This is a genomic window from Pseudomonas sp. 1 (assembly GCF_056626735.1).
Map to the genome: position 1 here is coordinate 1 of NZ_JBWXMQ010000013.1, position 57388 is coordinate 57388.

Annotated in this window: 53 protein-coding genes (1 of these 53 cut by a window edge); 32 read left to right on the top strand and 21 right to left on the bottom strand. The window is 61.3% G+C overall.

Going from position 1 to position 57388, the window contains the following annotated elements; translation table 11 throughout:
• The 3 genes from AC1MDC_RS19450 to AC1MDC_RS19460 all read right to left on the bottom strand — a co-directional run.
• The coding region (locus AC1MDC_RS19450) for an Ig-like domain repeat protein (protein ID WP_480393514.1) at positions 1-2838 on the bottom strand (2838 nt) is incomplete at its 3' end.
• Positions 2839-2965: 127 nt separating this feature from the next.
• Positions 2966-3361, bottom strand: coding sequence for a YbaN family protein (locus AC1MDC_RS19455; RefSeq protein WP_085699579.1), 396 nt, complete (start codon positions 3359-3361; stop codon positions 2966-2968).
• A gap of 10 nt (positions 3362-3371) precedes the next feature.
• The gene (locus AC1MDC_RS19460) at positions 3372-3959 is read right to left on the bottom strand and encodes a UPF0149 family protein (RefSeq protein WP_085699577.1); all 588 of its coding nucleotides are present in this window, start codon (positions 3957-3959) and stop codon (positions 3372-3374) included.
• Positions 3960-4236: 277 nt separating this feature from the next.
• On the opposite strand from AC1MDC_RS19460, the gene recQ reads away from it, so the two are divergent.
• The 3 genes from recQ to AC1MDC_RS19475 all read left to right on the top strand — a co-directional run bounded on the left by recQ (position 4237) and on the right by AC1MDC_RS19475 (position 8844).
• Positions 4237-6366: a DNA helicase RecQ gene (recQ, locus tag AC1MDC_RS19465; RefSeq protein WP_085703315.1), complete on the top strand. Its 2130-nt coding sequence runs from the start codon at positions 4237-4239 to the stop codon at positions 6364-6366.
• Between the two features lie 134 nt (positions 6367-6500).
• Positions 6501-6935 (top strand): MarR family transcriptional regulator, encoded by a 435-nt coding sequence (locus AC1MDC_RS19470; RefSeq protein ID WP_085683049.1) that lies wholly within the window; start codon positions 6501-6503, stop codon positions 6933-6935.
• Positions 6936-7062: 127 nt separating this feature from the next.
• Complete coding sequence (locus AC1MDC_RS19475; RefSeq protein ID WP_480393515.1) at positions 7063-8844, top strand: motility hub landmark protein FimV; 1782 nt, start codon at positions 7063-7065, stop codon at positions 8842-8844.
• A gap of 6 nt (positions 8845-8850) precedes the next feature.
• Here AC1MDC_RS19475 and AC1MDC_RS19480 read toward each other — a convergent pair whose 3' ends face one another.
• Positions 8851-11040 (bottom strand): patatin-like phospholipase family protein, encoded by a 2190-nt coding sequence (locus AC1MDC_RS19480; RefSeq protein WP_480393516.1) that lies wholly within the window; start codon positions 11038-11040, stop codon positions 8851-8853.
• A gap of 70 nt (positions 11041-11110) precedes the next feature.
• Between AC1MDC_RS19480 and AC1MDC_RS19485 the strand changes: the two genes are divergently transcribed.
• The gene (locus tag AC1MDC_RS19485; RefSeq protein ID WP_085703317.1) at positions 11111-11398 is read left to right on the top strand and encodes an Rdx family protein; all 288 of its coding nucleotides are present in this window, start codon (positions 11111-11113) and stop codon (positions 11396-11398) included.
• On the opposite strand, the gene AC1MDC_RS19490 is transcribed toward AC1MDC_RS19485, so the two are convergent.
• Together AC1MDC_RS19490 and AC1MDC_RS19495 are read right to left on the bottom strand one after the other, a co-directional pair.
• A complete protein-coding gene (locus AC1MDC_RS19490) occupies positions 11392-12285 on the bottom strand; it encodes a DMT family transporter (RefSeq protein ID WP_480393517.1) in 894 nt (297 codons plus the stop codon). The two genes, AC1MDC_RS19485 and AC1MDC_RS19490, sit on opposite strands and share 7 nt — an antisense overlap.
• Before the next feature lie 71 nt (positions 12286-12356).
• Complete coding sequence (locus AC1MDC_RS19495; protein WP_085699563.1) at positions 12357-13121, bottom strand: helix-turn-helix transcriptional regulator; 765 nt, start codon at positions 13119-13121, stop codon at positions 12357-12359.
• Between the two features lie 132 nt (positions 13122-13253).
• On the opposite strand from AC1MDC_RS19495, the gene AC1MDC_RS19500 reads away from it, so the two are divergent.
• On the top strand, positions 13254-14069 hold the full coding sequence (locus AC1MDC_RS19500) for a UDP-2,3-diacylglucosamine diphosphatase (protein WP_007958385.1): 816 nt from the start codon (positions 13254-13256) through the stop codon (positions 14067-14069).
• 117 nt (positions 14070-14186) lie between these two features.
• Here AC1MDC_RS19500 and AC1MDC_RS19505 read toward each other — a convergent pair whose 3' ends face one another.
• Positions 14187-14777 carry an HD domain-containing protein gene (locus AC1MDC_RS19505; RefSeq protein ID WP_480393518.1) on the bottom strand — a complete coding sequence of 197 codons (591 nt, stop codon included), beginning with the start codon at positions 14775-14777 and terminating at the stop codon, positions 14187-14189.
• 24 nt (positions 14778-14801) lie between these two features.
• Positions 14802-15113 carry an Mpo1-like protein gene (locus AC1MDC_RS19510; protein WP_085699559.1) on the bottom strand — a complete coding sequence of 104 codons (312 nt, stop codon included), beginning with the start codon at positions 15111-15113 and terminating at the stop codon, positions 14802-14804.
• A gap of 167 nt (positions 15114-15280) precedes the next feature.
• Between AC1MDC_RS19510 and AC1MDC_RS19515 the strand changes: the two genes are divergently transcribed.
• A complete protein-coding gene (locus tag AC1MDC_RS19515) occupies positions 15281-16342 on the top strand; it encodes an AraC family transcriptional regulator (protein ID WP_218191829.1) in 1062 nt (353 codons plus the stop codon).
• Here AC1MDC_RS19515 and AC1MDC_RS19520 read toward each other — a convergent pair.
• Positions 16299-17753, bottom strand: coding sequence for a TrkH family potassium uptake protein (locus tag AC1MDC_RS19520; RefSeq protein ID WP_085699555.1), 1455 nt, complete (start codon positions 17751-17753; stop codon positions 16299-16301). The two genes, AC1MDC_RS19515 and AC1MDC_RS19520, sit on opposite strands and share 44 nt — an antisense overlap.
• A 121-nt stretch (positions 17754-17874) precedes the next feature.
• Here AC1MDC_RS19520 and AC1MDC_RS19525 point away from each other — a divergent pair, with 121 nt between their 5' ends.
• Positions 17875-18441, top strand: coding sequence for a nitroreductase family protein (locus AC1MDC_RS19525; protein ID WP_085699553.1), 567 nt, complete (start codon positions 17875-17877; stop codon positions 18439-18441).
• 5 nt (positions 18442-18446) lie between these two features.
• Here AC1MDC_RS19525 and AC1MDC_RS19530 read toward each other — a convergent pair whose 3' ends face one another.
• From AC1MDC_RS19530 to AC1MDC_RS19555, 6 genes are all read right to left on the bottom strand, one after another.
• A complete protein-coding gene (locus AC1MDC_RS19530) occupies positions 18447-19787 on the bottom strand; it encodes a sensor histidine kinase (RefSeq protein ID WP_085699551.1) in 1341 nt (446 codons plus the stop codon).
• Between the two features lie 168 nt (positions 19788-19955).
• Positions 19956-20405 carry a Spy/CpxP family protein refolding chaperone gene (locus AC1MDC_RS19535; RefSeq protein ID WP_085699549.1) on the bottom strand — a complete coding sequence of 150 codons (450 nt, stop codon included), beginning with the start codon at positions 20403-20405 and terminating at the stop codon, positions 19956-19958.
• A 136-nt stretch (positions 20406-20541) separates the two neighbouring features.
• Positions 20542-21219 carry a response regulator transcription factor gene (locus AC1MDC_RS19540; RefSeq protein ID WP_007958370.1) on the bottom strand — a complete coding sequence of 226 codons (678 nt, stop codon included), beginning with the start codon at positions 21217-21219 and terminating at the stop codon, positions 20542-20544.
• A 7-nt stretch (positions 21220-21226) separates the two neighbouring features.
• Positions 21227-21637, bottom strand: coding sequence for an SH3 domain-containing protein (locus AC1MDC_RS19545; protein ID WP_085699547.1), 411 nt, complete (start codon positions 21635-21637; stop codon positions 21227-21229).
• Positions 21638-21757: 120 nt separating this feature from the next.
• Complete coding sequence (locus AC1MDC_RS19550) at positions 21758-22057, bottom strand: YciI family protein (RefSeq protein WP_085699545.1); 300 nt, start codon at positions 22055-22057, stop codon at positions 21758-21760.
• Between the two features lies 1 nt (position 22058).
• A complete protein-coding gene (locus AC1MDC_RS19555) occupies positions 22059-22655 on the bottom strand; it encodes a septation protein A (RefSeq protein ID WP_085699543.1) in 597 nt (198 codons plus the stop codon).
• A gap of 87 nt (positions 22656-22742) precedes the next feature.
• Between AC1MDC_RS19555 and AC1MDC_RS19560 the strand changes: the two genes are divergently transcribed.
• The 8 genes from AC1MDC_RS19560 (at position 22743) to arfB (ending at position 30445) form a co-directional block, all read left to right on the top strand.
• On the top strand, positions 22743-23606 hold the full coding sequence (locus AC1MDC_RS19560) for a PHP domain-containing protein (protein WP_480393519.1): 864 nt from the start codon (positions 22743-22745) through the stop codon (positions 23604-23606).
• A 13-nt stretch (positions 23607-23619) separates the two neighbouring features.
• Positions 23620-24249, top strand: a complete 630-nt coding sequence (locus AC1MDC_RS19565; RefSeq protein ID WP_139832613.1) for an L-threonylcarbamoyladenylate synthase — start codon at positions 23620-23622, stop codon at positions 24247-24249.
• A gap of 120 nt (positions 24250-24369) precedes the next feature.
• Complete coding sequence (locus AC1MDC_RS19570; protein ID WP_170929752.1) at positions 24370-25068, top strand: segregation and condensation protein A; 699 nt, start codon at positions 24370-24372, stop codon at positions 25066-25068.
• Between the two features lie 11 nt (positions 25069-25079).
• A complete protein-coding gene (gene scpB / locus AC1MDC_RS19575; protein WP_480393520.1) occupies positions 25080-26105 on the top strand; it encodes an SMC-Scp complex subunit ScpB in 1026 nt (341 codons plus the stop codon).
• A 2-nt stretch (positions 26106-26107) separates the two neighbouring features.
• Positions 26108-26299, top strand: coding sequence for a DUF1289 domain-containing protein (locus AC1MDC_RS19580; protein WP_085699535.1), 192 nt, complete (start codon positions 26108-26110; stop codon positions 26297-26299).
• Between the two features lie 156 nt (positions 26300-26455).
• A complete protein-coding gene (gene rluB / locus AC1MDC_RS19585; RefSeq protein ID WP_085699533.1) occupies positions 26456-27673 on the top strand; it encodes a 23S rRNA pseudouridine(2605) synthase RluB in 1218 nt (405 codons plus the stop codon).
• Positions 27674-28522: 849 nt separating this feature from the next.
• Positions 28523-29941 (top strand): amino acid permease, encoded by a 1419-nt coding sequence (locus tag AC1MDC_RS19590; protein WP_480393521.1) that lies wholly within the window; start codon positions 28523-28525, stop codon positions 29939-29941.
• Between the two features lie 90 nt (positions 29942-30031).
• A complete protein-coding gene (gene arfB, locus AC1MDC_RS19595; RefSeq protein WP_085703326.1) occupies positions 30032-30445 on the top strand; it encodes an alternative ribosome rescue aminoacyl-tRNA hydrolase ArfB in 414 nt (137 codons plus the stop codon).
• Here arfB and AC1MDC_RS19600 read toward each other — a convergent pair.
• The 6 genes from AC1MDC_RS19600 to phhA all read right to left on the bottom strand — a co-directional run bounded on the left by AC1MDC_RS19600 (position 30442) and on the right by phhA (position 34900).
• A complete protein-coding gene (locus AC1MDC_RS19600; protein ID WP_176247745.1) occupies positions 30442-31629 on the bottom strand; it encodes an MFS transporter in 1188 nt (395 codons plus the stop codon). The two genes, arfB and AC1MDC_RS19600, sit on opposite strands and share 4 nt — an antisense overlap.
• Positions 31630-31724: 95 nt before the next feature.
• Positions 31725-31907 (bottom strand): hypothetical protein, encoded by a 183-nt coding sequence (locus AC1MDC_RS19605; RefSeq protein WP_085699525.1) that lies wholly within the window; start codon positions 31905-31907, stop codon positions 31725-31727.
• Between the two features lie 74 nt (positions 31908-31981).
• Entirely contained in the window at positions 31982-32113 is a 132-nt protein-coding gene (locus AC1MDC_RS19610; protein ID WP_256574703.1) for a hypothetical protein, read from the bottom strand.
• Positions 32114-32448: 335 nt separating this feature from the next.
• Entirely contained in the window at positions 32449-33642 is a 1194-nt protein-coding gene (locus AC1MDC_RS19615; protein ID WP_085703328.1) for an amino acid aminotransferase, read from the bottom strand.
• Positions 33642-33998 carry a 4a-hydroxytetrahydrobiopterin dehydratase gene (locus AC1MDC_RS19620; protein WP_003222798.1) on the bottom strand — a complete coding sequence of 119 codons (357 nt, stop codon included), beginning with the start codon at positions 33996-33998 and terminating at the stop codon, positions 33642-33644. Before AC1MDC_RS19620 ends, AC1MDC_RS19615 begins: the two co-directional genes overlap by 1 nt.
• 110 nt (positions 33999-34108) lie before the next feature.
• A complete protein-coding gene (gene phhA, locus AC1MDC_RS19625; RefSeq protein ID WP_480393522.1) occupies positions 34109-34900 on the bottom strand; it encodes a phenylalanine 4-monooxygenase in 792 nt (263 codons plus the stop codon).
• Positions 34901-35225: 325 nt separating this feature from the next.
• Between phhA and AC1MDC_RS19630 the strand changes: the two genes are divergently transcribed.
• From AC1MDC_RS19630 to AC1MDC_RS19710, 17 genes are all read left to right on the top strand, one after another.
• On the top strand, positions 35226-36785 hold the full coding sequence (locus AC1MDC_RS19630) for a sigma-54-dependent transcriptional regulator (RefSeq protein ID WP_085699521.1): 1560 nt from the start codon (positions 35226-35228) through the stop codon (positions 36783-36785).
• Positions 36786-37104: 319 nt separating this feature from the next.
• On the top strand, positions 37105-37845 hold the full coding sequence (locus tag AC1MDC_RS19635; RefSeq protein WP_007958343.1) for a flagellar basal body rod protein FlgF: 741 nt from the start codon (positions 37105-37107) through the stop codon (positions 37843-37845).
• Between the two features lie 45 nt (positions 37846-37890).
• Entirely contained in the window at positions 37891-38676 is a 786-nt protein-coding gene (flgG, locus tag AC1MDC_RS19640) for a flagellar basal-body rod protein FlgG (protein ID WP_007958342.1), read from the top strand.
• Positions 38677-38729: 53 nt separating this feature from the next.
• On the top strand, positions 38730-39425 hold the full coding sequence (flgH, locus tag AC1MDC_RS19645) for a flagellar basal body L-ring protein FlgH (RefSeq protein ID WP_085699519.1): 696 nt from the start codon (positions 38730-38732) through the stop codon (positions 39423-39425).
• A 27-nt stretch (positions 39426-39452) separates the two neighbouring features.
• The gene (locus tag AC1MDC_RS19650; protein WP_011333019.1) at positions 39453-40541 is read left to right on the top strand and encodes a flagellar basal body P-ring protein FlgI; all 1089 of its coding nucleotides are present in this window, start codon (positions 39453-39455) and stop codon (positions 40539-40541) included.
• Positions 40542-40552: 11 nt separating this feature from the next.
• Positions 40553-41845 (top strand): flagellar assembly peptidoglycan hydrolase FlgJ, encoded by a 1293-nt coding sequence (flgJ, locus tag AC1MDC_RS19655; RefSeq protein WP_480393523.1) that lies wholly within the window; start codon positions 40553-40555, stop codon positions 41843-41845.
• 21 nt (positions 41846-41866) lie between these two features.
• Positions 41867-43912 carry a flagellar hook-associated protein FlgK gene (gene flgK / locus AC1MDC_RS19660; RefSeq protein WP_085699512.1) on the top strand — a complete coding sequence of 682 codons (2046 nt, stop codon included), beginning with the start codon at positions 41867-41869 and terminating at the stop codon, positions 43910-43912.
• Between the two features lie 13 nt (positions 43913-43925).
• On the top strand, positions 43926-45497 hold the full coding sequence (locus AC1MDC_RS19665) for a flagellar hook-associated protein 3 (RefSeq protein ID WP_085699510.1): 1572 nt from the start codon (positions 43926-43928) through the stop codon (positions 45495-45497).
• A gap of 117 nt (positions 45498-45614) precedes the next feature.
• On the top strand, positions 45615-49208 hold the full coding sequence (locus AC1MDC_RS19670) for a glycosyltransferase (protein ID WP_085703331.1): 3594 nt from the start codon (positions 45615-45617) through the stop codon (positions 49206-49208).
• A gap of 220 nt (positions 49209-49428) precedes the next feature.
• Positions 49429-51240 (top strand): calcium-binding protein, encoded by a 1812-nt coding sequence (locus tag AC1MDC_RS19675; protein WP_480393524.1) that lies wholly within the window; start codon positions 49429-49431, stop codon positions 51238-51240.
• Between the two features lie 244 nt (positions 51241-51484).
• Positions 51485-52258: a glucose-1-phosphate cytidylyltransferase gene (rfbF, locus tag AC1MDC_RS19680; protein WP_480393525.1), complete on the top strand. Its 774-nt coding sequence runs from the start codon at positions 51485-51487 to the stop codon at positions 52256-52258.
• Positions 52240-53322 carry a CDP-glucose 4,6-dehydratase gene (gene rfbG, locus AC1MDC_RS19685; RefSeq protein WP_085703333.1) on the top strand — a complete coding sequence of 361 codons (1083 nt, stop codon included), beginning with the start codon at positions 52240-52242 and terminating at the stop codon, positions 53320-53322. Before rfbF ends, rfbG begins: the two co-directional genes overlap by 19 nt.
• Complete coding sequence (gene rfbC, locus AC1MDC_RS19690; protein ID WP_085710436.1) at positions 53319-53879, top strand: dTDP-4-dehydrorhamnose 3,5-epimerase; 561 nt, start codon at positions 53319-53321, stop codon at positions 53877-53879. Before rfbG ends, rfbC begins: the two co-directional genes overlap by 4 nt.
• A complete protein-coding gene (locus AC1MDC_RS19695; protein ID WP_480393526.1) occupies positions 53876-55102 on the top strand; it encodes a methyltransferase domain-containing protein in 1227 nt (408 codons plus the stop codon). The genes rfbC and AC1MDC_RS19695 overlap by 4 nt, the downstream gene beginning before the upstream one ends.
• Positions 55099-55950, top strand: coding sequence for an NAD-dependent epimerase/dehydratase family protein (locus AC1MDC_RS19700; RefSeq protein ID WP_480393527.1), 852 nt, complete (start codon positions 55099-55101; stop codon positions 55948-55950). Before AC1MDC_RS19695 ends, AC1MDC_RS19700 begins: the two co-directional genes overlap by 4 nt.
• Entirely contained in the window at positions 55947-57020 is a 1074-nt protein-coding gene (locus AC1MDC_RS19705) for a class I SAM-dependent methyltransferase (RefSeq protein WP_085699495.1), read from the top strand. The genes AC1MDC_RS19700 and AC1MDC_RS19705 overlap by 4 nt, the downstream gene beginning before the upstream one ends.
• 17 nt (positions 57021-57037) lie before the next feature.
• Positions 57038-57388: the beginning of a cephalosporin hydroxylase family protein gene (locus AC1MDC_RS19710; RefSeq protein ID WP_007958324.1), read on the top strand. 387 nt of this gene lie beyond the right edge of the window; 351 of the gene's 738 nt are visible here — the first part of the coding sequence; it begins with the start codon at positions 57038-57040; its stop codon lies beyond the right edge, outside the window.

The following is a 57388-nucleotide window of genomic DNA, read 5'->3' on the forward strand; positions in this document are numbered from 1 at the left end:
TGGCACCGCCGCCTTCACCGTAAAGGCCCGTATCAGGCTGGAAACCGGGTCCGCTGCATATAGAGCGTGAGCTGTAATGTGATAATCCTTGATCTGGAGGTTGAGCAGGGTCTTGCTCCAGATGCCATCAACCCCAACGTCAACATTGCCGTGCGAGGTGGAGCCATCGAAAATCTCGACCTTCTCATCCCGGGTCGCGGTGCCTTTGATGGTGACCTGCTCAAAGAAGGTTTCGCCGCCCTCTGTAACCTCCCCATTGGCGTCAGTCACATGGGTGATCTTCGGCGTCAGCCAGTCGTACCGGGTTCTGATCGTCAGCGATAATTTCGGGAACTCAATCGCATTGACTTCCTGATTGGTGCCATCAAACGAGACTTTGCAAATCACGTTTGCCGGTGTGGAATGTCCCAGCTTCATTAACTCGCTTCGACGCAGGACTTCATTCAGCCCGCTGCTCACCTGCGCCGGAGTGATCTCGACGCCATCGAGCATCCTGATGACGTAGTCGCTGCCCGCTGCTGTCTTGCCTTCCAGCCTGAACCAGACGCGTTGCTTGAGCGCAATGAACGGCCATTTCAATACAAGAGCGCTTGCATCGCCGCTGAACGTCATCAGATCAAGAACATTGTTTGTTGCCAAAGGGACTTGCGGACGGGGCCAGTCGTTTTCAGGATCCTTGAAGTTGGAAACATACAAGTCCAATGAGTCCGAGGGAGTGGTTAAGCCAGAGCGTGTCACGCTATAACCAACGTCCACTCGTCGTTCGATGTTGGCGCCGATAACCGAGCCGGGAATACGAAAGGTGACGGTTCCACTGACATCCCCCGGCAATTCAAGATCAGTCGAGGTGCCAGCACCCGGTGTGCCGATCCAATTGAGGTTGATGATATCCAGACCGGGCTTCATGGTTTCGTAACTGACGCGTACATCGACGCCGTTGAGGCCGTCCTTCGGATTCAAAATGTCATCAAGGGCCTGAATCACCTTGGGCGGGAGAAGTTCGCCAACCAATTCACCAATTAACAAATCGAGCGTTGCAGAATGTTCGTAACGCTGAGTGGAGGGGCGCAGCAGCACATATCGCACCTTGACGTACTGCCCGATATTGCGCGTGACGTACTCTGCAGGCACTCGAAAACGCAGCGGGTTACCGGCGCTCAGCGCCGTAATGGGCACCCAGTCGCTGATGCTGCCGAACGGATGGGTCGCTTGCCAATACCAGGTCACGATGTCGTCTTTTTGCGTCGGCGGATTTTCGATGAATATGTGGACGACATCGAAGACTTTGGATGGGTCGAGCACATCTGGATTTTTGCCGGCTTCCTCCACCTCGGGCCTGCGCAGTGTCGCGGTGACGCCTTGTACCCTGACCAACAGATGCTCTGAATCACTGATGCCGTAGAACTCCGGTTTGTCATTGGACACGGTATACCAAAGATCGAGACGGCCGTTGTCGAGCACGTTGATGTGCTCTGCGCCGACGTCAACAGTGAAAAAGCCTTCTTTTGCCTCGTTGTCACTGACGGCATGAGTGAACTCATGGACATAGGGCTGACCGTTGGACTTTTCACCTATCCAGTGACCGGCGACCAGATCGCCATTGGCAATGGCTGCGTACCCGATTCGCACCGTGGCGTAAGGCCTGTGCGGCTCGAGTATGTCACCCAGCAACTCGAGAATCGTCGGTGCGTCCGGCATTGAAACGTCACCCACCACGTCGGCAAATTCGCGTTTGGAGGATAGCGGCGGACTTCCGTCCGCTTTCGTCAGCACGTAGGAGGCATCAGCCCGGCCCATGGCGATGGCGCGGACTTGCGCGTACGGCACCTCGAATGGCAAGACACTCGGGATGCTTTCCACCAGTTTGGTTTCGGTGTGAATCAACGGCTTGCCAGTAAAAGGGGTGCCGATCCAGGTCATTTCAATTGAATCTTTCAGCGCGAAATCTGAGCCCGCGATAGGGACCTGGACCGTGACGTTCTCCTTATTCAAGTTGATGATGGTGATGATCCCATTAACCGATTCCTTGATGATCGGGGCTTGCAGCCGCCAGGCGCCGGCGTCGACGGCAATCCGAGTGCGTTTGGAGTGCCGGGAAGACCAGTTCCATACTTCATCGTGAGGGTCGTACTTGATTTCCAGCGTCGGGCTGTCGCCACCGGCCAGAATGTCTTCCTGTTTGGCGACGATCACGATGGGGTCCTTGCCCTCTGCCTGAGCTTGTGTAACAAGGTGCGGCGCCAGGGTATGGCTGCCCCAGCGCATCAGAATCGTGTCTCGCAGTGTGATTTCCGGGTAGGCACGAACAGTCAGCGGAACGCCTTTTTTCGCCCACTCGGCGTCGATCACTCCCTGATCGATGATTTCCTGCGGCAGTTGCGCGATGTGCAGTTCGGAGTGCCCGTCGGGTAGATGGGGTTCCCTGTCTCGGCCACCGGGGCTGGTGAGTTTGATCCGAAACAGTGACAACACAGAGGGATCGTCCGGCGCGGTTTCGCCAAACCGGGTCAACTCATAAAAGCATTCATGCAGACCGGGAGAGAACAGCGCTTTGGGCAGATAAAAGAACAGGTGCTTGTCTTTTTCCCCCGCTTCAACCATTCGGGTGAGCACCGGAACGTCATCCCAGTAAACGACATTTTTATCACCCTCCAGCATGTCGAGGTACGCCACAATTACGCACAGCACGCCGTTGGCGCTTTCCTCGACCACTGCAATATTGATCCCGCCATCGGCATCCACGACCGGCGCGACTGCGCCGCTGATCTGCATGGGCCGAAGCGCCCTTGTGACGGGCTGATTGAGATCGGGAAACAGAAGCAGGCTTTTGGTGGGCATGACGAAACTCCTGAACGAGCACGCAATGGGATCGCAGACGGTTTTTATTGAACCTGAGGGGAGGAGGGAGAGGTACTGTCAGATCTGACAGGTGCGCAGGTTTTTTAGACCAGCGGTCGCTGAGTGCTCAGCGTTTGTGCAGGGTTTTCTGTCGCAGAATGTAGACCGTCACCAGCACCGCACTGGTCAACATGAACCCGCGCGCCCACGGCAGCGGCACCAGGTAGCATGAGAACAGAATGCTCGCCCACATCAGCCCGATCGCGTAGACCTTGCCCTTGAGCGGTATGCCATTGCCATTGAGGTAATCGCGGATCCACGGCCCGAGCCGGGGATGCTCGACCAGCCATTGATAGAAACGCGGAGAACTGCGGGCGAAGCAGGCGGCTGCCAGCAGCAGGAAGGGAGTCGTGGGGAGAACAGGCAGGAATATCCCGATCACCCCCAATGCCACGCTGAGCCAGCCGGTGGCCAGCAGGATGTAGCGCAACATCAGGGAGCGCTTGCCTATGGGGTTGTCCATAGGCCGGATCTTAGTGGTGACGTGGCTTGAGGATCGCCGGTTTTTCGTCAGGTGCCTGGCACAGCAGGTACAGCGCGGTCAGGGCTTCTGGAATCTGCACGATCATGTCGTCCATCAGGTTGGCGTCCCTGGCGATATCTTCGAACTCGGGCTGTTCGTCGAACAGGCCCGAACCGACCATGATCGGCAGGAGCATTTCGCTGACTTCTTCCTCGGCGGTTTCGAACCAGGCCGCTTCGCGCAGGAACACGCCTTCCATGAAGCCGATGCACCAGCCGCGCAGTTCGGAATCGTCCGGCTCGTCGCCCAGGTCCAGTTCGCATGGCAGCTCGAATTCTTCATCCGACGCCAGTTGGCGGGCGATGTGAGCTTTCAGGCCGATCAGCGTGGCTTCGATCTCTTCACGCTGGGCTTCGCTGCTGTAATGCGGCTCTTCGGCGAACAGGGCGTCGATCCACTCACGGTCCGGCACCACGTCGGCGCAGATCGACAGCGCGGTCAGGTAACCGTGAGCGGCCACGTAGTCCAGCGCCTCTTCATGCAGCTCGTCGGCGTCGAGGAAGACTTGCAGGCGGGTTAGTTGCTCGGCGAAGGACATTAAAGGGCTACCTTGGGGGAATAAACAATGCGGGAATTCTAGGCCTTCTTGAGCCCTCAAGCCAGCCGCACGGCAGATTTGCCCGCACAAGCTTCTTATCGGCGGTGCCCTTTGCCGGGGAGGGCTCGGGTATACTGCCGCGCTTTGCGATCCCTGCCGGTGTCGCGGCTGAATCCGTACGGCGTCATGCAATGCGCCCTTACGTTTTGTTTAAAGCAGCCTCGGCTGTCTTGAACCAGCCTGTGCAGGGATGTTTCGGTGGATTTTTGGAGTTTTTATGCTCGAACAGGCTCAACGCGTCCTCAAGGACATCTTCGGCTACGACAGTTTCCGTGGCCGTCAGGGTGCAATCATTGAGCGCGTGGCCAGTGGTGGTGATGCCCTTGTCCTGATGCCGACCGGCGGCGGCAAGTCGCTGTGCTTCCAGGTGCCGGCGCTGCTGCGCGACGGCCTGGCGGTGGTGGTGTCGCCGCTGATCGCGCTGATGGACGATCAGGTCGCCACCCTCGAAGAGCTGGGCGTGGCCGCCGCCGCGTTGAACTCCACATTAAGCGCTGAACAACAGCGCGACCTCGCCAACCGGATCAAGCGTGGCGAAGTGAAAATGCTCTATCTGGCGCCGGAGCGTCTGGTGCAGCCGCGGATGCTGTCATTTCTGCAAGGCTTGAACATCGCCCTGTTCGCTATCGACGAAGCGCACTGCGTGTCGCAATGGGGCCACGACTTCCGCCCGGAATACCTGCAACTGGGGCAACTGGCGGAAATGTTCCCCGACGTGCCGCGCATCGCCCTGACTGCCACCGCCGACAAGCGTACCCGGGAAGAAATCGTCACCCGTCTGCATTTGCAGAACGCCGAGCGTTTCCTGTCGAGCTTCGACCGGCCGAACATCTTCTACCGCATCGTGCCCAAGGAGCAGCCGCGCAAGCAGTTGCTGGCGTTCCTCGCCGAGCGGCGCAGCGATGCCGGCATCGTCTACTGCCTGTCGCGCAAGAAGGTCGAAGAGGTGGCCGCGTTTCTCACCGAGCAGGGCTTCCCGGCGCTGCCGTACCACGCCGGTCTGCCCAACGATCTGCGCGCCTATCACCAGAAGCGCTTCCTCAACGAGGAAGGCTTGATCATGGTCGCCACCGTGGCGTTCGGCATGGGTATCGACAAGCCTAACGTGCGCTTCGTCGCTCACCTTGATCTGCCTAAATCCCTTGAAGCCTATTACCAGGAAACCGGGCGCGGAGGCCGTGACGGTCTGCCGGCGGACGCGTGGATGGCCTACGGTCTGCAAGACGTGGTGATGCTCAAGCAGATGCTGCAGAACTCCGAGGGCGACGAACGCCATAAGCGTCTGGAGCAGCACAAGCTCGACGCCATGCTCTCGCTCTGCGAAGAAACCCGCTGCCGCCGTCAGGCACTGCTGGCGTATTTCGACGAAGACATGCCCGAGCCATGTGGCCACTGCGACAACTGCATCGACGGCGTGCAGACCTGGGACGCCACCGAGCCTGCGCGTCAGGCGCTGTCGGCGATCTACCGCACCGGGCAGCGTTACGGCGTCGGCCATCTGGTTGACGTGCTGCTGGGCAAAGACAACGAAAAGGTTCGCAGCTTCGGCCATCAGCACCTGTCTGTGTTCGGCGTGGGCAAGGCGCTGGGGGAGAGCGAATGGCGTTCGCTGTTCCGCCAATTGGTCGCCCGTGGCCTGGCGGACGTCGATCATGAAGGCTACGGCGGGCTGCGTTTGAGCGACACCTGCCGGCCGCTGCTCAAGGGCGAAGTGAGCCTGGAGCTGCGCCGCGACCTCAAGCCACAAATCACCGCCAAGAGCGGCAGCAAGAGCCAGGCCAGCCAGCTCGTGCGTGGCGAAGAGCGCGAACAGTGGGAAGCGTTGCGTGCCCTGCGGCGCAAACTGGCGGAAGAACACGGCGTGCCGCCGTACGTCATCTTCCCCGACTCGACCCTGCTGGAAATGCTCCGCAGCCAGCCGACCTCGCTGGCCGACATGGCCCGGGTCAGCGGCGTCGGTGCGCGCAAGCTGGAGCGTTACGGCGAAGCTTTCCTCGAAGTGCTCGGCGGCGAGGCCGAGGCACCGAAAGTCGTGGCCGACGTGCGCCACGAACTGATCACTCTGGCCCGCGCCGGCATGACACCGTTGCAGATTTCCGGTCAGTTGCAGTGCTCGGAAAAAAACGTCTACGCCATGCTCGCCGAAGCCATCGGCAAGCAGCAGTTGTCGCTGGAACAGGCGCTGGATTTGCCGGAAGACCTGATGGGTGAAGTCCAGGACGCATTCCTGGACGGCGAAGGCGAACTGCCGTCCGTCGCCGAAGTGGCCGAGCTGTTTGCCGGTCGTGTACCGGAAGGCGTGCTGTACTGCGTGCGGGCTGCGCTGCAATCGGAGTTTGAAATGTAAGAGGGCGTTTGTGCCAACCCTCATGCGGTTGTAACGATTCAGTACGGGGCGCCTCTTGCCTATAGGCAAATGTCATGCTTAGCTGACTAATAATTAGTTTTTCTCTATTTGTTCAGTCTAATCATGAGTGTTTTATGCCGTTAACCGATCAACACCGTTTTGGCATGCAATTGGCCCAGATGTCCCGAGGCTGGCGTGCCGAACTGGATCGCCGGCTGGCCGGCCTGGGTTTGTCCCAGGCGCGCTGGCTGGTGCTGCTGCATCTGGCGCGTTTCGAAGAGGCGCCGACCCAACGTGAGCTGGCGCAAAGCGTCGGCGTCGAAGGGCCGACCCTGGCCCGTCTGCTCGACAGCCTGGAAAGCCAGGGACTGGTGCAACGCCAGTCTGTAATGGAAGACCGTCGGGCAAAGAAAATCGTGTTGTGCTCACCGGCCCTGCCGCTGATCGAACAGATTGAAACCATCGCCACGCAACTGCGCAAGGAATTGTTCGAGGGTATCGATGAGGCCGACATGAAGGTGTGCATGCGGGTTCACGGGCACATTCTGGCCAACCTGGAAAAGTCTTGAGGCATAACCGCGTGCCGTTTTTTTGAGAGATCGCGCTGGGCGGACTATAAGAACTACTGGGCAATATCGTGTTCGTACCGGATGTGCGAACGCATAGAAGTCGGTTTTGCTTATTTAAGGGATGCTCATGCTCGGAAGTCGGCACGTGGTACTGCGTTGTACCAACTCACTGTTGGTGGCCGGTGTTCTCACCTGGTCCACCGCATCATTGGCGTTGGGGCTCGGTGACATCACCGTGCATTCGGCCCTCAATCAACCACTCAAGGCTGACATCGCCCTGGTGGATGTCGGGGCCGTCAGCGAAAGCGATCTGGCGATCCGTCTGGCCTCGGCGGACGAGTTTGGCCGCGCCGGTATCGAACGCGTGTTCTTTCTCAATGACCTCAAGTTCACCCCGATTCTGCGCGGCAATCGCAACATGATCCGGGTGACCTCCAGTAAACCGGTCAATGAACCCTTTCTGAATTTCCTGGTGCAACTCGATCAGCCCAATGGGCACCTGCTGCGCGAATACACCGTGCTGATCGACCCGCCGGGCTCACCGGGAATAGTCCCGGCCACCGACGAGCCGACTGCGCGTGCGCAATCGTCGGAATTCCCGACCCCCGAGGCTCCCTCCGCAACGACGCCGGCCAAACCTGTTGCACCCTTGCAGCCACCGGCCCCGGTCGCCGACGTGCAGGCCGAGCAATTGGCGGCGAGCCTTGTGCAGAACCAGCAACTGCAAAAAACCATCGATGAATTGAACGTGAAGCTTCAGGCCCAGGCAGTGCTGATCGCTGACGGCAAGAAACAGCTCGGCGAGCTGCAGGCCCGTCTGATTGAAGTGCAACAGGCACCACCGGCACCCGCAACACCCGTGGCGCCTGTGCCGGCGCCGGTCATTGCCCCGGTCGAGTCTCAGGAGGATTTACTCAACTGGCCGCTGCTCGGCGGATTGTTGCTGGTCCTGGGATTATCGGTGGCAGGGCTGTACGTGCGCCGGCAACGCCAGCAGGCGCAAGGGACTGCTGCGCCGTTGCCGTTCCTGCCGGTACGAAACGAACTCCCGGTCGACGACACCGAACCAATGCAGCCGAGTGCCGTGCACAGTGCGGTCGAACATCGCGAAGACCACGCCAACGGCGATGTGCTGGAAGCGGTCGGCATTTATCTGGCCTACGGTCGCTTGAGCGAGGCTGCCGGTTTATTGCGTGATGCATTGCAGCGGGAGCCGGAGCGCATTGACCTCGGCGTGCAGTTGCTCGAAGTGCTGGGGCGGCAAGGCGACTCGCCGGCCTATGACGAGCAGGAAGCCCGTCTGCGTCAGCTCGGGGTCGAGGATCAGCGCTTGCAGGAGATTCGCGCCCGCTACCCGAAACTGGTCAGCGCCGCACCTTTGGTGGCGGCGGCCCCGGTGATTGCCGAGCTGCCGATCGAATCCTCCGGGTCTGTCGAACCGGTAGTCGAAGACAATTTCGAACTGAATCTGGACCAGCTCTCGATGGCCTCCAGTTGGGATCTTGAGGAAACTCGCCCGGCCAGCGCCGAACCTGAGCAGGCTCCATCGACGCTGGGCTCCGATCTGCAGGTATTGCCACAGGATTTCGAACTGCCGGAAACCCTGCCCGACGATGCCGAAACCGCTGAACTGGAATGGATCGTCGAACCAGAAACGCAGCCGCTGGACGAGGACTTTCTCAACGAGTTTGGCGATCCCGGCCCAGCGCTCTCCCTGGAGCCACTGGAACTGCAAGCCCCGGAACCCGAACCCTCGGACGCCGAGAACGCCGGCAAACTCGAACAGGCCCAGACCTGCATCGATGACGGCGATATCGATAGCGCCATTGCCTTGCTCAACGAACTGCTCAAAGAGGCTGACGAACCTCTCAAGCAAACGGCGCGCACGCTGTTGGCCGGGATTCGCTGACGACGGTCAGAACGTCTGCCCGAGGTTCAGGTACACCGCCTGCTCATCCGCATCGTTCAGGCCATAGCTGAAATTCAGCGGCCCCAGCGGCGTATCGAAACCGATGAACACGCTGGCGGCGTTGATGTAGCCGCTGTCGAATTCATTGTCGTTGTTCCACGCCCGGCCCCGTTCCAGTGACGCACCGGCGTACAACGGGAAGTCCAGCGGCAGGTATGAGCGCGGGGTAAGGCGGCGGTAATACACCGCGCGCATCAGACTGACGTTTTGCCCGGAGATCGCATCCTCGCGGAAACCCGACAATTGCCGGGCGCCGCCGAGCAGGAAACTGGAGGTCACCACGTTGGCATCGTCCAGCGTGCGACCGTAACGACCGCCCAGGATCAGCGTATCCGGGCCGCTGCTCATGGCCTTGTCCAGTTTGAACTCCCACTGCCGGTAGCGTGTGTCGGAACCCAGGCTCGGTTCGAACTGCACCAGCGTCAGGCCGATGTCTTCGCCTTCGTGGGGGTAGTAGACGTTGTCCAGCGAGTCGAACGAGTACTTCAGCGCATAGAACCCTTCGTTGAAGTTTTCGCTCGGCAGATCCTGATCGCCGATCCGCACATCCGCCTTGCCCCAGGCCTCGCCGACGCCGAAGCGCACTTCGCCGCTGTTGCCGATCTGCCGGCCAACGTTGAGGCCGAAGCCGTAGCGCTCGACGCGATACTGGGCGATCGGATCGTTGTCCAGAACCGAGTCGACGTTTTGCGCGGCGAACGACGCATAAGGCGCCACGAAATAGCGAGAGCCCACATCCAGCGGCTGATAGAACTCGCTGTACAACTCTTGTTTATCGCCGATTTGTGCCCGGGTCAGCCATTCCGCGCCGAGGCGGTTGATGCCGTTCATTCGGTAACTGGCGCCGAGGTTGAAGGCGCTGTCGCCGCGCATGTCATCCGACAGATTGAGGCCGACCCGCAGGTAATCGGTGCCGGTACGTTTGCCCCGCGCGCTGATCACCAGCGTGTGATCCGCGCCCTTGTGGACCACGCGGTATTGCACCTGCTCGAAGTAGTCGAGGCCATACAGCGTGCCCATGTCGGTTTGCAGACGACCCAGGTCCAGCGGCTCGCCGATGTGCTGGCGGATGTAGTAGCGGATCACGTCGTCGCCGACTTTCGAGTCGTTCTCGACCTTGATTGCGGTAATGATCGGCGTGCGCTGGCCCGGCGCGCGGGCGGCATTGAGTTCGGCGTCCTGCGACTGCACGGGTTTGAGGCGGGCGAGGCGTACGTCCAGAGCCTTGGTCGCGCGGTAGCCGGCGTCGATCATCTCCTGGCCCCGACCGAAGTCGGTGGCGCCGAAACTGGCCAGCGGCGGCTGGATCAGCACGTCATCGGGATGCAGGGTCGCCAGTTGCTCTTCGGAGTTGCGCCGGGTCATCAGGGTGATCGACTGGTTCAGCACATCGACCACGGTCACCAGTTGCTTGCGGTTGCGCAGCGGGGTACCGATGTCGACCACGATAGCCACGTCGACGCCCATTTCCCGGGCCACATCGAGGGGGATGTTGTCGGTCATGCCGCCATCCACCAGCAGGCGGCCGTTGAGTTCGACCGGGGCGAACACCGCCGGGATCGACATGCTGGCGCGGATCACCTGGGGCAGGTGACCTTTGCGGAACACCACTTTTTCGCCGTTGGCGATGTCGGTGGTCACGGCGCGGAACGGGATCGGCAGCTTGTCGAAATCCCGGGTGTCGCTGGTGTGGGCCAAGAGGCTTTCCAGCAGTAGCGCAAGGTTCTGGCCCTGAATCACGCCCAATGGCAGGCCGAGGCTGCCGTCGTCGCGAAAGCTCAGTTTCTGTTTCACCAGAAAGTCGCGGTCATCCTGCTTGCGCCTGAACGGTACGTCTTCCCGGGGCGGGGCGTCGGACAGTGCCTGCTGCCAGTCGATGGTCAGGGCGAGTTTTTCCAGTTCGTCGATCTTGTAGCCCGAGGCGTACAGGCCGCCGACCACCGCGCCCATGCTGGTGCCGGCAATCGCATCGATCTTGATGCCTTGTTCTTCCAGGGCCTTGAGCACACCGATGTGCGCCAGGCCACGGGCCGCGCCGCCGGACAGCACCAGGCCGACTTTCGGGCGTGTTGCCTCACTGGCATGAACGAACAGGGGAAGGAAACCAAGCAGCAGGCAGATCAGAAGACGACGCATCGTGAGTCTCGGGGCGAGCGATAAAGCCGGCTATTATAGCGGCGCCCCTCTGGCTCAGGAGTTTCAGCGCATGACCGACACAAAACCGGAAATCGTCATCACCTATTGCACGCAATGCCAGTGGCTGTTGCGCGCCGCGTGGCTGGCGCAAGAACTGCTCAGCACCTTTGGCGATGATCTCGGCAAAGTGTCGCTGGTGCCGGGCACCGGCGGGATATTCAACATTACCTGCAACGACGTGCAGATCTGGGAACGCAAGGCCGACGGCGGTTTCCCGGAGGCCAAGGTGCTCAAGCAGCGGGTGCGCGACCAGATCGACCCTGATCGCGACTTGGGCCACAACGATCGTACTCAGTGAGAGGTCGCCTCGGCCGCGACGGTTTTCTTGTCGTTGCTGCCTGACATCCGGCTCGACACCACGATGGCAACGATGATCAACGCGCCGCCGATCAACATGCGCAGGGTCGGATTTTCATCGAACAGCAGCCAGGCCACGGTAATTCCGTACACCGGCTCCATGGCGAACACCACCGCGGCCGTGCGGGCCTTGATTACCGCGAGGCTGGCGACAAACAGGCTGTGGGCAACGCCGGTGCAGAACACCCCGAGCAGACCGATCCACACCCAGTCGATGGCGCGCACTTGGCTCAGTTGCGGCGCCGCGACCGGCAGCAGACACAGCGCCACCACCACGTTCTGACACAACGCCGCCTGCACCGCCGGGATACGTCCGGAGCTGGCGCGGTTGGTCAGGGACAGCAGGGAAAACAGCAGGCCGGACAGGATTGCCCAGAGCAGGCCGGTAGTCGCGCCGCTGGCCAGATCGAATGCCGGCGTCACCAGCACCAGCCCGACACTGACCAGCGCCACCAGAATGATTTCATTGGCGCGGATGCGCTCGCGGAAGATCAGCCCTTCGAGGATCACCGTGAAGGCCGGGAAACTGGCGAAACCCAGGGTCGCGATGGCGACGCCCGCGACCTTGACCGCAATGAAGAAACTTACCCAATGGCCGGCCAGCAGCACGCCGCTCAGGGCCAGTCGTCGCCAGTCGACGGCCTGCAATTTCTGCCAGCCGCCCTGTTGGGCGAAACGGGCGAAAAAGGCCAGGGCCAGCACGGCGAACGCGGCGCGTCCGAACACGATGACCGCGGGCGTTGCGGCTGCGAGTTTGCCGAAGACGCCGGTCAGGCCGAACATCAGTGCGCCGATATGCAGGGCGCCCAGGGCGGTACGGGGAGTCATTGCAGTCCTTTTTCAAACACCATTACAGGCACACATTGAAGCGTGTCCCGACGGGAAAGTCTGTCGGCAGGCTATCGACTTTTGTCGTCAGCCTCGCGCCGCAATTGTGTAGGAGAGATACCAAATTCACGCAGGACGGCGGCCGAAAACGCACTTTGCGAGTTGTAGCCGACTCGGCAGGCCACTTCACCGACGGGCAGCGTGGTGTTGCGCAACAGCGCGACGGCTTTGTGCAGGCGTCGGCTGCGAATGTAGTCCATCGGTGTTTGCCCGCATTCGGCGACGAACCGCGCATGCAGCCGGGCGCTGGATAACCCGGCGACGCGCGCCAGATCCGCGACTTGCAGCGGATAAGCCGCGTACTGCTCGATGTGCGCATCGAGTGCCGCAAAGGGCAGGCGGCGCGCGGTGATCTCGGTGGGTGGCACGTGGTTCAGGCTTGCCAGCAGCAACACCGCGCCCTGTTGCGCAATCAACGGATCGTCCACCGGGCTGTTCGCCAGCCAGTTGACCAATTGACCTTGCCCCGCATCCAGCGACAAACGGGCGGCGTTGTCCAGCAGTCGGCGGCTGGCATCGGCGTGATCGCCCAGTGAGCGTGTCAGCCATTGTTCGTCGGGCACATCCAGTACCAGACAGCGGCTGCCCTTGGGGCTGCCGCACGCGTGATGCGCACCGGCGGGGATCACCACGAAGCTCTGCTGCATTACCTGACTGCCACGCCCTGCGACTTCGAAATCCAGCGCGCCGGACAGGCCGAACACCAGTTGCGCGTGGTTGTGGCTGTGGGCGATCAGGTCGTGGCTGTAATGGCGCAGGGTCAGGATCGGTTGCATGGTGGTCTCCGGGCGAGCCGCCAGTCTACACCGGCACAGGGGCGGCGCGTTTGTCACACGACTGACGCATGCTTGTCATGGTCGATTAACCGGGCGCGCGCACAGTGGCGAAAACATCGCAGAGGGTTGCCCATGACCAGCGCCGAGCTCGCCAGACCCAGCCGTAAACAACGGGTTCGCACCCTGTGGATCTCTGACGTGCACCTGGGCACGCGGGATTGCCAGGCCGAGCATCTGTCGCAATTTCTCAAGGGCTATCACGCCGACAAGATCTACCTGGTGGGTGACATCATCGACGGCTGGAAGCTGCGCGGTGGCATGTACTGGCCGCAGGCGCACACCAATGTGATCCGCCGTTTGCTGACCATGAGCAAACGCGGCACCGAGGTGATTTACGTCACCGGTAACCACGACGAATTCCTGCGCCGCTATTCAAAACTGATTCTGGGCAATATCCAGTTGGTCGACGAGGCGGTGCACGTCACGGCTGATGGCCGGCATCTGCTGGTGATTCACGGCGACCAGTTCGACGTGATCACCCGCTATCACCGCTGGCTCGCGTTTCTCGGCGATTCGGCCTACGAATTCACCCTGACCCTCAACCGCTGGCTCAATCACTGGCGGGCGAAATACGGTTACGGCTACTGGTCGCTGTCGGCTTATCTCAAGCACAAGGTGAAGACTGCGGTCAGCTTCATCAGTGACTTCGAGGAAGCCATCGCCCACGAATGCGTGAAGCGTGAGCTGCACGGGGTGGTCTGCGGGCACATCCATCACGCCGAGATCCGCAAGGTCGGCGAGGTGGATTACCTCAACTGTGGCGATTGGGTGGAGTCCTGCACGGCGCTGATCGAGCACTGGGACGGTACGATCGAGTTGTATCGCCTGGCGGATGCGCAGGCGCGGGAAGCGGAATTGAAAGCGGCGAAGGTTGCCGAGCTGGCCTGAGCGATGGCCCCTGTGGGAGCGAGCTTGCTCGCGAATGCAGTACATCAGACAAAGCAGTATTGACTGACACTCCGCAGTCGCGAGCAAGCTCGCTCCCACAATGGATCGGGATTGTCTTTATGCGGGGGTGTGCTCTTCCATCGCCGCTTTATAGATCGAGTTTTTCGGCTGGGCGAACAGCCTTTCCACCATCGGTTCGAAGAAGTTCAACGGCAAGGTGTCGTACTCGGGGTCGAACGCCGCCGCGTCGTATCTGGCGCAGAACTCTGCGGTCGCCAGAAACTGCGGATGGTCGCTGAATTGCTCGCGCAGGTGCCGATCCATGCCAAGGTGATGGAAAAAGTAGTAGCCCTGGAAGATCCCGTGCTTTTCCACCATCCACAGGTTTTCGGCGCTGACGAACGGCTTGAGGATGGCGGCGGCGATGTCCGGGTGATTGTAGGAGCCGAGGGTATCGCCGATGTCATGGAGCAGGGCGCAGACCACGTATTCCTCGTCGCGCCCGTCGCGAAAGGCGCGGGTTGCGGTTTGCAGCGAGTGGGTCAGGCGATCCACCGGAAAACCGCCGAAATCGCCTTCCAGCAGTTTCAGGTGGGCCATGATCCGGCCCGGTAATTGGCGGGCGTAGGCGCTGAAGTCCGCCGCAATGATCGCCCAGTCGTCCTGTGTACCGTCCTTCATGTGGGTGAAACGGGCAGTGGCATTCATCGGCAATCCTCTTGGTCGGAATTTCTAGAACGGCACGCGGCCCAGGATCATGTCGCGGTACATGACGAAGTCGCCGAGCAGGCTGTAGAACGGGTGCTGGAAGGTGGCCGGGCGGTTTTTCTCGAAAAAGAAATGGCCGACCCAGGCAAAGCTGTAGCCCGCCAGCGGTAACGCAAGCAACAGCAGCCAGGCGCCCTTGGCGATGGTCAGGGCAAGAATGAAGATCACCAGCGTCGTACCGATGAAATGCAGGCGACGGCAGGTGCTGTTGTTGTGCTCGCTGAGGTAATACGGATAGAACTCGGCGAAGCTGTTGAAATGCCTGATGGTTTCCACGACTGCGATCTCTGTGGTTGTTGTTCTGATTGCAAGTTGTTCGGCGGGTAGCTTATTTGAGTCTAGAGTGATCAATGGCGTCGGCCAGTGACAATCGGCGCCACTTTACTATCCTTGGAAAATCCGCCGTAGAATGCGGCTCATCATGTCATCCAAGAAAAAACGCCATGAGCGAACGAACGACTTCTGCAAGCTGGGCAATGGGGATTGTCAAAGCACTGGAAATGGACGGCCTGGATTGCCGGGTTCTGTTCAAACAGCTAGGGCTCGATTACGCGGCGCTGGATGATCCGGATGCACGCTTCCCACAGGATTCCATGACCCGACTCTGGCAACGGGCGGTCGAGCTGTCCGGCAATCCGGCCATCGGCCTGAACATGGGCAAAGTGGTGCGGCCGGCTTCGTTCCATGTCGCGGGTTATGCGCTGATGTCCAGTAATACGCTGGCCGAAGGTTTTCAGCGACTGGTGCGTTATCAGCGAATCATCGCCGAAAGTGCCGACCTGAGTTTTCGCCTGCTCGACGAAGGTTATGCGCTGATTCTGACGGTGCATGGCGATCACCTGCCGCCGACCCGGCAAAGTGCCGAAGCCTCGCTGGCCTGCGCGCTGGCGCTGTGCGGCTGGCTGACCGGGCGCATGCTGCACCCGCGCAAAGTGCTGGTGCAGGGCGACGAGCCGGATGATCTTGAACCCTACAAACAAGCCTTTCATGCACCGCTGGTGTTCAACGCGCCGTACGACGCGCTGATCTTCGAACGGGCCGACATGGAAGCGCCACTGCCCACCGCCAACGAAGCGATGGCGCTGTTGCACGACCGGTTTGCCGGGGAATATCTGGCGCGGTTTTCGGAAAGTCGCGTGACTCACAAAGCACGCCAGGTCCTGTGTCGTTTGCTGCCCCAGGGCGAGCCCAAGCGCGATACGGTGGCGCAAACCCTGCATCTGTCGCAGCGAACCTTGCAACGGCGCTTGCAGGAGGAGGGCACCAGTTTTCAGCAGTTGCTCGACGACACCCGCCGCGAACTCGCCGAGCAATACCTGGCGCAGCCGAGCATGACCTTGCTGGAGATTGCCTATCTGCTGGGGTTTGCCGATCCGAGCAACTTCTTCCGCGCCTTCCGTCGCTGGTTCGACACCACGCCCGGCGATTACCGGGCGCGGTTGCTGGAAGCGCCGAACGCGATCAGTGACGCCAGAACGCCGGAATACACAGTACAAACACCGTAATGATCTCCAATCGGCCGAGCAGCATGCCGAACGACAGAATCCATTTGGCCGCATCCGGCAGACTGGCGAAGTTGCCGGCCGGGCCAATGGTCTCGCCCAGGCCGGGACCGACGCCGGACACGGTGCTGGCGGCGCCGGTCAACGCAGTCATCCAGTCCACGCCCAATAGCGACAGCAGCAGGGCGATCACGCAGATAGTGATGGCGAAGAAGAACGAAAAGGTCAGAATCGAACGGACGATTTCTTCGTCGAGGCGGTGACCGTTGTACTTCTGCTTGATCACCGCCCGTGGGTGAATCAGCTGGTTAAGGTTGGCCTTGAGCAGGATGTAGGCGACCTGAAAGCGGAAGATCTTGATCCCACCCGCCGTCGATCCGGAACAGCCACCGACGAAACCCAGATAGAAGAACAGCATCAGCGAGAAATTGCCCCACAGGCTGTAGTCCCCCAATGCAAACCCCGTGGTAGTGACTACCGACGTCACGTTCAGCGCCACATGGCGCAGCGCGTCCAGCCAATGCAGGTTGGTGGTCCACCAGTACCAGGTGCCGAGCACCAGCCAGGTCACCAGCAACATGCCGAGCAAACCCTGCACCTGTTGATCCTTGATCAGCGCCCGACGGTTGCCGCGCAGCGTTGCCACGTACAGGGTGAACGGCAGGCTGCCGAGGATCATCACCACCACCGCCACCCAGTGCACCGCCGGTTGCGTCCACTTGGCCAGGGACTGGTCGGAAGTCGAGAACCCGCCGGTGGAAATTGCCGACATCGCGTGGTTGATCGCATCGAACGGGCTCATCCCGGCCCACCAGAACGCCAGGCTGCCGAGAATCGTGATGCCGACATAGGCCGCCACGATCAGCCGCGCCACCATATGCGAGCGGGGCATGACCTTTTCCGAGCGGTCCGAGGATTCGGTCTGGAACAGGCGCATGCCACCGATACGCAGCAGCGGCAGGATCGCCACCGCCATGCCGATGAAGCCGATGCCGCCGATCCAGTGCAGCAGCGAGCGCCACATCAGGATGCCGGGGGACATGTCGTCCAGATGATTGAGCACGGTCGACCCGGTGGCCGTGATGCCGGACATGCTTTCGAAGAACGAGTCGGTGTAGCTGATGTGTTGGGTCAGCAAAAACGGCAGTGCGGCGAAAATGCACACCACCAGCCAGCTGCTGACGGTCAGCAGGTACATGTCCCGGGGGCGCAGGTGGATGTGTTCCGGACGCCCCGGAATCACCAGCGCGAGGCCGGCGACGAAGGTGATCATGCTCGCCCAGAGGAACGACGGCAGATCGCCGGTGCGCTCGAAAATCACCAGGGTGGCCATCGGCACGACCATGGCGATGGCCAGGGTGATCAGGAAGATGCCGATGATGAAACCAATGATCCGTAAGGTCGGCAACGCCATGAAGTCCGCTCGGGCTGATGTGGGAAGGGCGCCATTCTACCTGCGGTGCAAGGCATGTAAACCGACGCGTCTGGATCACTTGCAGCTAGAATAGCCGGACATTTTTTTCAGGAGGTGGCCGATGCAGGCTCTCGACGCTTTGCTCAACCGTGTTTCCGTTCCACGACTGATCGATCCGGCCCCTACCGCCGAACAGCGCGAAGTGCTGTTTGCCGCCGCGACCCGCGCACCGGATCACGGCCATTTGCAGCCGTATCGCTTCCTGACCGTCGAAGGTGCGGCGCGTGAGCAGATGGGCGAGTTGCTGGCCGAAGCTGCAAAAATGCAGGAAGGCGAAGTCACTGAAGCGATGATCGACAAGGCGCGCAACGGTCCGCTGCGCGCGCCGCTGGTGGTCGTGGTCATCGCCAGGTTGCAGGATCACGTCAAATACCCGAAGGCCGAGCAACGGCTGGCGGCGGGCTGTGCAGCGCACGGAATTTTGTTGGCGGCTTATGCGCAGGGGATTGGCGCGGTGTGGCGTACCGGTGATCTGGCGTACTCGAAACATGTCGCCAAGGGCCTGGGCCTGACGGATGACGAAGAGGTGATTGCCTTCCTGTACCTCGGCACGCCGCAGAAAGAACCGCGGGTGGCCGAGAAGGTTGATCTGGCGGAGTTTGTCAGCGCCTGGCCGGCAAAGGCTTGACTCCATCAGGGCTGTACAACAGCTCCCGGCTCCAGCGGTAACTCCAGACTGGCCACAAAACCGCCCTGCGGATGATTGGCCAGCACCAGCGTCCCGCCATGCCGCTCCGCCGCCCGTCGGGCAATCGCCAGTCCCAGGCCATGCCCAGCAGCGGTCTGCCCCGGCGCCCGATAAAACGGTTCGCCCAACTGGCTCAGATGCTCTGCCTGCACCCCCGGCCCATGATCACGCACGCTGACCACGATCCGCTCGCCCTGACGTGACGCCTGCATTTCAATTGCCTGCCCGACCGGGTTGAAGCGCTGGGCATTGCGCAGCAGGTTGTCCACGGCGCGTTCGATCATGGTCGGCCAGCCTGTCAGATTGAGCGCCGGCTCGGCTTCCAGTCGCACCGTCTGCTCCGGCGAGCCGAGTTGCGCGTCCTTTTGCACGGTGGCGAGCAAGGCATTCAGATCCACGTCTTCGGCGCTGGCATTGTCGGCATCGACCCGCGCCAGCACCAGAATTTCACTGATCAGCGCTTCCAGCCGGTCGCATTCGCGGGTCAGTCGCGGCCAGAGTTTTTCCCGTTCTTCGGGGCTCGCCCGTTCAGCCAGTGCCAGGGCGATGCGCAGCCGTGCCAGCGGTGAGCGCAATTCGTGGGATACGTCGCGCAGCAACTGGCGCTGACTGCCGATCAGGCTTTGCAGGCGGGCGCCCATGCGGTTGAAGTCGTTGGCCAGCACGCCGAATTCATCGCGGCGGTTGGCCAGTTGCGCCAGGCTGTTCTGCTGATAGGTGGTCTGGCCGAGGTCGTGCACTGCGCCGCGCAAGCGACTGAGCGGGCGGGTGATGGAAAACGTCACCAGAAGGCTGAAGAGGGTCAGCACCACCAACGCAATGCCCAGCGCACTCAACGGCCAGAGCAGGCTTTCGCGGTGCCAGGCGTCGAGTTCCGGGTGCGGGATGCGGTAGATGAAGAGGTAGGTGTCGCCGCTTTTGTCGCTGGTGAATTCGTCGGTCAGACGCCTCCATGGCAGGCGTCGGTCATCGTTGTGCTGCCGCGCCTCGAAGGCGGCCGCACGCCGGGGGAAGGTGCCGCGCACCAGCGGGTCGCCGCTTTCGTTCAGCACTTGAACGTCGATGTGGTACTGGCGTTTGCGCTGTTCGAGGATGTCCTGTGCGGCGTCTTCGCCCTGGGCTTCGTAAGTCTGCGTCCAATCGGCGGCCAGGGTGTTGAGGCCCGGATGGCGGCTGAGGATCCATGCGTCCTGGTTGAGCATGTGCCCCAGCAGAATGGAAAGCCCTGCAACCAGAGCGATGGCCAGCCAGAAGCTGGCGAGGATACGCCAGAACAATGAACGCACAATTATTCCTCAGAACACACGCAAAACCCTGTGGGAGCGCGCTTGCTCGCGAATGCGGTGGATCAGACAAGAACATGCTGACTGACACTTCGCATTCGCGAGCAAGCTCGCTCCCACATCGGGCTGGATAAACAAAGACCCGACGGCGTGAACCGTCGGGTCAGAACATTATTGCGCTTTTTGCGGCTGTTGCGCTTTCCAGGCTTTGAACTCGGCCCATTCGGCGCGACGCTCGGCCTGTTTCTTCTGGATCTCGTCGAATTTCTTCTGTTGATCCGGTTTCAACACGGCGCGGACATCGGACTCGGCTTTCTTGTGGTTGGCCGCCATCTCGTCCTTCATGGCTTTCTGGTCGGCTGGCGAGAGTTTCTCCAGGTATTTTTCGACCGTCTGCTTACGTTCGTGCATCTGCTCGCCCATGATCTTGCGGATCTGCTCGCGCTGTTCGCGGGACAGGTCCAGCTCGCTGTACGGGCCTTTGCCGTGCATGCCGTGCATCTGACCGCCATGGCGCGGGCCGTCCAGCGGGCCACCCATCGGGCCGCCATCTTGTGGCATGGCCATGGCGACGGTCGGCAGGGCAGCGGCAAACATCAGAGCGATAAGTGTCTTGCGCATGGTGAATCTCCTTTGTCTCGTTCCCGGTACGTTCCGGATGAGTACAGATTACGGAGATCAAGGTCAGCGGCGGTCAGCGCTGTGTAAAGCTTGGGTAAACACGTTTTCGCGCCGACCTGACAAAACTTACAGACAATCAGAGGCTGTAGTAGTAGCCACGGCTGCGCAGGGCAACGATGCGTGGGCGGCCGTCGGGGTGCGGGCCGATCTTTTTGCGCAGGTTGCTGACGTGCATGTCGAGGCTGCGGTCGTACAGGGTCAGCTTGCGGCCGAGGGCGATCTGCGCCAGTTCCTGCTTGTCCAGCGGCTCGCCCGGTTGCTTGAGCAGGGCTTCGAGCAGACGGCTTTCGGAGACGGTGAGGGTGAATTCCTTTTCGTCGATGCTGACCACGCCGCGCACCGGGCTGAAGCTCAGGTCGCCCAGTTCGAGCTGGGTCGACACGGCAGCCGGGTGGCTGCGGCGCAGCACGGCACGCAGGCGGGCGGTCAGTTCGCGCGGATCGCAGGGTTTGGCCAGGTAATCGTCGGCGCCCAGTTCCAGGCCGAGGATCCGGTCCAGCGGTTCGCCCCGCGCCGAGAGCATCAACACCGGCAGGTCGGCGTGATCGCTGCGCAGTTGCTTGAGCAGTTCCAGGCCGCTGCCATCGGGCAGCATCACGTCCAGCACCACGGCCGCCGGCGCGGTCTCGGCCAGCGCCTTGCGGGCGCTCTGACCATCGTGACAGGCCCGGACCTGAAAGCCTTCCTGGCTCAGCCAGCTACTCAGGAGTTCACACAACTCCTGGTCATCATCAATCAGTAACAGCTCGCTCATGACTCACTCAATTTAGCCATTGCCGACGTTTTCGGCTTGCTCCACTGGCAAAGATACCGCAGAGCAGCGCCAATAGCGCTACCCCGGCCCCGGTGACGAACCATTGCTGCTGTTCGGTCAGCAGGCGCGGCAGCGGGCTGGCCTGGGCTTCCTTGAGTTGCAGCTTCAGACGCTGGTTCTCCTGGCGCAGCCGGGCAAGCTGGGCGCTTTCGCGGGTGTTGTCGGCATTTTGCAGTTGTTTGCTCAGTTCTTCCCGTTGCTGCTCGCTGACCTTCAGGCGCTGCTGCAACTCAGTGATCTGACTGCCGGCGCTCAATGAAAGCGGCGTGGAATTGCCGTCTTCGGTGCTTTCTTCACCATGAGCGGGCGCCACGATCGACAACGTGACCAACATCAGACACAACGGACCCTTGCGCATCGCGACTCCTGTTTCCAAATGGATATTGGGCAGGTTGTCGGCCGGCAAACGAGAATAATGAGCGATTGAGAACGCGATGAGCCGACAAGGTTCATCGCGTTGAGGTATTGGCGGGGGAGGTTACGGCAGGACTTGCTTGAACGGCTTGACGATCACGTTGGCGTAGACGCCGGCGGCGATGTACGGGTCGGCATCGGCCCAGGCTTGCGCCGCGCTCAGGGAGTCGAATTCGGCAACGATCAGGCTGCCGCTGAAACCTGCTGCGCCCGGATCATTGCTGTCGATCGCCGGGTGCGGGCCGGCCAGCACAATGCGGCCTTCGCCCTTGAGCACTTGCAGGCGTTCAAGGTGCGCCGGGCGCGCAGCGAGGCGGGCGTCCAGGGAATTGGCGACGTCGGTGGCAATGATGGCGTAGAGCATGTCAGTCCTCGGTTTTTGGCGTTGTGGTATCGGCGTCGTGCAGGTGACGGGACAGGTAGATGCCCTGACCGACCAGGAACAGCACGGTCATGCCCAGGCTGCCGAACACCTTGAAGTCCACCCAGATGCTCTGGAAGGTGAAGGCGACGAACAGGTTGGCGGCCCCGCAGAACAGGAAAAAGGCGATCCAGGCGATGTTCAGCCGGGTCCAGACCGGATCCGGCAGGGTCAGCGCGTGGCCCATGATGCGCTTGATCAGCAGGCGGTCACCGATGAAATGGCTGCCGATGAAGGCCAGGGCAAACAGCCAGTTGACCACCGGGGCTTTCCATTTCAGGAAGGTTTCGCTGTGAAAGGCCAGAGTCAGGCTGCCGAACACAAGGCAGGCGACCAGCGTCAGCCACTGGCTCTTCTCCAGCTTGCGCTGCTTGATGAAGAGCGCGCCGTACACCACCAGGGAGCTGATGATCAGCATGGCGGTGGCACTGTAAATGCCGCCTACCGTCAGTTCATGGCCGGCAACGTCGACGGTGCGTGGATCGAGTTTGTAGACGATGAAGAACAGCAGAAGCGGGATGAAATCGATGAATTGTTTCACAGTGAGAGCCAGAAGCTGGATGTGGCGGCATAATAACAAACATATGGGCGCGCGATAGCGCCAGCTGATTTGAGGTTACTCATCCCCGTGAATGTTGATTTGCACTGCCACAGCACGGCCTCCGATGGCGCCCTGGCGCCTGCGGCACTGGTTGCGCGTGCGTTCGAGAACGGCGTGCGAGTCCTGGCCCTGACCGATCATGACACCCTCGAAGGCCTCGCCGAAGCGCGCACGGCCGCCGAGGCGCTGGGCATGCAACTGGTCAATGGCGTCGAGTTGTCCTGCACCTGGGGCGGGGCGACCATTCACGTGCTCGGCTACGGTTTCGATGTCAACGCCGCACCGTTGGTCGAGGCGATTGCGCAATTGCACGACGGCCGCTGGCTGCGGTCTGAGGAAATAAGCCGCAAGCTCGCCCTCAAGGGCATGCCGAATGCGCTCGATGGCGCGCGGCAGATCCAGCAGGAACTGGGCGATAGCGGCAATGCGCCGGCCCGTCCGCATTTCGCCGACTGGATGGTGCGTGAAGGTTTTGTAAAGGATCGCGCCGAGGCGTTTCGCAAATGGCTCGGCGCCGGCAAGCTGGGGGACGTCAAACAGCACTGGCCGACCCTCGAAGACACTGTCGGCACGCTGCGCGCCGCCGGCGCCTGGGTCAGCCTGGCGCATCCGTGGCACTACGACTTCACCCGCAGCAAGCGCCGAAAGCTGATTGCCGACTATATTCAAGCGGGCGGGCATGCGATCGAAGTGGTCAACGGTCACCAGCCTGCGGAACAGGTGGGCAGCCTTGCAATCCTTGCCCGTGAGTTCGGTCTGCTGGTCACTGCCGGCAGTGATTTCCATGGCCCTGGTGGCTGGTCGGAGATCGGCCAGTACCGGCCGGTGCCGGAGGACCTTCCACCCCTGTGGTGTCGGTTCAAACATGACACAGTTATTGCCGCCGTCTGAACAGGTAGAGAATGTGAGTCAATTTTTCCAGATTCATCCGGAAAACCCGCAAGCGCGCCTGATCAAACAGGCGGTCGAAATCATCCGCAAAAGCGGGGTGGTGGTCTATCCAACGGACTCTTCCTACGCAATCGGTTGCCAGATCGGCGACAAGAACGCCATCGAGCGCGTTCGACGCCTGCGTCAGCTCGATGAAAAGCACAACTTCGCGCTGATCTGCAGCGACCTGTCGCAACTGGGCAATTACGCCAAGATCGACACCGGGACCTTTCGAATCCTCAAAGCCCACCTACCGGGACCGTACACCTTCATTCTCAATGCCACTCGCGAAGTGCCGCGTCTGTTGCTGCATCCCAAGAAGCGGACCATCGGTCTGCGGGTGCCGAGCCATCCCATCGCGTTGGCTTTGCTGGCCGAACTGGGCGAGCCGCTGATGAGCGTGACCCTGATCATGCCGGGCGAAGAAGACCCGCTGAGCGATCCGTACGAAATGCGCCAGTTGCTCGAGCATCAGGTGGACCTGATCATCGATGGCGGTTCCGGCGGCATCAAGGCCTCCACCGTGATCGACCTCACGGGCGATGATCCGGAAGTGATCCGCGTCGGTTGCGGCGATCCGGCGCCATTCATGGTCGAGGCCTGAATGTCCGCAGTGGAAACCGTTGATCCCCAGGCCGGTGCCCAGCAGGAACTGCCGTTTGCCATGGTCTATGGCCAGGCGGTCACGGAAATGCCGCTGGACCTGTACATCCCGCCGGACGCCCTGGAAGTCTTCCTCGAAGCCTTCGAAGGCCCGCTCGACTTGCTGCTGTACCTGATCCGCAAGCAGAACATCAACATCCTCGACATCCCGGTGGCGGAAATCACCCGCCAATACATGGGTTATGTCGAGCTGATGCAGTCGGTGCGTCTGGAACTGGCCGCCGAATATCTGGTGATGGCCGCGATGCTGGCCGAGATCAAGTCCCGGATGCTGCTGCCCCGGGCCGAAACCGTCGAAGACGAAGAAGAAGACCCGCGCGCCGAACTGATCCGCCGCCTGCAGGAGTACGAACGGTTCAAGGCTGCTGCCGAAGGCATTGATGGCCTGAGCCGGGTCGGTCGCGACGTGATCGTGCCCAAGCTCGACGCTCCGGAAGCCCGCGCGCGCAAGCTGCTGCCGGACGTGGCACTGGCAGAAATCCTGATGTCCATGGCCGAGGTGCTGCGCCGTGGCGACATGTTCGAAAGCCATCAGGTCAGCCGCGAGGCACTGTCCACCCGCGAGCGCATGAGCGACGTGCTGGAGCGGCTCAAGGGCGGCGGATTTGTGCCGTTCGTCGAGCTGTTCACCGCCGAGGAGGGCAAGCTCGGCGTGGTGGTGACCTTTATGGCGATCCTTGAGCTGGTCAAGGAATCCCTGATCGAGCTGGTGCAGAATGAGCCGTTCGCCGCGATCCACGTGCGAGCCCGAGCCGAATAACGAGTCCCGATATGAACCTGACTGAACCCCGCGAGCTGGCGTCCCTGCTTGAAGCCTTTCTGTTGGCCTCGGGAAAGCCGCAATCCCTTGAGCGCCTGTATGAACTGTTCGAAGAAGGTGAACGCCCGGAACCGCCGGTTTTCAAGAAAGCCCTGACCCTGCTCGGCAAATCCTGCGAGGGCCGGGCGTTCGAGCTCAAGGAAGTCGCCTCCGGCTATCGCCTGCAAATCCGCGAGAAGTTCGCGCCGTGGGTTGGTCGCTTGTGGGAGGAGCGTCCGCAGCGCTATTCCCGGGCACTACTGGAAACCATGGCGCTGATCGCCTATCGCCAGCCGATCACCCGGGGCGAAATCGAGGACGTGCGGGGCGTGGCGGTCAACACCAACATCGTCAAGACGCTGATGGAGCGTGAGTGGATCCGCATCGTTGGTTACCGCGACGTGCCTGGCAAACCGGCGATGTTTGCCACCACCAAGCTGTTTCTTGATCACTTCAATCTGAAAAGCCTCGACGAACTGCCGCCACTGGCCGAGCTGCGCGAAATGGAGGCCGATCCGGTACTCGACTTCGACGACGCCCCGGTGCCGCCGGGCTTGCAGGAACTGGCCGACGCCAGCGCCGAGCCGGAAGAACCGAAGGAAGAAACCAGTTTCCACACTCTGCTGCTGGAGCTGGACAGCATGGAGGAGGGGATCAAGACCGACTTCGACGACTTGCTGCGTGACGGCGCGGGCGGCGAATCCATGCCGACGGGGTTTGAATCCGATCCGGTCGAGCCGCCGGACGAGGGTGAGCCCGAATCTGAATTTGAGCCTGAATTTGCGCATGAACCCGAATCCGAGCCCGAGCCCGAGCCTGAGCAGCAAGACGATGTGCTCGGCGTGGCCGAAGCCCGGGAAAAACTGCTGGCTGCCGTCGCCCGTCTGGAACAGCCAGCACCAGAACCTGCCGCCGAGGAAGAACTGAGCGAAGAGGAAGCCGAAGCCCGCGCCCTGGCCGAAGCCATCGAAGCCGAACGTCGCGAGTTCGAGGATTGAGCATGAGCTCGACCAAAGACCCGTGCATCAACGTCTGCAAGTTCAGCGACGACATCTGCGTCGGTTGCGGCCGCAGCAAGCGCGAGATCCGGGCCTGGAAGAAACTCGACAAGGACGACAAGCGCACCGTACTGGCCGAAGCCGCGCTGCGTCTGATCAAGCTCGGGGCCACCGGTCGGCGGAAAAAGAAATAACCTTGCCCTGATCGACTAGTCTCTGATGCGCGCGCGGCCACATCCGCGTATGATTCGCGACCCTTCGGCGATCCCTTCGCCCGAAAACCCAGATTTCAACGCTTCAGCAGCTCAATTCTCAGCGCCGCTGAACAGACCACACCGGGAGGTGCCCAGATGAGTGACATCAAGCAGAAAGACGACCAGGAAATCGGCCCAGCAGGCGAAAAGCTGCAGAAAGTCCTCGCCCGTATCGGCGTTGGCTCGCGCCGCGATGTTGAATCCTGGATCAGCCAGGGCCGGATCAAGGTCAATGGCAAAGACGCCACCCTGGGCCTGCGTGTCGACATGCACGACGCCATCACCATCGATGGCAAGGTCATCAAGCGCGAAGAAGCCGCCGAGTCGGTTCGCCGCGTGATCATGTACAACAAGCCCGATGGCGAGATCTGCACCCGTGACGACCCGGAAGGCCGTCCGACCGTGTTTGACAAGCTGCCGCGTCCGAAAGAAGGTCGCTGGATCAACATCGGTCGTCTCGACATCAACACCACCGGTCTGCTGATGTTCACCACCGACGGTGAATTGGCCAACCGCCTGATGCACCCGTCCTACGAGATGGATCGTGAGTACGCGGTACGTGTACGAGGCGAAGTCGACGACGAGATGATCGAGCGCCTGAAGGCCGGCGTGGTACTGGAAGACGGCCCGGCGCGTTTCACCGACATTCAACAGGCGCCGGGCGGCGAAGGCTTCAACCACTGGTATCACTGCGTGGTGATGGAAGGTCGTAACCGTGAAGTACGTCGCCTGTGGGAATCCCAGGGCCTGGTGGTCAGCCGCCTGAAGCGTGTGCGTTTCGGCCCGGTGTTCCTCAACTCCGACCTGCCGATGGGCCGTTGGCGCGAAATGAGCCAGTACGAAGTCGACGTGCTGAGCGCTGAAGTCGGCCTGACCCCGGTGGCCATGCCGCAACTGAACGCCAAGAGCAAAGACAAGCTCGACCGCATGCAGCGCAAGTCGTCGCGTCCGATGGCCCGTACCGAGCGCGTACGCACGCTGCGTCCGGCCAACGGTGCGCCGGTTGGCGCCGGTCCGCGTCCGGCCCGGGAGCCGCAGATCGAAGGCGAGCGTCCAGGTCGCAAACCGGCAGCACGTCCGGATGGCGAGCGCGGCCCACGCACTCCACGTCCGGCCAATGGCCGAACCGAGCGTGGCGAAGGTCGCGGTACGCCGGTGGCGGATCGTCCAGCCGACACCAAGCGCCCGGCCAAGCCGGCGCCGAAACGTCCAGGCATCAAGCTGGCAGACGATGACAAGCCATCGGGCAAGCGCCGTGGTGCACCGGCCGGTTCCGGCCAGCGTCCGGGTTTCGGTCGCAAGAAGCCGGAATAAGGCAGCTGCAAGTTTCGAGCGGCAAGCTTCAAGCTGAAACAGAAAACGCCAACTCTTGGAGTTGGCGTTTTTTTTGATTTTTTTATTTCTTTTTTTGAGGTGTTTTTTCTTGTTTTAAAACAAAAAAAACCTGACGCCTTTCAAATAGTTAGCCAGCTAACGTCAGTCGCCGGGCACGCCTTGGATGGGTCTGGATTGGAAACTTTACGTTACGCGCTGTCAGAGAATATTTACGAAAAAGCCGTCGCCGCCCCGTGACTCGGGAGCTTGTGTCCAGCTGTAAGGAAAATCTGCCGGAACCAGCCCCGCCGGGTGTTGCGCGGTGCTCTTGCGCGCTTGTTTCAGTGTCGTTTGGAGGGTGAGATGCGCTGCATGCCTGTCGTGCAGGTGCATAACAAGAAGGAGGCGCAATGAACGCCGTTATCCATTTTCACTTCTCCACGTGGGGCGGATTTTCCATCGTCCACGCCGATGGCCTGCAAAGGCCTGACTCAATTTTTGCAGCCGCCCGGGCTTCCCGGGGTGGACACATGCAATCCCGGCAACCGACACGCTGATCCGGCGAGGTCTGGCAGCAGGGGGTTAGCGGTGTACAATGCGCCGCGTTTTAACTGTGACCCTCTGCGTAATCGCGCAAACCTCAAGGTTTATCCGCCTTGTTCACTCCGCCGCGTCACAAGCGTGTCGGGTTCGATTTCGTCACAGATAAAAACAAACAGGTGACGCATGACCGTTGTAAAAAAGCTGAATTCCTGGTGCCTGCGCTGGGGTTTGATCAAGGTTGGCTGAAATCGCCACCTTGCAGCAACGTCTACTGAACATCATCAAACCTTGCGTGAGACCTTTTTCATGAGTGGACAAAACTCGCAATCAGGCGAGCTGAAACGCGGCCTGAAAAATCGCCATATTCAACTGATCGCCCTCGGTGGCGCGATCGGTACCGGATTGTTCCTCGGCTCGGCCGGGGTGCTGAAATCCGCCGGTCCGTCGATGATCCTCGGCTATGCCATCTGCGGCTTCATCGCCTTCATGATCATGCGCCAGCTCGGTGAAATGATCGTCGAAGAGCCGGTGGCCGGTTCCTTCAGCCACTTTGCGCACAAATACTGGGGCGGTTTCGCCGGCTTCCTGTCGGGCTGGAACTGCTGGATCCTGTACATCCTGGTCGGCATGTCGGAGCTGACTGCGGTCGGCAAATACATCCACTACTGGGCGCCGGAGATCCCGAGTTGGGTCACCGCGGCTGCATTCTTCCTGCTGATCAACGCGATCAACCTGGCCAACGTCAAAGTCTTCGGTGAAGCCGAATTCTGGTTCGCGATCATCAAAGTCGTGGCGATCGTCGGCATGATCGCCCTGGGCAGCTACCTGCTGGTCAGCGGCCATGGCGGCGAGCAGGCGGCGGTGAGCAACCTGTGGTCCCACGGCGGCTTCTTCCCGAACGGCGTCAGCGGTCTGGTGATGGCCATGGCGATCATCATGTTCTCCTTCGGCGGTCTGGAAATGCTCGGTTTCACCGCAGCCGAAGCCGACAAACCGAAAACCGTGATCCCGAAAGCGATCAACCAGGTGATCTACCGGATCCTGATTTTCTACATCGGCGCACTGGTGATCCTGCTGTCGTTGACCCCATGGGACAGCCTGCTGGAAACCCTCAACGCTTCGGGCGATTCCTACAGCGGCAGCCCGTTCGTGCAGGTGTTCTCGATGCTCGGCAGCAACACGGCCGCGCATATCCTCAACTTCGTGGTGCTGACCGCCGCATTGTCGGTTTACAACAGCGGCACCTACTGCAACAGCCGCATGCTGTTGGGCATGGCCGAGCAGGGTGATGCGCCGAAAGCGCTGGCGAAGATCGACAAGCGCGGCGTGCCGGTGCGTTCGATCCTGGCGTCGGCAGCCGTGACCCTGGTGGCCGTGCTGCTCAACTACCTGATCCCGCAACACGCGCTGGAACTGCTGATGTCGCTGGTGGTTGCGACGTTGGTGATCAACTGGGCGATGATCAGTTTCTCGCACTTCAAGTTCCGCCAGCACATGAACAAGACCAACCAGAAGCCGCTGTTCAAGGCGCTGTGGTACCCGTACGGCAACTACATTTGCCTGGCGTTCGTTCTGTTCATCCTCGGCGTGATGCTGCTGATCCCGGGCATTCAGGTCTCGGTGTACGCGATTCCGTTGTGGGTGGTGTTCATGTGGGTCTGCTACGTGATCAAGAACAAGCGCGGTGCGCAACAGGTACTGCACGCCGCGAACGCTGCCAAGTAAGCGTCGTTGCAAAAACAACAGACCCGGCCAAGTGCCGGGTTTTTTGTGCTTTCGCGGTATCCTGCGGGTTCTGAATACGGACGCTTTTCCATGCTGGTGATTTCCAACAACGTGCATCTGCCGGATGCCGAGATCGAACTGACGTACATCCGTGCCCAAGGGGCGGGTGGGCAGAACGTCAACAAGGTCTCCAGCGCCGTGCATCTGCGCTTCGACATTCGCGCCTCGTCCTTGCCCGAGTTCTACAAGGAACGGCTGCTGGCGCTGCGCGACAGTCGCATTACCAGTGACGGGGTGCTGATCATCAAGGCCCAGCAGTACCGCACGCAGGAACAGAATCGCGCCGATGCGCTGGAGCGTCTGACCGAGCTGATTCTCAGCGCCACCAAGGTCGAGAAGAAGCGCCGGCCGACCAAGCCGACGCTGGGCTCAAAGAAACGTCGGCTTGAATCAAAGACCAAGCGCGCCAGCATCAAGGCCGGGCGCGGCAAGGTGGATTTCTAGTCTTCGCGGTATTTCGCCGTGTGGCGGTAGAGATAGACGCTCAGCGCCAGACCGCTCAGCGCTGCGAGGGCGGCGAACAGGAAGATCGAGGCAAAACCGAAGCCCGCCGCAATCGCTCCCGCCAGTGGTCCGGTGATGCCCAGCGACAAGTCGATGAACAACGAATAGGCCCCGACCGCTGCGCCTCGGCTGGAGGCCGGCACCAGGTTCACCGCTTCCACGCCCAGCGCCGGGAAGACCAGTGAGAAACCGAAACCGCTCAATGCCGCACCGGCCAATGCCCAGTGCGCGTCCGGCGCCAGCCACAGCAACAACAGGCCCAGGGTTTCCACCGACAGGCAGGCAATCGCCACGCGAAAGCCGCCGAGGCGGTTGATCAGGTTGCCGAACAGCAGTCGCGCACCGATGAAGCTGGCGCCGAACAGGCTCAGGCACAGCACGGCGTTGTCCCAGTGCTGCGTGGCGTAATACAGGGTGATGAAGGTGGCAATGGTGCCGAAGCCGATCGAGCCCAGCGCCAGTCCGCAGCCGTGGGGGAATACCCGCCCAAGCACATGCATGAATGGCAGGCGCTCGCCGGCCACGATCGGCGCGGCGGTTTTCGGCCAGGCCAGCAACAGCCCCAGCGTGGCCAGCAGCAGAATGCTCACGCCCATGCTCCACAGACCAAAACGGCTGACCAGCCATACCCCCAGCGGCGCACCGACCGCCAGTGCGCCGTAACTGGCAATGCCGTTCCACGAGATGACCTTGGCGGTGTTGGCGGCACCAACGCGGCCGATGCCCCAACCGATCGAGCCTGAGCCAACAAGACTTTCCGCACTGCCCAGCACCAGACGGCCGGCAAACAGGCTGATCAGGCTCAGCAACGGCAGGTTGGGCGTCCATGCCGAAATCAGCATGAACACACCGCTCAAGCCACAACCGGCCAGACCAATCATCACCGCCCGTTTGCTGCCCTGGTTGTCGATGATCTTGCCGGCATACGGACGGCTGAGCAGGGTGGCGAGGTATTGCACGCTGATCACCAGCCCGGCGATGACCGCGCCGAAGCCCAGGTCACTGTGGACATAACCTGGCAGCACCGCCAGCGGGATGCCGATGTTCAGGTAGCCGATGAAGGTGAACAGGACGATGGAAACGACTTGCAACGTGACTGCCAGCGGGCGCTGGGGTTCTGGCATAGAGGACGACATGAATTACGATCCACGGGAAGAGCAGAATAGATAGGCTGCTCATGATACCGATGCGGACGCGTCTGGGGCGGGGAAAAGTCAAACTATTTGGCCGGGGCGACCAATTGCGTGGTGACCAGTGCGGCCAGTGCGTTTTCTTCGCTGCCGAAACGGGCGAGCAGTGCAGCCTGTTTCTCGGGCGAGAGACGGCTCCAGATCTCGATCATCTTCTCGGTGGCGCCGATTAGGATTTCAGCCTGTTGTTCGTTAAAGGTTTCGTCGGTCATGGCAGGCTCAGGTTTCAGGCAGTGTGGAAAGCGCATGTTAGCGCTTTCCACACGGTCTGTACGGCGGGTGTTGCTTACTCTTCGCTGTCGGCCGGACGGCTCTCGGCGGCTTCTTTCGGCTCGGGCTGTTGGGCACCGGCTTGTTGCGTGGTCGTCTGCTCAGGTACGTGCAGGCTTGGGAAGGGGAGATTCGGAATCTCGTGCATGGTTGCGCTCCTCGCTAAGTCTGTTGATAGATCTGGTAGATCCGCGCTTTCAGAAAGCCTGCGCAGGATACAGCAGGAAAAGTGACAAACAGATTTTTAAATCCATCTGTTTCGACGGGCGGGATTGTCTAGACAAGTGCGACAGGGTGACGCAGGGCAAGTGTGGGGGCGAACCTGCTCGCGATGAGTGCGCCAGATCGTTCCCACGCTCCGCGTGGGAATGCAGCCGGGACACTCCGCGTCCCTGCCGAAGCGGACGCGGAGCGTCCATTGAGGCATTCCCACGCAGAGCGTGGGAACGATCAACGTGGGAGTGAGCAGGATCAGCGGGCGGGTTATTTGCAGACGTTGGCGATCGCTTCGGCCAGCAGGTCAAGACGCGTTGCATCAATCCCGGCGACGTTGGCCCGGCCCGAGCTGACCATGTACACGCTGTGATGCTCGCGCAGGTTTTTCACCTGTTCCGGCGACAGGCCGGTGTAGGAGAACATCCCGCGCTGCACGCCAATGTGCGCAAAGCGCTCGCGCAGACCGTGCGGCTCGAGCGCTTCCACCAGGCCGCTGCGCAACTGGGCGATGCGCAAGCGCATGGCTTCCACTTCGTCGGCCCAGCGGCGTTTCAGCTCCGGGTCGGCGAGGATCGTGGCGACGACAGCTGCGCCGTGATCCGGTGGCGTCGACCACAGGTTGCGGGCAATGTGCGCCAGCTGGCTGCGGATGTCGATCAGCTTGTCAGCGGTTTTCGCACTGACGATCAACGCACCGGTGCGGTCGCGGTACAGGCCGAAGTTCTTCGAGCAGGAACTGGTGATCAGCAGCTCGGGCAGCTCGGCCGCAAACAGTCGGGTCGACCACGCATCCTGCTCCAGACCGTCGCCAAAGCCCTGGTAGGCAAAGTCGATCAGCGGCAGCAAATCGCGGCGACGCACCACCTCCAGCACCCGCTGCCAGTCTTCGTGATTCAGATCGAAGCCGGTCGGGTTGTGACAGCACGCGTGCAGCAGCACCACATCGCCCTTCGGCACTTCGTTGAGCACGGCGAGCATTGCCTCGACGTCGAGGCGGTTGTCGCTGCCGACGTACGGGTAATGGCTGATCTTGACGCCGGCGGCCGCGAAAATCGTTTCGTGGATCGGCCAGGTCGGGTTACTCAGCCATACGCCCTTGCCCGGCAGGCATTGCGCGATGAAGTCCGCTGCCAGACGCAGGGCGCCCGTGCCGCCCGGGGTCTGGGTGGCGCCGGCACGTTGCTCGGCGATCAGTGCCGAATCGGCACCGAGCACCAGCTCGTTGATGACTTTGCCGAACAGTGGATTGCCGTGGCCACCGATGTAGGTCTTGGTGTCCTGGCTTTCGACCAGCCGCGCTTCGGCGATTTTCACCGCCTCGGGGATCGGCGTCAGGCCCTGGGCATCCTTGTAGACGCCCACGCCGAGGTCGAACTTGCGCGGGTTGGAGTCCTGCGCGTAGGCCTCCATCAGGCCGAGGATCGGGTCGCCGGGCACCCGGCCGATGGCGTCGAAGTGCATTACTTGCGTCCTTCTGCGGTCTTGGCCACTTCGTCAGTGCGTGCGGCCATGATGAAGTCGTTGCGGTGCAGGCCCTTGATCGAGTGGCTCCACCAGGTCACGGTGACTTTGCCCCACTCGGTCAGCAGGCCCGGGTGATGACCTTCGGCCTCGGAGATCTCGCCGACGGCGTTGGTGAACGCCAGGGCGTGCTTGAAGTTCTTGAACAGGAAGACTTTTTCCAGCTGCATGATGCTGTCGCGTACTTCGATGTTCCAGTCAGGGATCTGCTTGATCAGGATCGGCAATTCTTCATCGCTGACTTGTGGGGCATCGGCACGGCAGGCTTCGCAATGGGCTTGGTTCAAAGTGGACATGGTGGACTTCCTGAAATCTGAAGGTGTTTTTTTATATTGGCGGTCAATGTCGCCACGCTAAACCAAAGTGGCGACGACTGACAGACTCACTAGTAAGCAAAAGTCGCGGGTCACGCGGCTTTTGGTTTTGGCGGAAACTTAGGTGCGTGCAGACCCAGCTGCATGCCTTGCTTGACCATGGCCATGATGTCTTCGTGGGCCAGGTCGAACAGGCGCTTGAGGTTCGGCAGGACAAAATACAGCGGCTGCAGGATGTCGATGCGGTATGGGGTGCGCATGGCTTCCAGCGGATCGAAAGCCTGATGCTCGGGCTCATCCGACAGCGAATAAACAGTTTCTTTTGGCGAGGACAGGATTCCGCCGCCGTAAATGCGTTTGCCTCGCGGGGTGTCCACAAGGCCGAACTCGATGGTCATCCAGTACAGGCGCGCCAGATAAACGCGTTCTTCCTTGGTCGCCTGAAGGCCGAGTTTGCCGTAGGTGTGGGTGAATTCGGCGAACCACGGGTTGGTCAGCAACGGGCAGTGGCCAAAGATCTCGTGGAAAATGTCCGGCTCTTGCAGGTAGTCCAGTTCTTCACGGGTGCGAATGAACGTGGCCACCGGAAACTGCTTGCTGGCGAGCAATTCGAAGAAGGTCTGGAAGGGGATCAGCGCGGGGACGCGGGCGACCTGCCAACCGGTGGTCTCGCCGAGCACCTTGTTGATCTCGCCCAGTTGCGGAATGCGGTCGTGGGGCAGACCGAGTTTTTCGATACCGTCCAGGTATTCCTGGCACGCACGTCCCTCGATCACTTTCATCTGGCGGGTGATCAGCGTGTTCCACACCGCGTGTTCTTCGGCGGGGTAGTCGATAAAACCTTGCGCATCGGGCTCGCGGGCCACGTATTGCGTCTGCTTCATACTGCTCTCCTGCGAGGGGAATTTCGTTCTTGTTATGTCCTGCGATGGACTGAGAAATACCCCGGAACGTTCGTTGTTGCAGCAGGTTGAAGATCGGGCGAGTAGGAAAAGTCTCTATAATTCGTAAAATTTTCGTTACGCTTCGGGCGATGCGTCGTGTTTGTGCCGACTGCCGGGTTTGAAAAGGTCGATGGCTGTCACATAATCTTGACGACTATTTGCGCACCCGGGCAGAAAAAGAGACCAAGGTGCGCGGCAAAAACCTGTTGGAGCAAGCTTGCTCCCGCAGGGATTGTGTTCAATCCTATCTTTGTCGGGCCTTTATATGCGTATCAAAGTCCACTGCCAGAACCGCATCGGCATCCTGCGCGACATCCTCAACTTGCTGGTGGAGTACGGGATCAACGTCGCCCGGGGCGAGGTCGGCGGTGAGCACGGCAACGCGATCTATCTGCATTGCCCGAACCTGATCAACATTCAGTTCCAGGCGCTACGACCCAAGTTCGAGGCCATCGCCGGTGTGTTCGGCGTCAAGCGGGTAGGGCTGATGCCCAGCGAACGGCGGCATATGGAGTTGAATGCGCTGCTCGGCGCGCTCGAGTTTCCGGTGCTGTCGATCGACATGGGCGGTTCCATCGTCGCGGCCAACCGGGCGGCGGCGCAGTTGCTCGGGGTGCGAGTGGACGAGGTGCCGGGAATTGCACTGTCGCGTTACGCCGAAGATTTCGACCTGCCGGAGCTGGTGCGCGCCAATAAATCGCGAATCAATGGCATGCGGGTCAAGGTCAAGGGCGACATCTTTCTGGCCGACATTGCGCCGCTGCAGTCGGAGCACGACGACAGCGAGGCCATGGCCGGTGCCGTGCTGACCTTGCACCGGGCGGATCGTGTCGGCGAGCGCATCTACAACGTGCGCAAGCAGGAATTGCGTGGTTTCGACAGCATCTTCCAGAGCTCGAAAGTGATGGCGGCGGTGGTGCGCGAAGCACGACGCATGGCGCCGCTGGATGCGCCACTGCTGATTGAAGGTGAAACCGGCACCGGCAAGGAATTGCTGGCGCGGGCCTGTCACCTGGCGAGTCCGCGTGGTCAGTCGCCGTTGATGGCGCTCAACTGCGCGGGCCTGCCGGAGTCGATGGCCGAGACCGAGCTGTTCGGCTACGGCCCCGGTGCCTTTGAAGGGGCGCGGGCCGAAGGCAAGCTCGGGCTACTGGAACTGACGGCGGGCGGCACGCTGTTCCTCGATGGCGTTGGCGAAATGAGCCCGCGCTTGCAGGTGAAATTGCTGCGCTTCCTGCAGGACGGCTGCTTCCGTCGCGTGGGAAGTGATGAAGAGGTTTACCTGGATGTGCGGGTGATCTGTGCAACCCAGGTCGACTTGTCGGAGCTGTGCGCACGCGGCGAGTTTCGCCAGGATCTGTATCACCGCTTGAACGTGCTGTCGCTACACATTCCGCCACTGCGCGAATGTCTTGACGGTTTGACGCCGCTGGTGGAGCACTTTCTCGATCAGGCCAGCCGGCAGATCGGCTGCCCGCTGCCGAAACTGGCGCCGGCGGCGATGGACCGGCTCAGTCACTACCATTGGCCGGGCAACGTGCGGCAACTGGAGAACGTGCTGTTCCAGGCGGTTTCGCTGTGCGACGGCGGCACGGTCAAGGCTGAGCATATTCGCCTGCCGGATTATGGTGTGCGTCAGCCGCTTGGCGATTTCTCCCTCGAAGGCGGGCTGGACGAGATTGTCGGGCGCTTCGAGAAAGCGGTGCTGGAGCGACTGTATTCCGAACACCCGAGCAGCCGGCAACTGGGCAAGCGGCTTGGGGTTTCCCATACGACCATTGCCAACAAGTTGCGTGAATACGAAGTCGGCAAGGCGGAGTCATAGCCTGCAGATGTATGTCTGTTATGGCCTCTTCGCGAGCAAGCTCGCTCCCACAGTAAAGCTTCATTTGGCGGCAGACCTTGTGGGAGCGAGCTTGCTCGCGAAGGCGGCGCTACAGGCAGTGAAAAGGTAATGCCTTGCCACATGGCGGCATGACACCGCCGGTTTTTCGTCTTCGATACATTTCCCTCCTTCCCGCAAAATCCCTCAAGTCCTTTGTTTACCGGGCCCTTGGCCGCCAGAAAAAAGTTGGTCTGCAAATTGCTTATGGCTCAGCAGTACAGCGGTGGGCGGCAAACGTCCGGCATGCAGAGGAAAGAGTGTGGACAAGTACCTTTATGTGGCAATGACCGGCGCCAGCCAGAACGCACTGGCGCAAAAGGCTCATGCCAACAACCTGGCGAACATCTCCACCAATGGTTTTCAGCGCGACCTGGAGCAGGCGCGTTCGATGCCGGTGTTTGGTGACAGCTTTCCGGCGCGTGCGTTTGCCATGAGCGAACGGCCCGCCACCGACTTCACGCCGGGCTCGCTGGTGCAGACCGGACGCGACCTCGACGTCGCCGTGTCGGGCAACGGCTGGATCGCCGTGCAGAACCCTAATGGCGGGGAAAGCTACGTGCGCACCGGCAGCCTCAATATCGATGCCCTCGGCGTGTTGCGTGCCGGCAACGGCATGCCGGTCATGGGCAATGGCGGGCCGATCGCCGTGCCGCCGGAACAGCAGGTGGAAGTCGGTGAAGACGGCACCATCAGTATCCGTGCGATGGGCGAAGGTCCGCGCGTCATGGCCGAAGTCGACCGGATCAAGCTGGTCAACCCGGACATCAAGAACATGAACAAGGGCCTGGACGGTTCGATTTACACCAAGGACGGCCAGCCTGCGCCGGCCGATGCCAACGTCAAACTGGTGTCGGGTTTCCTGGAGTCGAGCAACGTCAATGCCGTGGAAGAAATGACGTCGGTGCTGGCCCTGGCCAAGCAGTTCGAACTGCACGTCAAGATGATGAACACCGCCAAAGACGATGACCAGGCCATGGCTCGGGTCTTGCAGATCAGCTAATTATCAGAACGTCGCGCCGTAAAACAGGCGCACGAGGAGAATCGAATGCTTCCGGCTCTATGGGTTGCCAAAACCGGTCTGTCCGCCCAGGACACCAACCTGACCACCATTTCCAACAACCTGGCCAACGTGTCGACCACGGGTTTCAAACGTGACCGCGCCGAATTCCAGGACCTGCTGTACCAGATCAAGCGTCAGCCAGGCGCCCAGTCGACCCAGGACAGCGAACTGCCGTCGGGTCTGCAGGTGGGTACCGGTGTGCGCATCGTCGGCACCCAGAAAAACTTCACCGCCGGCAGCCTGCAGACCACCGAGCAGCCGCTGGACATGGCCATCGACGGTCGCGGTTTCTTCCAGATCCTGCAGCCGGACGGCACCACTTCCTATACCCGTGACGGTACTTTCCACCTCGACTCCAACGGTCAGATCGTCAACGCCAGTGGTTTCGCCCTGGAGCCGGCGATTGTCATCCCGAACAACGCCCAGACCTTCACTGTGGGCCGTGACGGCACTGTGTCGATCACCGTTGCCGGCAACGCCGCTTCGCAAGTGATCGGCAACCTGCAAACCGCCGACTTCATCAACCCGGCCGGTCTGCAAGCGGTGGGCAACAACCTGTTCCTGGAAACCGCCGCTTCCGGTGCACCGCAAGTCGGTACTCCGGGCCTGAACGGTTTCGGTACCACCCTGCAGAACACCCTGGAAACCTCCAACGTCAGCACTGTGGAAGAGATGGTCAACATGATCACCACTCAGCGTGCGTACGAGATGAACTCCAAGGTGATCTCCACCGCCGACCAGATGCTCTCGTTCGTAACGCAGAATCTGTAATCAAGTCTATGAGGCGGCCATGAGGTCGCCTGCAACACCGTGAGGTAAGGGTCATGAAGCGCTTTGTATCTGTTGTGGCATTGAGTGGGGTCGTCTCGCTCGCGGGCTGCGTCGCCCCGACGCCCAAGCCCAATGATCCTTACTACGCCCCGGTGTTGCCGCGCACACCGTTGCCGTCGGCCGCCAACAACGGCTCGATCTATCAGGCCGGTTTCGAGCAGAACCTGTACAGCGACCGCAAGGCGTTCCGGGTCGGTGACATCATCACCATCACCCTGAACGAGAAGACCCAGGCCAGCAAGAACGCCAACTCGCAGGTGGCCAAGAACAGCAAGACCGGCATCGGTCTGACGTCGCTGTTCGGCGGCAGTGGCACCACCAACAACCCGTTGGGCGGTAACGATCTGAGCCTGGACGTCGGCTACAGCGGCGACCGCGCAACCAAGGGCGACAGCAAGGCCGCACAGGGCAACACCCTGACCGGCTCGATCACCGTGACCGTCGCCGATGTCTTGCCCAACGGCATCATCGCCGTGCGTGGCGAGAAGTGGATGACCCTCAACACCGGCGACGAGCTGGTGCGGATCGCCGGCCTCGTGCGCGCCGATGACATCGCCACTGACAACACCGTGTCGTCGACCCGGGTTGCCGATGCGCGCATCACCTACTCGGGCACCGGTTCGTTCGCCGATGCGAGTCAGCCAGGCTGGTTCGACCGTTTCTTCCTCAGCCCGCTGTTCCCTTTCTAGGTGGCTACGTTGAATTTCAAGAGCCTCATGCTCGCTGCGGCGTTGATGTCCGCAGCCTTTGGTGCCCACGCCGAGCGGCTGAAAGATATCGCCAGCATCTCCGGCGTGCGTTCCAACCAGTTGATCGGCTATGGCCTGGTGGTCGGCCTCAACGGCACCGGCGACCAGACCACGCAGACCCCGTTCACCCTGCAGACCTTCAACAACATGCTCTCGCAGTTCGGTATCAAAGTGCCGCCGGGATCGGGCAACGTGCAGCTGAAAAACGTCGCGGCGGTGTCGGTCAGTGCCGATCTGCCGGCGTTCGCCAAACCGGGTCAACAGGTCGACATCACCGTGTCGTCTATCGGTAACTCCAAGAGCCTGCGCGGCGGCACTCTGTTGCTGACTCCGCTCAAGGGTATCGACGGCAACGTCTACGCCATCGCCCAGGGCAACCTGGTGGTCGGCGGTTTCGATGCCGAAGGTCGTGACGGTTCGAAGATCACCGTCAACGTTCCGTCGGCCGGTCGCATCCCTGGCGGTGCGTCGGTCGAGCGTTCGGTGCCGAGCGGGTTCAACCAGGGCAACAGCCTGACGCTGAACCTCAACCGTTCCGACTTCACCACCGCCAAGCGCATCGTCGACAAGATCAACGACATGCTCGGCCCTGGTGTCGCCCAGGCCATCGACGGTGGTTCCATTCGTGTGACCGCGCCGCTCGATCCGAGCCAGCGTGTCGACTACCTGTCGATCCTGGAAAACCTCGAAGTCGATCCGGGTCAGGCGGTGGCGAAAGTCATCATCAACTCGCGTACCGGCACCATCGTCATCGGCCAGAACGTGAAGGTATCGCCAGCCGCCGTGACCCACGGCAGCCTGACCGTGACCATCACCGAAGACCCGATCGTCAGCCAGCCGGGTCCGCTGTCCAACGGCCAGACCGCCGTGGTGCCGCGCTCGCGGGTGAATGCCGAACAGGAAGCCAAGCCGATGTTCAAGTTCGGCCCGGGCACCACCCTCGACGAGATCGTGCGGGCGGTGAACCAGGTCGGCGCAGCGCCGGGTGACCTGATGGCGATCCTCGAAGCACTGAAGCAGGCCGGCGCGTTGCAAGCCGACCTGATCGTGATCTGAGGACCGCGACCATGGATATGCGCAAAAGCGGTCTGGTCAGCAGCAGCGATTCGGGCTCGTACTCCGACCTCAATCGCTTGAACCAACTGAAGGTCGGCGACAAGAACAGCGATGCGAACATGCGCAAGGTCGCGCAGGAATTCGAATCGCTGTTCCTCGGTGAAATGCTCAAGTCGATGCGTTCGGCCACCGAGGCGCTGGGCCAGGACAACCCGCTCAACACGCCGGCCGCCAAGCAATACCAGGAAATGTATGACCAGCAACTGGCGGTCTCCATGTCCCGCGAGGGTGGTGGCATTGGCCTGGCCGACGTGCTGATAAAGCAGATGTCGAAGAACAAACCGATGGCGCCGGGCGAGGCTGCGGCCGCGTCCGCTGCCAAGCAGCAGGAAGCGCTGGCCAGGGCCGCTGCGGTGGAAACGCCGATTGCCGCTGGCACCGTGGCCACCCATGGCCCGTTGTCGCGACTCAATGGCGAGCGTCCGTTGTGGGCGTCGCGTTCGGTGCATGCGCCGAACACCGAACTGACCCATCGCAACGACATGGAAATGATCAACCAGCGTCGTCTGGCGTTGCCGCCGAAACTGGCGGATCGCTTGCTCGCAGGCCTGGTGCCGTCGGCCACGCCGGCAGCGGCCACTCAATTGCCGCAACGCACCACGACTGCCGCTGTCACCGGTTCCGGCCCGCTGTACAACGGCGACTGGCTGGACCGCGCCGAGGCGGACAAGGCCTCCGGCGGACAGATGCAGATTTACGGTCGCGCCATGGCGCAGATTCCGCTGGCGCCGGCCAAACGCGCGTTCAGCAACGCTGACCAATTCGTCAACACCATGCTGCCGATGGCGCAGGAAGCCGCCGCACGCATTGGCGTCGATCCGCGTTATCTGGTGGCTCAGGCCGCGCTGGAAACCGGTTGGGGCAAGTCGGTCATGCGCGCCCAGGACGGCAGCAGCAGTCACAACCTGTTCGGCATCAAGGCCAGCAGCAACTGGAAGGGCGATTCGGCCCGGGCGATCACCAGCGAATTCCGCAATGGGCAGATGGTCAAGGAGACGGCCGAGTTCCGTTCCTACGCCTCGTACAAGGACAGCTTCCACGATCTGGTGACTTTGCTGCAGAGCAATAATCGCTATCAAGATGTGCTCAAGGCGGCCGATAACCCAGAACAGTTTGTACGCGAATTGCAGAAGGCCGGTTATGCGACCGACCCGAACTACGCGACGAAGATTTCGCAGATTGCCAGGCAGATGACGGTCAATCAGAACTACGCTGCGGCCGGCGTTTCAACAACGCCCTTATAAACACAAGGTAAGGTTTGAATCATGAGTTTGCTCAATATCGGGATGTCGGGGCTGGCCGCGAGTTCGTCCTCTCTGGCTGTGACAGGTAACAACATTGCCAACGTCGACACCGCCGGTTATTCGCGTCAGCAAACCGTGCAGGGCACCAAGTCCTCGATTCAGTACGGCAACGTGTTCATCGGTACCGGTACGACCCTCGCCGACGTGCGCCGGGTGTACAACTCCTACCTCGAATCGCAGCTGCACACCGCCACCTCGCTGAGCAGCGAAGCCGACGCCTATGGCGCGCAGGCGACAGCACTGGACGGCTCGCTGTCCGACACCAACACCGGCCTGACCGGCGTGCTGCAGAAGTTTTTTACCTCGATGCAGGGCGTATCGACCTCGGCCACCGACGACACTTCGCGTCAATCGGTGCTGACCGGCGCGCAAGCCCTGACCAGCCGCTTCAACGCACTGGCCAAGCAGCTCAACGACCAGAACACCACGATCAACGGCAACCTTGGCGACATGGCGGCCCAGGTCAACAAACTGGCCACCTCGATTGCCAATCTCAACCAGAAGATCGGCGAGATTTCCACCAGCGGCGGCCAGCCGAACGATCTGCTCGACACCCGTAACGAAGCCGTGCGCCAGCTCTCCCAGTTGGTCGGCGCGCAGGTCGTCGAGCGCGGCACCAGCTTCGACGTTTACGTCGGCAGCGGTCAGCCGCTGGTTGTCGGTAACACCACCAACACCCTGAGCACCGTGCCGAGCAAGGATGACCCGTCGCGCATGGGCATCCAGATGGACCGCGGTTCGAGCACCATCGACATCACTTCGGTGATCAGCGGTGGCGAAATCGGCGGTCTGCTGAGCTATCGCAAGGAAGTGCTCGACCCTTCGCTCAACGAGCTGGGCCGCGTGGCGCTGGTGATCGCCGATCAGGTCAACCGTCAGCAAGCCCAGGGCATCGACAAGAACGGTGATTTCGGCGCCGCGATTTTCAACAACATCAACAGTGCCGCGCTGATCAGTCAGCGCAGCATTGCCCAGGCGAGCAACAGCGCAGGTTCGGGCAACCTTGACGTCACCATCAGCGACACCGGCAAGCTGACCACCAACGATTACCAGGTCACTTTCACCAGCGCGACCAACTACACGGTCAAGCGCTCGGACGGTACCGACATGGGTTCGTTCAGCACCACGACCACGCCGCCTCCGGTCATCGACGGCTTCACCCTGGCCCTCAATGGCGGTGCCCTGAGCGCCGGCGACACCTTCAAGGTGACCCCGACCCGTGGCGCGGCCTCGAGCATCCAGACCGTGCTCACCGACCCGAAAAAAATCGCGGCGGCGGCACCGTTGACCGGCGTGGCCAGTGCCAATAACTCCGGCACCTACACCCAGCCGACGCTCACCGACACCATCGACATCTACAACCCGACCTCCCAGGCCGAGTTGCAGAACGCGCTCAAATATTCGACCCCGGTCAAGCTGGTGTTCGGCGCGGTCGCCAGCGGCAGCCAGTCGTACAACATGGTCGACGCCAAGGGCAACACCATCGGCACCGGGACCATCGTGCCGGGGCAGGCCAACACCCTGAACCTGAAGATCGGCATGGTCGACTCCACCGGCGCGCCGGTGATGGACACCAGCGTCACGCCGAACGTGCAGAAAACCTTCACCGTGCAGACCACCGTGGGCGCAACCCCGAAGGCCGGCGAAACCTTCACCATGAGCCTGACCGGCGCGGCGTCCTCGGACAACCGCAACGCCCAGGCGCTGGTCGGCCTGCAGACCAAGCAGACCGTGGACACCGGTTCGGGCAGCAAGGGCATCAGCCTGACCGACGCCTACAACAAACTGGTAACCAACGTCGGTACCAAGGCCGCGCAAAGCAAGTCCGACATCGAAGCCACCACAGCCATTCTGGATCAGGCGCAGGGCGCGCGTGATTCGCTGTCTCAGGTCAACCTGGACGAAGAGACCGGCAACCTGGTCAAGTATCAGCAGTACTACACAGCGTCTTCGCAGATCATCAAGGCTGCGCAGGAAACCTTCGCCACGCTGATCAACAGTCTTTAAGGAGTCGTAATTCATGCGCATTTCCACCGCTCAGTATTACGCGACGCAAGCTGCTCAATATCAGCGCAACTACAGCAAGGCTGTCGCGACCGCGAACGAAGCCAGCAGCCTGCAGCGCATCAACACCGCCGCCGACGATCCGATCGGTGCCGGTCGCTTGCTGAAGCTCGGCCAGCAGGCCGCGATGCTCGATCAGTACAAAGGCAACATCGATACCACCAAGAGCGCGCTGACCGTTCAGGAATCCACGCTGACGGCTATCACCGATGCCTTGCAGCGCGCCAAGGAAATCGGACTGGCAGCCAACAACGGCATTGCCACCGACAAGGACCGCCAGGCTTACGCCGCCGAACTGAGCCAGATCCAGCAACAAGTGCTGGGCCTGATGAACTCCAAGGATGCCAACGGCAATTACCTGTTCTCCGGTTCGAAGACCGATACCGCGCCGTACTCGCAGAACGCCGATGGCACCTACACCTACAACGGTGACCAGACCCAGATCAACCTGGGCATTGGCGACGGCCTGTCGGTGGCCACCAACACCACCGGTTGGGATGCTTTCCAGCAGACGATCAATACCGCCCGGACCCAGACCACCATGACGGCTCCGGCGGTCGATGACGGTCGTGTGGTGCTGACCAACGGGATCGTCGGCACCGCTGCGACTTACAACGCGAAATTCACCGCCGGCCAGCCGTACACCGTGGATTTCATCAGCAGCACTCAAATCAAGATCACCGATGCCCTGGGCAATGACGTGACTTCCGAGGCCAGCCAGAACGGTCTGATCAGCAACAGCAACGGCGCCAACCAGACGGTCAGCTTCCGTGGCGTCGACATGAAGCTGAACATCAACCTCAAGGCCGGCGATACCAACCCGGACGCGGTCATTGCCGGTCACAGCTTCCAGCTGTCGGCTTCGCCGGACTCGTTCACCGCTTCGCGCAGCCCGGGCAACCCGTCGACCGCGGTCATCACCGGTTCCAGCGTCACCAACCAGGCAGCCTACGACGCCGCCTTCCCGTCGGGCGGCGGCGCAGTCCTGAAGTTCACCAGCGCCACCGCGTTCGACCTGTACGCGGCGCCTGTCACTGCCGACAGCAAGCCGATTTCGTCGGGTACCGTAGCGGGCGGCAACGCCACGGCAGCGGGTGTGACCTTCGCCCTCGGTGGCACGCCGGCGGCCGGTGACCAGTTCTCGATCCAGTCCAACAACCACCAGACCCAGAACGTGCTCGACACGTTGGGCCAGATGGTCACGGCACTGAACACCCCGATCGACGGTGATCCGGTGGCCAAGCAGAAATTCCAGGGTGCCATGGAAGCCGGCCTCGGCAACATCGACAGCGCCGCCAACCAGATCGGCAGCGCGGTAACCTCCATCGGTGCCCGCGGGCAGTCGCTGGATGACCAGAGCACCACCAACCAGAGCCTGCAGCTGGCAAACTCCACCACTCAGGGCACGATCCGTGATTCGGATCCGGCCGAAGTGATGACCCGCCTGACCTTGCAGCAGACCATGCTGCAGGCCTCGCAACTGGCGTTCAGCAAAATCTCTCAGTTGGGCCTGTTCAACAAGATCTGAAGCCTGAGCGGGCGCGCAAGCGCCCGCTTGCTCTGATCGCTCTGTATCAATCGTCTTTTTTTGCGGTTTCAAAGGGCTCGCTGTTCCGGGCGGGTTCCCGCCGCTTGCGAGTCCGCCGTGAATTCACTCCCCCTTGTCAGTCTGGTCATTCCTTCCTTCAACCCGCGCTTTTTCGAGCGGACATTGAACAGTGCCGTCAGCCAGACTTACAGCCCTCTGGAGATCATCGTCTGCGATGACAGCCGGGGGTCCGAGATCGAACGTATCGTTGCGTCGGTCATCAAGGAGTCCGGCGTCGAGGTGCGCTACGTGCGCAATCCGCGCACCCTGGGAATGATCGGCAACCTCAAGGCATGCCTGAGTCAGGCGCGGGGCGAGTTCATCAAGTTCCTGTGCGACGATGATCACTTGTATGCCGACTGCATCCGGCAGCAGGCCCAGGAGATGATGCGTGAGGAGGTGAGCCTGGTGCTGGCCCAGAGACTGTTCTGGGATGCGCAGGACATCATCCTGCCCGCGCGCCTGGAAAACACCTCGTTGTCGCCACATAGCGGGCTGTTCAAGGGCGACGATCTGCTGGGCATCTTCGAGAAGTTCCCGGTCAACGTCCTCGGTGGCTTCACCAACGCGTTGTTCCGGCGTTCCGACGTTGAAGAGCTGTTGCCGGCCCTGACTCAGGACGGGCACTGCTTTGTCGCGTCGCTGGATTTTGCCCTGTATGTCTGCCTGCTGCGGCGCGGCAACCTTGCCGTGTCCAACAACGTACTCAGCGCCGAGCGGTTATACCCGGAGCGCCTGAGTGCGCAACAGCCGATGAAGGATGCCCTCGAAGTCGAGCGTGAGTGGATGACGCAGATGCTCAAGGCCCGCAGCGGCGAGTCGGCACCTGCACCGGGCTGGGTTCGTTACATTCCACTGGCCAAGGCCGACGAACAGCCTCGGGTCTGGGAAGAGTTGCCGCTGAGTCGCACCCTTGGCACCAAGCAGAGCCGTCAGGAGTGGAGCGTCGGCATCGACAGCTGGAGTTTTGCCGAGCTCTATGCGCAGTGGCTCGGCTGCCGGGTGCTGACCGAAGGTCAGCGCACATTGCTGCCGGAAACCCTCGCCGGCTGGTCGCATCAGCCACGGATCGTGCCGATCGTCATCGACCGGCAGGGCAGCCGTGACGGTGTCGAACGCACGCTGGCGTCGCTTGCCGCTCAGGATTATCCACCAGAGCTGATTCTGGTCCTGTCTGCCTCGTGTACCGATACCGAACTCGACGGGCGAGTGTTTCGCATGCCCCTGCAAGACGACGGCATGGAGCAGATCAATACGCTGCTGCCGCAACTGGAGGGAGCCGACTGGTTCTACCTGCTGCAGGCCGGCGATCGTCCGGTGGCGCCGGCGTTGCTGATCATGGCCGAGCGCATCGTACACTTCCCGTCGCTCAAGTGCCTGTACAGCGACGAGGGCAGTTTGCGTAACGGGGAGTCGGCAGAGCCTGCGTTCAAGCCGGATTTCAACCTCGACCTGATGCGCAGCTACCCTTATGTCGGGCGGGCACTGGCATTCGAGCGCGAGCGTTTTCTGGCACTCGGTGGTTTTGCTCCTGAATTCGCTCAGCTGGCGCCGCACGATGTGCTGTGGCGACTGGTCGAGAAAGATGGCACCCAGGTTATCGGCCACATCGCCGAGGTCATGCTGGAGTCGCCTTTCGACCTGTCCAAATGGCTCATGGACCCAGGCGTCATCGAACAGAATCCGCGCGTGCTCGAAGCGCATCTGCAACGGCTCGGGCTGGCCCATGACATTCGCAGTGGCAGCTCCGAGCTGCTCAATCGCGTCGACTATCATCACGCACGGCGTCCGCTGGTCTCGGTCATTATCGTGACCAAGGATCAGACTGCCGCCTTGCAGCGCTGCGTCGAGACGCTGCTGGAAAAAACCGCCTACACCGAATACGAGCTGTTGCTGGTCGATAACGGCAGCACCAGTGCCGAAGCGCTGGCCTGGCTGGACGGCATGGCGCAGTTGGGCAGCGATCGGGTTCGCGTGCTGAATTTTGCGCAGCAGGGCAACGCAGCCGCCACGCTCAACTTTGCGGTAGGTCAGGCACGCGGTGAGTACGTGCTGATGCTCAATTCCTTTGCAGTCATCACCCAGTCCGACTGGCTGGACGAACTGCTCAATCATGCGCAGCGCCCGGAAGTCGGAGTGGTCGGCGCCAAGATCTACAATCCGGACGGTTGCGTGCTGCATGCCGGCCTGATTCTGGGCATGCAGGGTGCCGTGGGATTGCCCTTTTATGGTCAAGCGTTGCAGGCAGACGGGTACATGTTCCGCTTGCAGGCGGTGCATGACCTGAGTGCTGTCGGCGGTGATTGCCTGATGATTCGCAAGGCCGTTTTCGAGGCTGCCGACGGGCTCGACGAGCAGGACCTGGCGCAGGCCCTCAATGTGGCGGATCTTTGTCTGCGTGTGGGGCGGGAAGGTTATCTGGTGGTCTGGACGCCTTACGCCAAGCTGGCGCTGGGTGCGCGGCCAACGATCGAGGCTACGGCAGAAGAGCAGCAACAGCAGTTTCAGGAGCACGAGACGTTCTACAAGCGCTGGTTGCCCCTCATCGCGCGCGACCCTGCGTTCAACGTCAATCTGGCGGTGCAAGGTGTTGGCGCTTCCAGCTTCAGTCTGGAGCCGGGCCTGCGTACCGGTTGGAGCCCGTTTTTGCGCACGCAGTTGCCAAACGTACTGGCGGTACCGATCAACGCTTCCGCCATCGGTCACTACCGCATCAGTCAGCCGATGATCGAGCTTGAGGCGGCCAATCGTGCCGAAGGACGGATCTGCTACGGCTTGCCTTCGATCATCGATATCGAGCGCCAGTCGCCCGACGTGATCGTATTGCAAGGGCGCTACTCGGAAGGTGCCATCGAGGAAATTCCACCGTTGAAAAACTTTTTCAACGCCCGGCGGATCTACGAGCTCGATGACTATGTCATCGATGTCCCTCATCGCAACGCGCATATCCGCAACATGCCGAACAAGCACGAAATGGAGCGGCTGGTGCGGCGGGCAATCGGTCTTTGCGATCGTGTGGTGGTGTCTACCCAGCCGCTGGCCAATGTCCTGTCGAACATGCACCACGACATCCGGGTCGTACCGAACATGTTGTCGCAGCATTTGTGGACCGACCTGCGCAGCCAGCGTCGCACCTCGAAAAAGCCGCGCGTTGGCTGGGGTGGCGGCACCAGTCACCACGGTGATCTGGCGGTCATTGCCGATGTGGTTCGCGAACTGGCGAACGAGGTCGACTGGGTGTTTTTCGGCATGTGTCCGGACGACTTGCGTCCGTACATGCACGAGTTCCACGGCGTGATCCCGCTGGATGTGTATCCGGCGAAACTGGCCAGCCTCAACCTTGACCTGGCCCTGGCACCGCTGGAGTTCCACATCTTCAACGACTGCAAGAGCAACCTGCGTCTGCTGGAGTACGGCGCATGCGGCTACCCGGTGGTCTGCACCGATACCGAGGCCTATCAGGGTTACCTGCCGTGCACCCGGGTCAAGACCAATTCCACCGAGGAGTGGCTGCAAGCGATCCGTATGCACCTGGCCGATCCGGATGCCAGTTACCGCATGGGGGATCAACTACGTGAAGTCGTACTGCGCGACTACGTGCTGCGCGGCGACAACCTGCGGTATTGGGAAAACGGCTGGCTGGCGGACTGACCGGCACTGCTGGAAAAGAGGCGACTATCGAGTCGCCTTTTTTGCGTCTTCAACATTCCATTGGTATCGGTATCGATACTTTTTCACCGCAGAGCCTCAAGCACTGGGATTTCCCTGTCGATACTTCTCTATTCGCTGACCTCGGACGGTGGCTGCTGGCGTGATCGGCTTGTGCCCGCGAGGCAGGTTCCGGTTCAACAACAACGCAAGGAAGACGCAAATGTCAGTAGTGAATGGAACGAGTGATGCCGATGTCCTGTTGGGCACCGACGGTGATGACCAACTTCATGGACTGGAGTCGGATGATGTGTTGCTGGCAAGTGCCGGTAATGATCTGCTGGATGGCGGGGATGGATTTGATACGGCGAGCTATTACGCCTTGTCCTCGGGGGTGAGCGTCGAGTTCAACGATGCTTCGACGACAGTCGCTGCGGGTGAGCTGCGCACTCACCTCAACACCATGAAGATGGACCCGTTCATCGAGAAACTTACCTTCACCGGTACCGGCGATTTCAAGGGTTACGGCAATGCCGCTGACAACGAGATCATCGGCGGTGCCGGCAACGACTGGTTCTGGGGTGGCGCCGGCGCGGATCACTTCGTGGGTGGCGAAGGCTTCGATACTGTCAGCTATTCCGACAGCCTTGAAGGTGTGAGAGTCCAGGACTTCGAGAACTACGACGCATTGACCATCGCTGCTGGCGACACCTTCACTGGCATCGAGGCGATTCAGGGATCGAATTTCGATGACATGGTGTATCTGCTCGATAACGCGATGATCGTGGATGGCGCCGATGGCTACGACACCGTGAGCTACCGTCACTCCTGGGATGGCGTCAGTATCGGCATTGGTCAGCAAGCGGGTCCGGATGTCACGTTGCTGAACGTCGAGAAAGTCATCGGGACGTCGTTCACTGACCGATTCACCGCCAACGTCGCGGGCGTGACGCTGGAAGGTGGAAGGGGCGACGATGTGTACATCATCAACAGCGCCGGTGTGAGTATTGTCGAGACGGACCTCTTCGGTGGTACCGACCACGTGTACACCAGCCTGTCGTCGATGCACATGGATCCGTTCATTGAAAACATGACCTACACCGGCACGGCAGACTTCACTGGCTACGGCAATGACGGGGACAACGTCATCGTTTCGGGCGCCGGCAATGACGTCCTTCTGGGTGGCGCGGGCGGTGATCGCTTTGAAGGCGGGGCCGGTATCGACATCGTCAGCTATGACGACAGCAGCGAAGGGTTGAGTGCTTCTCTTGACTGGGGGCCGCAAAGCGGCATCGCGCTTTACGACACCTACATTGATATCGAAGGCCTGCGCGGCAGCAAGTACAACGATTCGCTGCAAGGCAATTCGGACGACAACATCCTTGAAGGCGGCACCGGCGATGACCAGCTTACCGGTGGCGAAGGCAACGATCACCTTTATGGCGGACTGAAGTCCGGTCTCGACGGCGATGTTGCGCAAGCCGACACGCTGTCTGGCGGTTCGGGTGATGACGTCATCGTCAGTGCCGTGAATGACCTGGGTACAGTGGCCCATGGAGACCAGGGCGATGACACCGTCACGGTCAACAGCGGCAGTGCCTTCGGTGATGACGGCAATGACGTGCTGACCGGCACAGGCAGCAATTATCTGTTGTCCGGTGGCAGCGGTAATGACGTGCTGGTTCTCAACCTGGCGGGGCAGTCCGGTACTGGCGGTGTCGCGCTCGGTGGTATGGGGGATGACACCTATATCGTGAACACCACCGGGCTGGTGACGATCCAGGACGAAGGCTGGGACCTCAATGACACGCTGATCCTGAACACCGTCGCCAATCTCAGCCAGTTGAACGTCACTCGCATCGGTGATGACGCCTATCTGCACGGCGCCAACGACGGCGGCACCGGCGTTCCCGACAGCGGTGTGAAGCTGCAGGGCTGGTACGCCGGGTACAACAACATCGAGCATCTGCAGACCGCTGACGGCCAGGTCTACGACCTGCCGGCCACGATCGATGGATTCGCGATGTTTGGCTGATCCGTTCGATGCAGTGAAGTAGCTTGATGAGAGGGATGATTCCGGCAACGGACTCATCCCTTTTTCATGCCCGGATGTCCCGCCGACGCAGGGCTGGCGGAGCTGGCGCGTTTCCTGCAAGTCCCCCTCAAATCGCCATAAAACGAGCGCTCGCGGTCATTGACCTGCGCCCGGACTGGCAAGGTTCAGCCGCAAAGGCCTGCAACAGCGAGGCCGAGCCCTGTGACGTAGAAGAGGGGAGACGATGAAGGCAGTTATTTTGGCGGGTGGCCTCGGCACGCGCATCAGTGAAGAGTCGCACCTCAAGCCCAAGCCAATGATCGAGATCGGCGGCAAGCCAATTCTCTGGCACATCATGAAGCAGTATTCCGCCCACGGAATCCACGACTTCGTGATCTGCCTCGGCTACAAGGGCTACGCGATCAAGGACTTCTTCGCCAATTACTTCCTGCACACCTCTGACGTCACGTTCGACATGCGCAACAACCGCATGGACGTTCACCAGAACTACAGCGAGCCGTGGAGCGTCACCCTGATCGACACCGGCGAGGAAACCATGACCGGTGGCCGTCTGCTGCGTGCCGGCCGTTACCTCAAGGACGAAGAAGCGTTCTGCTTCACCTATGGCGACGGCGTCTCCGACATCAACATCGCGCAACTGGTCGACTATCACAAGAACCACGGCCGTCTGGCGACCGTCACCGCCGTGCAGCCACCGGGCCGCTACGGCGCCCTTGAGAGGCAGGGCGATCAGGTACTCGGCTTCACCGAAAAACCGCGGGGCGACGGTGGCTGGATCAATGGCGGCTTCTTCGTGCTGTCGCCGAAAGTGCTGTCGTACATCGCCGGCGATGAAACCACCTGGGAAGCCGAACCGCTGGCGCAACTGGCCCAGGACGAACAACTGAAAGCCTTCGAGCACGAAGGTTTCTGGCAGCCAATGGACACCCTGCGCGACAAGAACCATCTCGAAGCGCTGTGGCAGAGCGGGGAGGCCCCATGGAAGCAATGGGTCTGAGTCCGGAGTTCTGGCGCGGCAAGCGGGTTCTGGTCACCGGTCACACCGGTTTCAAGGGCAGCTGGCTGACCCTGTGGCTGCAAAGCCTCGGCGCGCAAGTCAGCGGTTTTTCCCTGGATCCTTCGACCGAACCGAGCCTGTTCGAACTGGCGCGCGTGAGCGAAGGCATCAACGATCAGCGCGGCGATCTGCGGGACCTCGGCGCCTTGCTCGAGATCATCGCCGACACCGAGCCGGAGATCGTCCTGCACCTGGCGGCCCAGCCGCTGGTGCGCGAAGGCTATCGCGATCCGCTCGGCACTTATTCCAGCAACGTCATGGGCACCCTGAACCTGCTCGAAGCGATTCGTCAGGTCGGTTGCGTGCGGGCCTGTGTGCTGGTGACCACCGACAAGGTCTACGCCAACAAGGAATGGCTGTGGCCGTATCGCGAAGACGAAGCCCTCGGTGGCCACGACCCTTACAGCAGCAGCAAGGCCTGCTGCGAGTTGCTGGCGCAGTCTTATGCGGCATCCTTTTTTCCGGCGGACAAGTACGCCGAACACGGCCTGGCGCTGGCCACCGCCCGCGCCGGCAACGTGCTGGGCGGCGGTGATTTCGCGCCGGAGCGTCTGATTCCCGATGTACTGAAAGCCTGGTCCGCAGACGAGCCGGTGACCCTGCGCTACCCGCAAGCCGTACGTCCCTGGCAACACGCGCTGGAGCCGCTGGCCGGCTACCTGCAACTGGCCGCCGGGCTCTACGAACAAGGCCCGGAATACGCCGGGGCGTGGAACTTCGGTCCGGGTGAAGCGGACATGTGCAGCGTCGGCGAAGTGGTCGAACTGCTCGCCCACCGCTGGCCTCAGGCCCGTGGCCTGCGTATCGAAAAGAGTGACTTGCACGAAGCCGGCCTGCTGCGTCTGGACAGCAGTCGCGCGCGTCAGGTGCTGGGCTGGCAACCGCGCTGGTCGTTGCAGCAATGCCTGACCCAGACCCTCGACTGGCATCTGGCGTGGCAGAACGGCGACGACATGCGCACCGTGACCCTCGGCCAATTGAACCTGTACCGGGGCGCGCTGTGAGCGAGTTTTCCTTGAAACAGTTACCGCTGGCCGGGTTATTCAGCGTCCAGCACAAACGCTTCGAAGATCAGCGCGGGCACTTCGCACGGCTGTTCTGCGAGGGCAGCCTGAAAGCGTTCGGCAGCGAATTCCACATCCGCCAGATCAACCATTCCTGCACCCGCGAGAAGGGCAGCGTGCGCGGTCTGCATTACCAGAACGCCAACGCGCCGGAAGCCAAACTGATCACCTGCCTGCGCGGCGAAGTGTGGGATGTGGCGGTGGACCTGCGCCCGGATTCCGAGACCTTCCTGCACTGGCACGCCGAGCACCTGAAGGCCGGCGATGGTCGCAGCCTGTTGATCCCCGCCGGTTTCGCCCACGGTTTCCAGACCCTCACCGACGATGCCGAACTGCTTTACCTGCACAGCGCCGATTACGCGCCGGAGCACGAGGGCGGTCTGTCGGTGAATGATCCACGGCTGGCGATCGCCTGGCCGTTGCCTGTCAATAATTTGTCAGCGCGTGATTCCAGCCATCCCGCGCTCGATCAACACTTTGCTGGAGTGCGTCTATGAACTGCCGTGGGTGCGCCGCACCGCTGAGCCTGCCGCTGATCGACCTCGGCACCTCGCCACCGTCCAACGCCTACGTGCACGCCGATCGGCTGGAGCAGGCCGAACAATGGGTGCCGCTGAAGGTTGCCGTTTGCCAGCAATGCTGGCTGGTCCAGACCGAGGATTACACAAGCGCCGACAGCCTGTTCGACGCCGAATACGCCTACTTCAGTTCGTTCTCTAGCACCTGGCTGGCCCACGCCGAGCGTTATGTGGCCGAGATGGTCGAGCGCTTCGGCCTGACTGCCGGAAGCCGGGTTGTCGAGGTCGCTGCCAACGACGGTTACCTGCTGCAATACGTGGCCGGTCGCGGCATTCAGTGCCTGGGCGTCGAGCCGACCCACAGCACCGCGAAGGCGGCACGGGAAAAAGGCCTGGAGATCCGTGAACTGTTCTTCGGTCGCGACACCGCCGCACAGCTGAAAAGCGAAGGCTGGGCCGCCGACCTGATGGCCGCCAACAACGTGCTCGCTCACGTGCCGGACATCAACGATTTCCTCGGCGGTTTCGCCACGCTGCTCAAGCCGACCGGCGTCGCCACCTTCGAATTCCCGCAACTGCTGACGCTGATGGCCGGCGCGCAGTTCGACACGCTGTACCACGAACACTATTCCTACCTGTCCCTGACTGCTGTGCAGACGTTGTGCGAGCGCAATGGCCTGGAAGTGTTCGATGTCAGTCAGTTGAGCACCCACGGCGGCTCGCTGCGGGTGTTCGTCCAGCGCAAGGACGGCCAACGCCGCGCCGTGCAGCCGGCCGTGCAACAGCAGTTGCAGGCCGAACTCGACGCCGGGGTGAAAACTGCCGAGTACTACGCAACACTGGCGCCGGCTGCCGAGCGCATCAAGCATGACCTGTTGCGCTTCCTGTTGCAGGCCAAGGCCGATGGCAAGCGTGTGGTCGGCTACGGCGCTGCGGCCAAGGGCAACACCTTGCTCAACTACGCCGGGGTCAAGCCGGATCTGCTGGCCTGGGTCGCCGACGCCAATCCGCACAAACAGGGCAAGTTTTTGCCGGGCAGCCGCATTCCGATCGTGGCGCCGGCGCAGATCGATATCGAGAAGCCGGATTACGTGCTGGTGCTGCCGTGGAACCTGCTGCACGAAGTCAGCCAGCAGTTGGCCCAGGTGCGTCAGTGGGACGGCCACTTCGTGATCGCCGTGCCTGAGTTGAGCGTGCTGTGAAAGTCCTGGTCACCGGAGCCACGGGCTTCGTCGGTCGTCACCTGGTCGCGGCATTGCTGGCCCGTGGGTGCACGGTGCGGGCGGTTGCGCGTGATGCACAAAAAGCCGCGGACATGCCATGGATCAATGACGTCGAGTTCGTGAGCGCGGATATTCACGCGGCGGATCTGGATGCCAGCGCGCTGACCCAGGGCGTCGATGCACTCGCGCACCTGGCCTGGCCGGGGTTGCCGAACTACCGGGCGCTGTTCCATTTCGAGCACAACCTGATGGCCGACTACCGCTTCATCAAAGGCGCGGTAGAGGCGGGGGTGAAGCAGGTGCTGGTGACCGGCACCTGTTTCGAGTACGGCATGCAGAGCGGCCCGCTGAGCGAGCAGAACGACGCACAGCCGGCCAATCCGTACGGGCTGGCCAAGCACACGCTGCACCTGTTTCTGCAAAATTTGCAGCAGGAGCATCCGTTCACCCTGCAATGGGCACGGCTGTTCTATCTGCACGGCGCCGGGCAGAACCCCAACAGTCTGTTGGCGGCACTGGACCGGGCAATCGATGCCGGCGATGCGACGTTCAACATGTCGGCCGGCGAACAGCTGCGGGACTTCCTGGCAATTGAAACGGCCACCGCGTACCTCGCCGCGATCCTGCACAAACGCGATTTCGACGGCACGCTCAACTGCGCCAGCGGCCAGCCGGTTTCGGTGCGGGCGCTGGTTGAACAGCGCGTGCGTGAGCGCGGCGCGACCATCGCCCTGAACCTCGGCCACTACCCGTATCCCACCCACGAACCGCTGGCGTTCTGGGCGGTGACCGAGCGCTTGCAACAGTTATTGGGAGAGCCGCAATGAGGCACGAGTTGTATCGGGTTACCGACCTGCCGGTGTTGCAGAACCGCACCTTTGCCGATCCCGAATCGGCGAAGGCATCGGCCAGCGCCGACATGCTGCTGGTGCAGGATGAACGCAGCGGGCTGATCTTCAATGCAGCGTTCGATGCCGACAAACTCAGCTACGACGCCGACTACCAGAACGAGCAGGCCCATTCCGGCCAGTTCCAGAAACACCTGAGCGATGTCGAAGGCATCATTGCCCGGCACTTCAAGGGTCAGGAGCTGATCGAAGTCGGCTGCGGCAAAGGTTATTTCCTCGAGCTGCTCAAAGGCCTGGGCTACCGCATCACCGGCATCGACCCGGCCTACGAAGGCGAGAATGCCGACGTGATCAAGGCCCCGTTCACCCGGGGTCTGGGCCTGGAAGCGGACGCCATCGTGCTGCGTCACGTGCTGGAACACATCCAGGATCCGCTGAGCTTTCTGGCGGTGATCGCCGAAGCCAATCAGGGCGGTGGGCAGATCTACATCGAAGTGCCGTGCTTCGACTGGATCCTCGAACACCGCGCCTGGTTCGACCTGTTCTACGAGCACGTCAATTATTTCCGCCTCGATGACCTGCGCCGGATGTTCGGCACCGTGCACGAGGCCGGTCACCTGTTCGGTGGCCAATACCTGTACATCGTCGCTGACCTTGCCACGCTGCGCCTGACCCCCGAACAACCGGTGCCGCGCCTGGCATTGCCGGACGATTTCACTGCCAGCCTCGAGCGCGCGGTGCAGATCATCCAGGGCGCGCCCGAGCAGGGTTCGGCGATCTGGGGCGCCTCGTCCAAGGGCGTGATCTATTCGCTGTTCCTGCAACGCGCCGGCGTGGCGGTGGACCGGGTGGTCGACATCAACCCGGCCAAGCAGGGGCGTTACCTGCCCCTGAGCGGCGCCCGGGTGTCCTCGCCGCAAGAGGCGATGGATGCCTTGCCCGAGGGCGCCAACCTGTTTGTGATGAATTCCAATTACCTCGAAGAGATCAAGCGGATGACCGGTGGACGTTACGTCTATCACGCCGTCGACAGCGCTTCGTTCCAGTGACCCTTGAGATTTTGAAAATGACCGACAACAGCATCAACAAAGCTTTCGAAGCCGAATGCCGCGAGCAGATCGCCCAACAGGGTGACGACCAGAAACTCACCGGCCTGGCCCGGGATTTCTTCAACGAATCGGCCAAGCACAAGTACAGCTACCACTTCTCGTGGATGGGCCGTCCGATCATCCAGCTGCCACAAGACATGATGGCCATGCAGGAAATCATCTGGCAGGTGAAGCCGGATCTGGTTATCGAGTGCGGCATCGCCCACGGCGGTTCGATCATCTACTACGCCTCGTTGCTGGAGCTGCAGGGTCACGGCGAAGTGCTGGGCATTGACCTGGACATCCGCCCGCACAACCGCGAAGCCATC

Excerpts from the sequence above, each read along its gene's own strand:
- phhA (WP_480393522.1), bottom strand. The coding sequence starts at position 34,900 with ATGAAGCAGACGCAATACGTGGCCCGCGAGCCCGATGCGCAAGGTTTT.
- AC1MDC_RS19545 (WP_085699547.1), bottom strand. The coding sequence starts at position 21,637 with ATGCGCAAGGGTCCGTTGTGTCTGATGTTGGTCACGTTGTCGATCGTG.
- AC1MDC_RS19505 (WP_480393518.1), bottom strand. The coding sequence starts at position 14,777 with ATGAATGCCACTGCCCGTTTCACCCACATGAAGGACGGTACACAGGAC.
- AC1MDC_RS19705 (WP_085699495.1), top strand. The coding sequence starts at position 55,947 with ATGAGGCACGAGTTGTATCGGGTTACCGACCTGCCGGTGTTGCAGAAC.
- AC1MDC_RS19480 (WP_480393516.1), bottom strand. The coding sequence starts at position 11,040 with ATGCGTCGTCTTCTGATCTGCCTGCTGCTTGGTTTCCTTCCCCTGTTC.
- arfB (WP_085703326.1), top strand. The coding sequence starts at position 30,032 with ATGCTGGTGATTTCCAACAACGTGCATCTGCCGGATGCCGAGATCGAA.
- AC1MDC_RS19620 (WP_003222798.1), bottom strand. The coding sequence starts at position 33,998 with ATGTCCACTTTGAACCAAGCCCATTGCGAAGCCTGCCGTGCCGATGCC.
- AC1MDC_RS19610 (WP_256574703.1), bottom strand. The coding sequence starts at position 32,113 with ATGCACGAGATTCCGAATCTCCCCTTCCCAAGCCTGCACGTACCTGAG.
- AC1MDC_RS19665 (WP_085699510.1), top strand. The coding sequence starts at position 43,926 with ATGCGCATTTCCACCGCTCAGTATTACGCGACGCAAGCTGCTCAATAT.
- AC1MDC_RS19525 (WP_085699553.1), top strand. The coding sequence starts at position 17,875 with ATGCAGGCTCTCGACGCTTTGCTCAACCGTGTTTCCGTTCCACGACTG.
- AC1MDC_RS19485 (WP_085703317.1), top strand. The coding sequence starts at position 11,111 with ATGACCGACACAAAACCGGAAATCGTCATCACCTATTGCACGCAATGC.
- flgK (WP_085699512.1), top strand. The coding sequence starts at position 41,867 with ATGAGTTTGCTCAATATCGGGATGTCGGGGCTGGCCGCGAGTTCGTCC.
- AC1MDC_RS19535 (WP_085699549.1), bottom strand. The coding sequence starts at position 20,405 with ATGCGCAAGACACTTATCGCTCTGATGTTTGCCGCTGCCCTGCCGACC.
- AC1MDC_RS19495 (WP_085699563.1), bottom strand. The coding sequence starts at position 13,121 with ATGCAACCGATCCTGACCCTGCGCCATTACAGCCACGACCTGATCGCC.
- AC1MDC_RS19590 (WP_480393521.1), top strand. The coding sequence starts at position 28,523 with ATGAGTGGACAAAACTCGCAATCAGGCGAGCTGAAACGCGGCCTGAAA.
- flgH (WP_085699519.1), top strand. The coding sequence starts at position 38,730 with ATGAAGCGCTTTGTATCTGTTGTGGCATTGAGTGGGGTCGTCTCGCTC.
- AC1MDC_RS19475 (WP_480393515.1), top strand. The coding sequence starts at position 7,063 with ATGCTCGGAAGTCGGCACGTGGTACTGCGTTGTACCAACTCACTGTTG.
- AC1MDC_RS19470 (WP_085683049.1), top strand. The coding sequence starts at position 6,501 with ATGCCGTTAACCGATCAACACCGTTTTGGCATGCAATTGGCCCAGATG.
- AC1MDC_RS19605 (WP_085699525.1), bottom strand. The coding sequence starts at position 31,907 with ATGACCGACGAAACCTTTAACGAACAACAGGCTGAAATCCTAATCGGC.
- flgG (WP_007958342.1), top strand. The coding sequence starts at position 37,891 with ATGCTTCCGGCTCTATGGGTTGCCAAAACCGGTCTGTCCGCCCAGGAC.
- rluB (WP_085699533.1), top strand. The coding sequence starts at position 26,456 with ATGAGTGACATCAAGCAGAAAGACGACCAGGAAATCGGCCCAGCAGGC.
- AC1MDC_RS19460 (WP_085699577.1), bottom strand. The coding sequence starts at position 3,959 with ATGTCCTTCGCCGAGCAACTAACCCGCCTGCAAGTCTTCCTCGACGCC.
- AC1MDC_RS19615 (WP_085703328.1), bottom strand. The coding sequence starts at position 33,642 with ATGCACTTCGACGCCATCGGCCGGGTGCCCGGCGACCCGATCCTCGGC.
- AC1MDC_RS19520 (WP_085699555.1), bottom strand. The coding sequence starts at position 17,753 with ATGGCGTTGCCGACCTTACGGATCATTGGTTTCATCATCGGCATCTTC.
- AC1MDC_RS19500 (WP_007958385.1), top strand. The coding sequence starts at position 13,254 with ATGACCAGCGCCGAGCTCGCCAGACCCAGCCGTAAACAACGGGTTCGC.
- recQ (WP_085703315.1), top strand. The coding sequence starts at position 4,237 with ATGCTCGAACAGGCTCAACGCGTCCTCAAGGACATCTTCGGCTACGAC.
- AC1MDC_RS19540 (WP_007958370.1), bottom strand. The coding sequence starts at position 21,219 with ATGAGCGAGCTGTTACTGATTGATGATGACCAGGAGTTGTGTGAACTC.
- AC1MDC_RS19490 (WP_480393517.1), bottom strand. The coding sequence starts at position 12,285 with ATGACTCCCCGTACCGCCCTGGGCGCCCTGCATATCGGCGCACTGATG.
- AC1MDC_RS19455 (WP_085699579.1), bottom strand. The coding sequence starts at position 3,361 with ATGGACAACCCCATAGGCAAGCGCTCCCTGATGTTGCGCTACATCCTG.
- AC1MDC_RS19550 (WP_085699545.1), bottom strand. The coding sequence starts at position 22,057 with ATGCTCTACGCCATCATTGCCACCGACGTCGCCAATTCCCTGGACGCC.
- AC1MDC_RS19600 (WP_176247745.1), bottom strand. The coding sequence starts at position 31,629 with ATGCCAGAACCCCAGCGCCCGCTGGCAGTCACGTTGCAAGTCGTTTCC.
- rfbF (WP_480393525.1), top strand. The coding sequence starts at position 51,485 with ATGAAGGCAGTTATTTTGGCGGGTGGCCTCGGCACGCGCATCAGTGAA.
- scpB (WP_480393520.1), top strand. The coding sequence starts at position 25,080 with ATGAACCTGACTGAACCCCGCGAGCTGGCGTCCCTGCTTGAAGCCTTT.
- AC1MDC_RS19515 (WP_218191829.1), top strand. The coding sequence starts at position 15,281 with ATGAGCGAACGAACGACTTCTGCAAGCTGGGCAATGGGGATTGTCAAA.
- AC1MDC_RS19630 (WP_085699521.1), top strand. The coding sequence starts at position 35,226 with ATGCGTATCAAAGTCCACTGCCAGAACCGCATCGGCATCCTGCGCGAC.
- rfbG (WP_085703333.1), top strand. The coding sequence starts at position 52,240 with ATGGAAGCAATGGGTCTGAGTCCGGAGTTCTGGCGCGGCAAGCGGGTT.
- flgJ (WP_480393523.1), top strand. The coding sequence starts at position 40,553 with ATGGATATGCGCAAAAGCGGTCTGGTCAGCAGCAGCGATTCGGGCTCG.
- AC1MDC_RS19695 (WP_480393526.1), top strand. The coding sequence starts at position 53,876 with ATGAACTGCCGTGGGTGCGCCGCACCGCTGAGCCTGCCGCTGATCGAC.
- AC1MDC_RS19580 (WP_085699535.1), top strand. The coding sequence starts at position 26,108 with ATGAGCTCGACCAAAGACCCGTGCATCAACGTCTGCAAGTTCAGCGAC.
- AC1MDC_RS19650 (WP_011333019.1), top strand. The coding sequence starts at position 39,453 with ATGCTCGCTGCGGCGTTGATGTCCGCAGCCTTTGGTGCCCACGCCGAG.
- AC1MDC_RS19675 (WP_480393524.1), top strand. The coding sequence starts at position 49,429 with ATGTCAGTAGTGAATGGAACGAGTGATGCCGATGTCCTGTTGGGCACC.